Annotated in this window: 44 protein-coding genes, 2 tRNA genes and 1 riboswitch (1 of these 47 running past the window's edge); of the genes, 28 read left to right on the top strand and 18 right to left on the bottom strand. The window is 48.7% G+C overall.

What is annotated here, in order from left to right; genetic code table 11:
• The 21 genes from leuC to E2I14_RS03490 all read left to right on the top strand — a co-directional run.
• Nucleotides 1–1,258, top strand: partial view of a 3-isopropylmalate dehydratase large subunit gene (gene leuC, locus E2I14_RS03390; RefSeq protein WP_133325392.1) — the 3' portion only. The gene continues 143 nt to the left of window position 1, outside the view; 1,258 of the gene's 1,401 nt are visible here — the last part of the coding sequence; its start codon lies off the left edge, out of view; it ends in the stop codon at nucleotides 1,256–1,258.
• Nucleotides 1,259–1,314: 56 nt separating this feature from the next.
• A complete protein-coding gene (locus E2I14_RS03395; protein WP_133325394.1) occupies nucleotides 1,315–1,443 on the top strand; it encodes an entericidin A/B family lipoprotein in 129 nt (42 codons plus the stop codon).
• 68 nt (nucleotides 1,444–1,511) lie between these two features.
• A complete protein-coding gene (gene leuD / locus E2I14_RS03400; protein ID WP_133325396.1) occupies nucleotides 1,512–2,159 on the top strand; it encodes a 3-isopropylmalate dehydratase small subunit in 648 nt (215 codons plus the stop codon).
• A gap of 25 nt (nucleotides 2,160–2,184) precedes the next feature.
• Complete coding sequence (gene leuB / locus E2I14_RS03405; RefSeq protein ID WP_133325398.1) at nucleotides 2,185–3,255, top strand: 3-isopropylmalate dehydrogenase; 1,071 nt, start codon at nucleotides 2,185–2,187, stop codon at nucleotides 3,253–3,255.
• A 49-nt stretch (nucleotides 3,256–3,304) separates the two neighbouring features.
• Nucleotides 3,305–4,429 carry an aspartate-semialdehyde dehydrogenase gene (gene asd, locus E2I14_RS03410; protein ID WP_133325400.1) on the top strand — a complete coding sequence of 375 codons (1,125 nt, stop codon included), beginning with the start codon at nucleotides 3,305–3,307 and terminating at the stop codon, nucleotides 4,427–4,429.
• A 375-nt stretch (nucleotides 4,430–4,804) separates the two neighbouring features.
• Nucleotides 4,805–7,624: a FimV/HubP family polar landmark protein gene (locus E2I14_RS03415; protein ID WP_133325402.1), complete on the top strand. Its 2,820-nt coding sequence runs from the start codon at nucleotides 4,805–4,807 to the stop codon at nucleotides 7,622–7,624.
• 88 nt (nucleotides 7,625–7,712) lie between these two features.
• Nucleotides 7,713–8,516: a tRNA pseudouridine(38-40) synthase TruA gene (gene truA / locus E2I14_RS03420; protein WP_133325404.1), complete on the top strand. Its 804-nt coding sequence runs from the start codon at nucleotides 7,713–7,715 to the stop codon at nucleotides 8,514–8,516.
• A gap of 19 nt (nucleotides 8,517–8,535) precedes the next feature.
• Nucleotides 8,536–9,231, top strand: a complete 696-nt coding sequence (locus tag E2I14_RS03425; protein ID WP_133325406.1) for a phosphoribosylanthranilate isomerase — start codon at nucleotides 8,536–8,538, stop codon at nucleotides 9,229–9,231.
• A gap of 82 nt (nucleotides 9,232–9,313) precedes the next feature.
• Nucleotides 9,314–10,471: a tryptophan synthase subunit beta gene (trpB, locus tag E2I14_RS03430; protein ID WP_227544584.1), complete on the top strand. Its 1,158-nt coding sequence runs from the start codon at nucleotides 9,314–9,316 to the stop codon at nucleotides 10,469–10,471.
• 19 nt (nucleotides 10,472–10,490) lie between these two features.
• Nucleotides 10,491–11,300 (top strand): tryptophan synthase subunit alpha, encoded by an 810-nt coding sequence (trpA, locus tag E2I14_RS03435; RefSeq protein WP_133325410.1) that lies wholly within the window; start codon nucleotides 10,491–10,493, stop codon nucleotides 11,298–11,300.
• 97 nt (nucleotides 11,301–11,397) lie between these two features.
• Nucleotides 11,398–12,270: an acetyl-CoA carboxylase, carboxyltransferase subunit beta gene (gene accD / locus E2I14_RS03440; RefSeq protein ID WP_133325412.1), complete on the top strand. Its 873-nt coding sequence runs from the start codon at nucleotides 11,398–11,400 to the stop codon at nucleotides 12,268–12,270.
• Nucleotides 12,271–12,337: 67 nt separating this feature from the next.
• Nucleotides 12,338–13,645 (top strand): bifunctional tetrahydrofolate synthase/dihydrofolate synthase, encoded by a 1,308-nt coding sequence (gene folC / locus E2I14_RS03445; protein ID WP_133325414.1) that lies wholly within the window; start codon nucleotides 12,338–12,340, stop codon nucleotides 13,643–13,645.
• A gap of 94 nt (nucleotides 13,646–13,739) precedes the next feature.
• Nucleotides 13,740–14,693 carry an SPOR domain-containing protein gene (locus tag E2I14_RS03450; RefSeq protein ID WP_133325416.1) on the top strand — a complete coding sequence of 318 codons (954 nt, stop codon included), beginning with the start codon at nucleotides 13,740–13,742 and terminating at the stop codon, nucleotides 14,691–14,693.
• Nucleotides 14,694–14,697: 4 nt separating this feature from the next.
• On the top strand, nucleotides 14,698–15,180 hold the full coding sequence (locus E2I14_RS03455; RefSeq protein WP_133325418.1) for a CvpA family protein: 483 nt from the start codon (nucleotides 14,698–14,700) through the stop codon (nucleotides 15,178–15,180).
• A gap of 22 nt (nucleotides 15,181–15,202) precedes the next feature.
• Nucleotides 15,203–16,720, top strand: coding sequence for an amidophosphoribosyltransferase (gene purF / locus E2I14_RS03460; protein WP_133325420.1), 1,518 nt, complete (start codon nucleotides 15,203–15,205; stop codon nucleotides 16,718–16,720).
• 3 nt (nucleotides 16,721–16,723) lie between these two features.
• Nucleotides 16,724–17,953 (top strand): cystathionine gamma-synthase family protein, encoded by a 1,230-nt coding sequence (locus E2I14_RS03465; protein WP_133325422.1) that lies wholly within the window; start codon nucleotides 16,724–16,726, stop codon nucleotides 17,951–17,953.
• A gap of 81 nt (nucleotides 17,954–18,034) precedes the next feature.
• The gene (locus tag E2I14_RS03470; protein WP_133325424.1) at nucleotides 18,035–20,524 is read left to right on the top strand and encodes an ABC transporter permease; all 2,490 of its coding nucleotides are present in this window, start codon (nucleotides 18,035–18,037) and stop codon (nucleotides 20,522–20,524) included.
• Between the two features lie 6 nt (nucleotides 20,525–20,530).
• A complete protein-coding gene (locus E2I14_RS03475; protein WP_133325426.1) occupies nucleotides 20,531–20,965 on the top strand; it encodes a group II truncated hemoglobin in 435 nt (144 codons plus the stop codon).
• A 57-nt stretch (nucleotides 20,966–21,022) separates the two neighbouring features.
• The gene (locus tag E2I14_RS03480) at nucleotides 21,023–22,186 is read left to right on the top strand and encodes a methyltransferase (RefSeq protein WP_133325428.1); all 1,164 of its coding nucleotides are present in this window, start codon (nucleotides 21,023–21,025) and stop codon (nucleotides 22,184–22,186) included.
• A gap of 23 nt (nucleotides 22,187–22,209) precedes the next feature.
• A complete protein-coding gene (locus E2I14_RS03485; RefSeq protein WP_133325430.1) occupies nucleotides 22,210–22,422 on the top strand; it encodes a hypothetical protein in 213 nt (70 codons plus the stop codon).
• Between the two features lie 161 nt (nucleotides 22,423–22,583).
• Nucleotides 22,584–22,970: a hypothetical protein gene (locus tag E2I14_RS03490; protein ID WP_133325432.1), complete on the top strand. Its 387-nt coding sequence runs from the start codon at nucleotides 22,584–22,586 to the stop codon at nucleotides 22,968–22,970.
• Between the two features lie 156 nt (nucleotides 22,971–23,126).
• On the opposite strand, the gene E2I14_RS03495 is transcribed toward E2I14_RS03490, so the two are convergent.
• Nucleotides 23,127–23,777, bottom strand: a complete 651-nt coding sequence (locus E2I14_RS03495) for a c-type cytochrome (protein ID WP_133325434.1) — start codon at nucleotides 23,775–23,777, stop codon at nucleotides 23,127–23,129.
• A gap of 235 nt (nucleotides 23,778–24,012) precedes the next feature.
• On the opposite strand from E2I14_RS03495, the gene E2I14_RS03500 reads away from it, so the two are divergent.
• Nucleotides 24,013–24,089: transfer RNA gene (locus E2I14_RS03500), tRNA-Arg, on the top strand.
• Nucleotides 24,090–24,151: 62 nt separating this feature from the next.
• Here E2I14_RS03500 and E2I14_RS03505 read toward each other — a convergent pair.
• The 7 genes from E2I14_RS03505 to E2I14_RS03535 form a co-directional block, all read right to left on the bottom strand.
• Nucleotides 24,152–26,761 carry a S53 family peptidase gene (locus tag E2I14_RS03505; RefSeq protein WP_206105567.1) on the bottom strand — a complete coding sequence of 870 codons (2,610 nt, stop codon included), beginning with the start codon at nucleotides 26,759–26,761 and terminating at the stop codon, nucleotides 24,152–24,154.
• Nucleotides 26,762–26,838: 77 nt separating this feature from the next.
• Nucleotides 26,839–26,924, bottom strand: a riboswitch (cyclic di-GMP riboswitch).
• A gap of 240 nt (nucleotides 26,925–27,164) precedes the next feature.
• Complete coding sequence (locus tag E2I14_RS03510; RefSeq protein WP_133325436.1) at nucleotides 27,165–27,578, bottom strand: hypothetical protein; 414 nt, start codon at nucleotides 27,576–27,578, stop codon at nucleotides 27,165–27,167.
• A 232-nt stretch (nucleotides 27,579–27,810) separates the two neighbouring features.
• Nucleotides 27,811–27,900: transfer RNA gene (locus E2I14_RS03515), tRNA-Ser, on the bottom strand.
• A gap of 91 nt (nucleotides 27,901–27,991) precedes the next feature.
• A complete protein-coding gene (locus E2I14_RS03520) occupies nucleotides 27,992–30,067 on the bottom strand; it encodes a 3-hydroxyacyl-CoA dehydrogenase NAD-binding domain-containing protein (protein ID WP_133325438.1) in 2,076 nt (691 codons plus the stop codon).
• Between the two features lie 121 nt (nucleotides 30,068–30,188).
• A complete protein-coding gene (locus E2I14_RS03525; protein ID WP_133325440.1) occupies nucleotides 30,189–31,853 on the bottom strand; it encodes a 3-(methylthio)propionyl-CoA ligase in 1,665 nt (554 codons plus the stop codon).
• A 110-nt stretch (nucleotides 31,854–31,963) separates the two neighbouring features.
• Nucleotides 31,964–33,991, bottom strand: coding sequence for an ATP-dependent DNA helicase (locus E2I14_RS03530; RefSeq protein ID WP_227544568.1), 2,028 nt, complete (start codon nucleotides 33,989–33,991; stop codon nucleotides 31,964–31,966).
• A gap of 92 nt (nucleotides 33,992–34,083) precedes the next feature.
• Complete coding sequence (locus E2I14_RS03535) at nucleotides 34,084–34,284, bottom strand: YdcH family protein (protein ID WP_133325442.1); 201 nt, start codon at nucleotides 34,282–34,284, stop codon at nucleotides 34,084–34,086.
• Between the two features lie 99 nt (nucleotides 34,285–34,383).
• On the opposite strand from E2I14_RS03535, the gene E2I14_RS03540 reads away from it, so the two are divergent.
• Nucleotides 34,384–35,184, top strand: coding sequence for a PP2C family protein-serine/threonine phosphatase (locus E2I14_RS03540; protein ID WP_133325444.1), 801 nt, complete (start codon nucleotides 34,384–34,386; stop codon nucleotides 35,182–35,184).
• 5 nt (nucleotides 35,185–35,189) lie between these two features.
• Here E2I14_RS03540 and E2I14_RS03545 read toward each other — a convergent pair whose 3' ends face one another.
• Nucleotides 35,190–37,109: a type IV pilus assembly protein FimV gene (locus E2I14_RS03545; RefSeq protein WP_454877243.1), complete on the bottom strand. Its 1,920-nt coding sequence runs from the start codon at nucleotides 37,107–37,109 to the stop codon at nucleotides 35,190–35,192.
• A gap of 471 nt (nucleotides 37,110–37,580) precedes the next feature.
• Complete coding sequence (locus tag E2I14_RS03550; protein ID WP_133325448.1) at nucleotides 37,581–38,354, bottom strand: RNA methyltransferase; 774 nt, start codon at nucleotides 38,352–38,354, stop codon at nucleotides 37,581–37,583.
• A 225-nt stretch (nucleotides 38,355–38,579) separates the two neighbouring features.
• Here E2I14_RS03550 and E2I14_RS03555 point away from each other — a divergent pair, with 225 nt between their 5' ends.
• The 3 genes from E2I14_RS03555 to E2I14_RS03565 all read left to right on the top strand — a co-directional run bounded on the left by E2I14_RS03555 (nucleotide 38,580) and on the right by E2I14_RS03565 (nucleotide 41,638).
• The gene (locus E2I14_RS03555) at nucleotides 38,580–39,371 is read left to right on the top strand and encodes an inositol monophosphatase family protein (RefSeq protein ID WP_133325450.1); all 792 of its coding nucleotides are present in this window, start codon (nucleotides 38,580–38,582) and stop codon (nucleotides 39,369–39,371) included.
• A 185-nt stretch (nucleotides 39,372–39,556) separates the two neighbouring features.
• A complete protein-coding gene (locus tag E2I14_RS03560; protein WP_133325452.1) occupies nucleotides 39,557–40,924 on the top strand; it encodes a DEAD/DEAH box helicase in 1,368 nt (455 codons plus the stop codon).
• Between the two features lie 159 nt (nucleotides 40,925–41,083).
• Nucleotides 41,084–41,638: a DUF1697 domain-containing protein gene (locus E2I14_RS03565; RefSeq protein ID WP_133325454.1), complete on the top strand. Its 555-nt coding sequence runs from the start codon at nucleotides 41,084–41,086 to the stop codon at nucleotides 41,636–41,638.
• Nucleotides 41,639–41,643: 5 nt separating this feature from the next.
• On the opposite strand, the gene E2I14_RS03570 is transcribed toward E2I14_RS03565, so the two are convergent.
• The 4 genes from E2I14_RS03570 to E2I14_RS03585 all read right to left on the bottom strand — a co-directional run bounded on the left by E2I14_RS03570 (nucleotide 41,644) and on the right by E2I14_RS03585 (nucleotide 47,651).
• A complete protein-coding gene (locus E2I14_RS03570) occupies nucleotides 41,644–42,159 on the bottom strand; it encodes a hypothetical protein (protein ID WP_133325456.1) in 516 nt (171 codons plus the stop codon).
• Between the two features lie 112 nt (nucleotides 42,160–42,271).
• Nucleotides 42,272–42,520, bottom strand: coding sequence for a helix-turn-helix transcriptional regulator (locus E2I14_RS03575; RefSeq protein WP_133325458.1), 249 nt, complete (start codon nucleotides 42,518–42,520; stop codon nucleotides 42,272–42,274).
• A 196-nt stretch (nucleotides 42,521–42,716) separates the two neighbouring features.
• The gene (locus E2I14_RS03580) at nucleotides 42,717–46,727 is read right to left on the bottom strand and encodes a hypothetical protein (protein WP_133325460.1); all 4,011 of its coding nucleotides are present in this window, start codon (nucleotides 46,725–46,727) and stop codon (nucleotides 42,717–42,719) included.
• 162 nt (nucleotides 46,728–46,889) lie between these two features.
• On the bottom strand, nucleotides 46,890–47,651 hold the full coding sequence (locus E2I14_RS03585) for a substrate-binding periplasmic protein (protein ID WP_165967738.1): 762 nt from the start codon (nucleotides 47,649–47,651) through the stop codon (nucleotides 46,890–46,892).
• 286 nt (nucleotides 47,652–47,937) lie between these two features.
• On the opposite strand from E2I14_RS03585, the gene E2I14_RS03590 reads away from it, so the two are divergent.
• Nucleotides 47,938–48,303: a hypothetical protein gene (locus tag E2I14_RS03590; RefSeq protein ID WP_133325464.1), complete on the top strand. Its 366-nt coding sequence runs from the start codon at nucleotides 47,938–47,940 to the stop codon at nucleotides 48,301–48,303.
• A 75-nt stretch (nucleotides 48,304–48,378) separates the two neighbouring features.
• On the opposite strand, the gene galU is transcribed toward E2I14_RS03590, so the two are convergent.
• The 4 genes from galU to smc form a co-directional block, all read right to left on the bottom strand.
• Nucleotides 48,379–49,257 (bottom strand): UTP--glucose-1-phosphate uridylyltransferase GalU, encoded by an 879-nt coding sequence (gene galU, locus E2I14_RS03595; RefSeq protein ID WP_133325466.1) that lies wholly within the window; start codon nucleotides 49,255–49,257, stop codon nucleotides 48,379–48,381.
• A 34-nt stretch (nucleotides 49,258–49,291) separates the two neighbouring features.
• Nucleotides 49,292–51,391: an NAD-dependent DNA ligase LigA gene (gene ligA, locus E2I14_RS03600; RefSeq protein WP_133325468.1), complete on the bottom strand. Its 2,100-nt coding sequence runs from the start codon at nucleotides 51,389–51,391 to the stop codon at nucleotides 49,292–49,294.
• Between the two features lie 121 nt (nucleotides 51,392–51,512).
• Nucleotides 51,513–52,613, bottom strand: a complete 1,101-nt coding sequence (locus E2I14_RS03605) for a cell division protein ZipA C-terminal FtsZ-binding domain-containing protein (RefSeq protein ID WP_133325470.1) — start codon at nucleotides 52,611–52,613, stop codon at nucleotides 51,513–51,515.
• A complete protein-coding gene (smc, locus tag E2I14_RS03610; protein WP_133325472.1) occupies nucleotides 52,610–56,143 on the bottom strand; it encodes a chromosome segregation protein SMC in 3,534 nt (1,177 codons plus the stop codon). Before smc ends, E2I14_RS03605 begins: the two co-directional genes overlap by 4 nt.
• Before the next feature lie 332 nt (nucleotides 56,144–56,475).
• Between smc and E2I14_RS03615 the strand changes: the two genes are divergently transcribed.
• The gene (locus E2I14_RS03615; protein ID WP_133325474.1) at nucleotides 56,476–57,543 is read left to right on the top strand and encodes a hypothetical protein; all 1,068 of its coding nucleotides are present in this window, start codon (nucleotides 56,476–56,478) and stop codon (nucleotides 57,541–57,543) included.
• Nucleotides 57,544–57,671 lie beyond the last annotated feature (128 nt).

Here is a 57,671-nt window from a genome sequence, read left to right on the forward strand (position 1 = left end):
TCGCCAACCTTGGCGTAACTCAGCAAATCTAGTCGTGGCCGATCACAACGTACCGACCACCAACCGAATTAATGGAATTGACGACCCAACTTCGCGTCTGCAAGTTGAAACACTTGATGCCAACACCAAACAATACGGATTGACTTACTTTGGCATGAACGATAAACGCCAAGGTATCGTGCATGTAATTGGGCCTGAGCAGGGCGCGACATTGCCTGGCATGACAGTGGTTTGCGGCGATTCACACACCTCGACACACGGGGCCTTTGGTTGTTTAGCGCATGGGATCGGAACTTCCGAAGTGGAGCACGTGTTAGCAACCCAAACTTTGGTCACGCAAAAATCAAAAGCAATGCTGGTTCAAGTGGACGGTGTTTTGTCCGCAGGAGTCACTGCCAAAGACATCGTATTAGCGATTATTGGCAAGATTGGCACAGCCGGTGGAACGGGTTATGCAATTGAATTTGCTGGCTCAGCGATTCGTAGTTTATCCATGGAAGGTCGCATGACCGTCTGCAATATGGCGATCGAAGCTGGCGCGCGCGCTGGGATGATTGCCGTGGACGACACGACCATCAATTATGTAAAAGGCCGACCTTATTCTCCAGTTGGTCCGCAATGGGATCAGGCGGTTACTTATTGGCGAACGTTGCACTCTGATGCGGGCGCGCCGTTTGATTTAGTGATTCATTTGAATGCCGCAGAAATTAAGCCGCAAGTCACGTGGGGCACATCGCCAGAGATGGTGCTAGCCATTGATGGTCGGATTCCAGATCCAGATCAAGAGCGCGATGCCGTTAAGCGTGACGCCATTGAAAAAGCATTGGCGTACATGGCCCTAAAGCCGAATACCGCCTTGACCGACATTCGTATCGACAAAGTGTTTATTGGATCTTGCACTAATTCGCGGATTGAAGACTTGCGTGCAGCAGCCTCAGTTGTGCGTGGAAAGCATCGCGCTTCGAACGTAAAATTGGCGATGGTCGTGCCAGGGTCTGGGCTGGTTAAAGAACAGGCTGAGCGAGAAGGTCTTGATCGTATTTTTAAAGACGCTGGCTTTGAATGGCGTGAACCAGGCTGTTCGATGTGCTTGGCCATGAATGCGGATCGGTTGGAACCGGGCGAGCGCTGCGCTTCAACATCGAATCGCAATTTTGAGGGACGCCAAGGTCAAGGTGGTCGAACTCACTTGGTCTCACCTGCGATGGCCGCAGCAGCCGGAATTGCCGGTCATTTTGTCGATATCCGCAAATTGTAAGTCGGCATTATTGTTTCAATAAAACTTAACTTTTGTTATTAAAAAGGGGAATAAAAATGAAGAAAATAGCGTTAGCTTGTTTAGCCGTTTTAACTTTGACTACTCTAACTGCCTGCAACACCATGGCCGGTATAGGCAAAGACGTAAAAAGCATGGGGCAATCGGTAGAAAATGCGGCCAAATAATTCGTAATTTGGCCCCGAGATTGTCGAATTACAAAGCGCACTAGTAGGTGCATTTTGAAAGTAAGTAAGTGGATAAATTTATTGTACATAAAGGCATAGTTGCTCCATTGGATCGCGCCAATGTGGATACCGATGCCATTATTCCGAAGCAGTTTTTGAAATCAATACATCGCACCGGTTTCGGTCCAAATCTGTTTGATGAGTGGCGTTATCTTGATCACGGCGAACCCGGGATTGACAACAGTAAGCGACCGGTGAACCCTGATTTTGTATTGAATCAAGCGCGTTACCAAGGAGCGTCGATTTTATTGGCGCGTAAAAACTTTGGTTGTGGTTCTTCACGCGAACACGCTCCGTGGGCTTTGCAGCAATTCGGCTTTCGCGCAATTATTGCGCCTAGCTTTGCAGACATCTTCTACAACAATTGCTTTAAAAATGGTTTGTTGCCGATTGTGTTGCCTGAGACGGTAATTGATTCTCTATTCAATGAGATTAATGCGTTTATCGGCTATCAGCTGCAAATCGACTTGGAACAGCAAGTTATTTCCACTGCCAATGGCGACCGTCATTTTAAGTTTGATTTGGATGCGTTCCGCAAACATTGCCTCTTGAATGGTTTGGATGATATTGCGCTGACGTTGCGTTCGTCCGATAAGATCCGCGATTTTGAAGCCCGTCATTTGGCTAATCAGCCTTGGTTAGCTAACTCGATTTAATCTTTTCTCACTCTTAATTTACACAATGAAAATCGCAATCTTGCCAGGCGATGGTATCGGCCCAGAAATCGTTGATCAAGCGGTCAATGTACTGAATGCTTTGGATTTGAAATTTGAAATGGAATCCGCGCCAGTCGGTGGCGCAGGCTATGCAGCACATGGCCATCCATTGCCTGAGGCCACGTTGAAGCTCGCGCAGGAAGCGGATGCAATTCTGTTTGGCGCAGTCGGTGACTGGAAATACGATACGCTTGAGCGTTCCCTGAGACCAGAACAGGCGATTTTAGGATTGCGTAAGAACCTTAATTTATTCGCCAATTTGCGCCCAGCGATTTTGTACCCAGAATTGTCTGGCGCATCAACTCTAAAACCAGAAGTGGTCTCTGGTTTGGATATCTTGATTATCCGTGAGCTGACCGGCGATATCTATTTTGGCAAGCCGCGCGGGGTTCGGATTGCAACCGATGGCGCGTTTGTTGGTGAACGTGAAGGCTACGACACTATGCGTTATGCCGAAACTGAAATCAGACGAATTGCCCATGTTGCGTTTCAAGCGGCTCAGAAGCGTGACAAGCGTTTAACCAGCGTCGATAAAGCCAATGTGTTAGAGACTTTCCAGTTTTGGAAAGACATCGTTACCGATGTTCACAAAGAATATCCCGATGTAGCGTTGGATCATATGTACGTGGATAACGCCGCGATGCAGTTGATACGCGCACCAAAGAAATTCGACGTCATGGTCACCGGTAATATGTTTGGCGATATTTTGTCCGATGCCGCCGCAATGTTGACCGGCTCAATTGGTATGTTGCCGTCTGCTTCGCTGGATAAGAATAATAAAGGTTTGTACGAGCCGTCACACGGTTCCGCGCCGGACATTGCTGGCAAAGGAATTGCGAACCCATTAGCGACGATTTTATCGGCTGCCATGATGTTGCGTTTTTCTTTGGGACTTCCAGAGCAGGCCGATCGCATTGAGAACGCGGTCAAAAAAGTATTGGCTCAAGGTTTGCGTACACCGGATATTTATGAAGCAGGTACGACAAAAGTAGGAACAGTAGAAATGGGTGAAGCGGTCGTTCGTGCCTTAATCTAATTACGATAGGCTCATCCGTATTTAAAATTCAATTCAGCGGGAAGATAAAATGAAATTAGTTGGTCTGGTTGGTTGGCGTGGCATGGTGGGTTCGGTCTTGTTGCAGCGCATGCAAGAAGAGGGCGATTTCGCTCATATTGAACCGGTATTTTTCTCAACATCTAACGCGGGTGGTCAAGCACCTAGCTTGGCGAAGAATGAGACGACATTGCAAGACGCAAATGATATTGCCGCATTGAAGAAGTGCGACATTATTATTACCTGCCAAGGTGGTGACTATACTTCCGAGATTTTCCCGCAATTGCGCGCAAGCGGTTGGGACGGCTATTGGATTGACGCGGCTTCCACGTTGCGCATGAACGAAGATGCAATTATTGTCTTGGACCCAGTTAATTCGGATGTCATCAAGGCTGGTTTAGCGCGTGGCATCAAAAACTACATCGGCGGAAATTGCACAGTTTCCTGCATGTTGATGGGCTTAGGCGGCTTGTTTAAACACGATATGGTGGAGTGGGTAAATAGCATGACTTACCAAGCTGCATCAGGCGGTGGTGCGCAGCATATGCGTGAGTTGTTGACGCAGTTCGGACAAATTAACGCTTCAGTCAAGTCATTGTTGGATAACCCAAGTTCAGCAATTTTAGAGATTGATCGGCAAGTTTTGGCGCAGCAACACGCATTTACTGCGGAAGAAACCAAACAATTCGGCGTTCCATTGGCGGGTAATCTAATTCCTTGGATTGATAAAGATTTGGGCGACGGTAGTTCCAAAGAAGAATGGAAAGCTGGCGTTGAAACCAATAAAATCCTCGGCCGCGGTGTTGGATTTGAAAAAGCGGCGATTCCGGTAGATGGTTTGTGCGTACGAATCGGTGCAATGCGTTGCCACTCGCAGGCATTAACCATCAAGCTTCGCCAAGACGTGCCGTTAAATGAAATTGAAGCGATTATCGCGCAAAGTAATCCATGGGCAAAAGTTGTCGAAAATACTCGTGAAGCCTCAATGCGCGAGTTGACCCCAGCGGCGGTTACTGGTGGCATGATCATTCCGGTTGGACGTCTGCGTAAGTTGCAAATGGGGGGCGAATATTTGTCCGCCTTTACCGTTGGGGATCAATTATTATGGGGTGCTGCCGAACCCTTACGGCGCATGCTACGTATTTTGGTCGATTGATTTGTAACCAATTAGCAAAAAAAAGGGACTGTTAAGTCCCTTTTTTACAATATTACTGTTCGTAAATTACAGTGCAACATATAATCATGCAAGATTTGAACTATTGTATGAAGGTAACATTTGGTAACTATGTGTTGCTTCGGCATCATTAAAATTGCTCGTAATCAAGATAAACTTGCAACCCTAAGTTCCTGATGTTAATGTGAAAAGCCGAAATATCATTTCGGGACGGGCAAAGAGTTCAATTGAGCAACTTTTTGGGCTGAATGTTAATTATTAAAAACGGCTCACGAGTTCCTTAGCACCTGTAGCTATTATCTCAATCAATTTACGTCATAAAATATGCAACCGAAAAAATACGCAATATTTGCCTCAATGAGTGTGAAAACGTTAGGTTTAGCGTTAGCTTCTTCTTGCTTGATCTTCTCAGGTGCTGATGCAGCAGGATTAGGAAAGCTAACAGTGCTGTCAGCGCTGGGGCAACCGCTTAGAGCTGAAATTGAACTCACGTCGTTCACCAATGATGATATTGGTAATACGGTTCCAAAACTCGCCAGTCAAGAAGCATTCCGCCAAGCAAACATTGATTTCAACTCGAATTTATTGACGTTGCGTTTTGCTGTTGAACAACGAGGCACACGCCACTACGTATTGGTAACTTCGACGCAGTCGGTTAATGAGCCGTTCGTTGAAATTTTGCTGGAACTCAACTCAAGTACCGGTAAATTGACCCGTGAATACACGATGTTGATCGATCCACTTGAGATGCAAACTACCAACGCCGCATCCAGCGTTGCGCCAAAGGTCGCTCCAACAAGCGCTCCACAAATAATCAATGCAGCACCTGCACCAGTCGCACCAGCGCCGACCCAATCCCCAGCGCCGGCAGCTACCTCACCGGTTGCTAAGCCAATTGAAAAAAATACTGCGCCAGCGCCATCCAAATCTGACAGCGCGTCCAGTGATAAAACTGGTGAGTACCAAATTAAAAGCGGTGACACCTTAGGCAAGATTGCCGATCAATTTAAGCCTGCGGGTGTTTCGCTGGATCAAATGTTGGTCGCGATTCATCGCAGCAATCCCAACGTGTTCATCAACAATAATATGAACTTGCTGCGTTCGGGTCGTATCATTTCAATTCCTGGCGCTTCGGAGATTGAACGCACCAGCGCGCCAGAAGCGCGCAAAATTGTGCTGGCGCAATCGATCGATTTCAACGCATACCGTAACAAACTAGCCAACCAAGTCGCACAAGGTGCGCCAGAGAAAGCAGCTGAATCCAAAAAAGTCGATAGCGGAAAGATTACTGCTAAGGTCACCGAAACACCTACCTCGGCCAACGAATCGAAAGACAAGTTAAAACTTTCCAAAGCGCAGATCCAAGAGCAAGCCGATAAAAAAGCGCAGGAAGAAGACAAAATCGCCAAGCAAAAAGCGCTCGAAGCAGCGAATGCTCGCGTCAAAGAATTGGAACAAAATACGGCAAAACTGCAAGGCATCTTGGATCTAAAAAACAAGGCTGCGGCGAGCTCAGCATCAGCGTCTGCAGCTTCAACTGCGGCATCCGCTTCAGCCGCGGCATCCACCAAATCGAGTGCTGCAGCACCAGCAGCATCGGTGGCCGCTTCAGCCACATCATCTTTGCCAAAAATCGAAGCTAATGTTCCCGCTTCAGCGCCTGCTCACAAGCAAACAGTTCGCCCTAAAGTGATCGCTGCGCCAGTTTCAGAGCCGCCTAGCTTCTTTGCAGATTGGTTAAGTTATTTGCCGTATGGTGCGGTCGCCTTGGCGGCGCTCGGTTTAGCGGGAATTTACGTCAGCAAGCGCAATAAAAAGCCTGAACACTTCGACGACGAAAGCATTTTGACCGGTTCCAGCATGAAGGCCAACTCCTTGTTTGGCTCGACTGGCGGTCAAAGCGTTGATACGAATAACAGCGTCTTTAATTCAAATTTTGCCCCATCAGCAAGTCAATTGGATGCGAACGAAGTTGACCCAGTTGCTGAAGCTGACGTCTACATTGCTTACGGACGCGATGAGCAAGCCGAAGAAATTCTGCGCGAAGCTCTGCGCACCCAACCAGATCGTCAAGCCGTTCGGGTTAAGCTGTTAGAAATTTATGCGCACCGGAAAGATACGCGAACGTTCGAAACGGTTGCTAGCGAATTGTATGGAATGACTGGCGGCGCAGGTCCCGATTGGGCGCAAGCGGCTTCCTTGGGCTTGATGATTGATCCACAAAATCCTTTGTATGCTGGCGGAAATTCTGGAGATCACGCAGCCGTTCTTGGCGCATCAACCTTGCCGGTCGAAAGTCTTGATCCCGAGGCATTGTTGGGTAATTCGTTGTCGCAAGAGATGCTCAATTCAATCTCGGCAAAAAATGATTTAAGTCCATCCATGTTTATGGGGGACGTGAATGATTCAACCCATCGGACCAAAGATTTAAATGAGGGGCTTGATTTTGATTTGGGTCTAACAATTCCTCCATCAGAACCTGAGGATGAATTCGCGCCGGCCAAGCCTTCGACTCCAGCTCCAGCAGCTTCAACAGCACCAGCAACCCCGGTTGCAGAAGCTAAGCCCGCCGATGACCACCACGGCAATGATCTGCAATTTGAATCGCATGATTTCAGTGCTCCAGCAAAACAAGCCGCTCCGAGCGTCAGCGAGTCTACTGACGCAGTTGGCACGACTACCGAAGAAGTAGCTGAGACCGAAAATCCTAGCTTAGACTTTGCGGCCTTGGACTTTGACTTTGATATTCCTGCATCCAAAGAGGCAGAACATCCTCAAGCAGAGCCAGTCGCCCATGCGATGGAAGAAATTCCGCATTTTGATTTGCCGCCTTCCGTGCCGGCAGCAGCCGAAGCGGCGTCAATCTCGCCGTCCACGTTTGACTTTGATTTGTCAGGCATTGATCTTGAGTTGCCAAAAGTGTCTGGTTCTCATTCGACTGGCGAGCCTAATTTTGAACCGCATGCTGCTCCAGCAAGTGTTGCTGAAGAGGTTGGTTCTGAAGCGGTATCGGAAGAAGAGTTTAGCGCTGAAATGGCAACCAAGCTCGATTTGGCAGTTGCCTATCAAGAAATTGGCGATAAAGATGGCGCGCGTGAATTATTGGATGAAGTGTTAAAAGCTGGAAATCAAGAGCAAATCGCTCGCGCAAAAGCAATGCTGCAAGAATTGGCGTAAAACAATATTGCTTTAAAGACGGGCGCTGCGTTATGCTAGCGCCCGTTTTTATTTGATTGTCAGAACATTTGTTGAGTCGAGGATGTAAGTGAAGCGCATTGTTTTAGGGGTTCAATATGACGGTAAGCCTTGGCTCGGTTGGCAAGCGCAACCGCACGGTCAAACAGTACAAGATAAGTTGGAATTTGCGCTGAAAGCGATTGCAGACGCCCCGATTAAAGTTTCCTGCGCAGGGAGAACCGACGCTGGCGTCCATGCCCTAGAGCAAGTTGTGCATTTTGATACCGATATTGATCGTCCCTTAACGTCTTGGGTGCGGGGTGTAAATGCCCATTTGCCTGATTCTATTGCTGTTCGCTGGTCCAGTGAAATTATTCAACCTGCCGATTCCGAGCAAGACTTTCACTCAAGATACAGCGCCACTGCGCGCACTTACCACTACGTTTTATACAATCATTCGGTACGTTCACCGATTTTATCGGGCAGAGCGGGGTGGGTGTTCCGACCGTTAGATGAGCAGAAAATGCTCGAAGCAGCCCAATATTTGCTGGGCGAGCACGATTTTTCGTCGTTTCGGGCGACAAGTTGTCAGGCAAAATCGCCAGTTAAGCAGATGTATTCCATCTCAATCGTGCGTCAGGGTAATTTGATCTTTTGTACACTTAAGGCCAGCGCGTTTTTGCATCATATGGTACGCAACATCGTCGGTAGCTTGATTGTGGTCGGTGTTGGCAATCAGCCGCCAGAATGGATGCGCGAAGTCCTTCTGACTTGTGACCGAAGCATTGCGGCGCCGACTTTTATGCCGGACGGACTGTACTTGGCAAAAGTTGACTATCACCCAAAATGGAATCTGCCTCAGCAGGTCACAACCGACAATTGGTTTGCCTAGTCAACCTTATGGAAGAGCAATGGTAACTCGGATCAAAATTTGTGGATTTACCCAAAACGAAGACGTGCAAGTCGCCGTTGAGTTGGGCGTTCATGCGCTGGGTTTTGTGTTTTATGCGGGCAGCGCACGCTATGTTGAACCTAGGCGCGCCCAAGAATTAATCGCGTTGATCCCTCCTTTTGCTACCTCAGTTGGACTATTCGTCAATGCAAGCTTGGAAGAGGTTTCCGCCACTATGGCAATTGCGCCGGTTTCTTTGCTGCAATTTCATGGTGATGAGCCGCTTGAGCAGTGCCATGCGATTGCTGAAGCGGTTAAGCGTCCATTCATACGCGCTTTGCGGGTCAAGCCGAACATGAATGCGGTGGATTTGTTACAATACGAATCTGTGTGTAAATCTGGCAGTCCGTGGTTCCAAGGATTGCTGCTAGATACCTTTGTTGATAGTTTCGGTGGTAGTGGAAAGGTTTTTGATTGGTCAATTATCCCAAAAGAACTCGCGCCTCGGGTCGTTTTAAGTGGTGGATTAACCGTGCACAATGTAAGTGGTGCGGTGGCCCAACTTCGCCCTAGCGCAGTTGACATCAGTAGTGGTGTAGAACTTGCCAAGGGCATTAAAGACCCCGCTAAAATGCGCGCCTTTATTGATGCGGTGCAATTAGCTGACACTAACTTAACTGAGCAAAATCATGACTTCAACAGCAGAATTAATTAATGTCGCCGACGACGTTACATCCTCCGTATCAACTTCCTCAAACGCACCATACCACTTGCCGGATGCACGCGGCCACTTTGGTATGTATGGCGGCAGCTTTGTTTCCGAAACTCTCAGTCACGCGCTGGGCGAACTGACTGAAGCGTACGCGCATTATTCAACCGATCCAGAATTCTTGGCCGAATATCACAGCGAGCTGAAATATTTCGTCGGTCGTCCTTCGCCGATTTACCATGCCAAACGCTGGTCGTCAGAAATCGGCGGTGCGCAAATATTTTTTAAGCGGGAAGACCTAAACCATACTGGCGCGCACAAGATCAACAACGTAATCGGCCAAGCTTTGCTGGCCAAGCGCATGGGCAAACCACGTGTTATCGCTGAAACCGGCGCGGGGCAACACGGTGTCGCAACTGCCACAATCTGCGCGCGGTTTGGCTTGGAATGTGTCGTCTACATGGGATCCGAGGACGTCGCCCGCCAAGCCCAAAACGTGTATCGCATGAAGTTGTTGGGCGCGACAGTCGTGCCCGTGGAATCCGGTTCCAAGACACTCAAAGACGCGCTCAATGAAGCAATGCGGGATTGGGTTGCTAATGTGGACAATACCTTCTACATCATTGGCACTGTCGCGGGTCCACATCCTTATCCGATGATGGTCAGGGATTTTCAGGTGGTGATCGGTAAGGAATGTCTGGTACAGATGCCAGAATTGGCTGGTCGCCAACCTGATGCGGTGATTGCCTGTGTGGGCGGTGGCTCAAATGCGATTGGTATTTTCCATCCGTATATTGATTACCCTGAGGTAAAACTCATTGGCGTCGAAGCAGCCGGCGAGGGAATTAACACTGGCAAACATTCGGCCTCACTGACTGCTGGCTCTCCGGGTGTCCTGCATGGCAATCGGACTTATCTGTTGCAAGATGCAAACGGTCAAGTTATTGAAACTCATTCGGTTTCAGCGGGCTTAGATTACCCTGGCGTTGGTCCAGAACACGCTTGGTTAAAGGACTGTGGTCGCGCTCAATATGAAACGATTACCGATAAAGAAGCGCTCAAAGCATTTCACGATTGCTGCCGAATTGAAGGAATTATTCCCGCTTTGGAGTCCAGTCATGCAATTGCGTACGCAACCAAATTAGCGGCAACTTTGCCAAAAGATAAATTATTGCTCGTGAATTTATCCGGACGTGGTGATAAAGACATGCATACCGTAGCGCAACAAGCCGGTATTCCGCTTTAATCTCACTCAAGGAAATTTCATGTCAAGAATTAAACAAACTTTTGTTGAACTCGCCAATCAAGGTCGAAAAGGCTTAATCCCGTTTATCACCGCTGGTGACCCAAGTGCATCGGCAACCGTGAAATTAATGCATGCTTTGGTCAAGGGCGGGGCGGATATTATCGAGCTTGGTGTGCCATTTTCGGACCCAATGGCCGATGGCCCAGTCATTCAACGCGCCTCGGAACGTGCTTTAAAGAATGGTGTTGGGCTTTCCGATGTATTACAATGCGTGCGTGAATTCCGTGAGAGCAATATTTCTACCCCAATCGTGTTGATGGGATATGCCAATCCGATTGAGCGTATGGGGACGGAAAAATTTGTGACGGAAGCGGCCAATGCTGGCGTTGACGGTGTTTTGGTGGTGGATTACCCGCCCGAAGAATCACTGGAATATGCGGCATGCATGAAAAAGCATGGCTTAGATGTGATTTTCTTGCTTGCTCCAACGTCAACCCAACAACGCATCGAGCAAGTAGCCCAAATCGCGAGCGGATATGTGTATTACGTCTCGTTGAAAGGGGTTACCGGCAACAACGTGATCGATCTTTCTGAAGTCAATCGCATGCTGCCGATAATAAAGAATCACGTAAAAGTGCCGATTGCCGTTGGATTTGGTATTCGTGATGGCGCAACAGCCAAGCTAATCGCCAGCGTTTCTGACGCGGTGGTCATTGGAAGCCGAATTATTCAGGAAGTAGAAGCGTATAACGATGTTGCCGACAAGGCTGGTTTATACGGCAAAGTTCAAGAATTTATCGGTGGTGTGCGCCACGCTATTGATAGTTGAACGTTTAACGTCGCAAGCGCTGGTTAATTTGAGCGCTTGCGCAAAGTAATACAGAAAAAACGCCCGTAGCATTGGCGTTTTGCATAAGGAGAGAAAAATGAGCTGGTTAGAAAAACTACTTCCACCAAGAATTCAACGTAACGACGCGTCCACACGCAAGTCCATCCCTGAAGGACTGTGGGTCAAATGCCCGTCGTGCGAAGCGGTTTTATATCGCTCTGATCTAGAAGCCAATCTGCACGTTTGCCCTAAGTGCAGCCATCACATGCGCATCAGCGCGCGTGAGCGCTTGGATAGCTTGTTAGACGCAGGTGGACATTATGAAATCGGCCAAGAAACTCTGCCTGTTGATACCTTGAAATTTAAAGACAGCAAAAAATACACCGATCGTTTGAAAGCGGCGATGGATTCAACCGGTGAGACCGATGCGCTGGTCGTCTTGGGTGGTTCAATTCTGAGTATTCCTGTGGTTGTAGCCTGCTTCGAATTCGACTTCATGGCCGGTTCGATGGGCTCTGTTGTTGGTGAGCGTTTTGTTCGTGGTGTGAATGCGGCGTTGGAGCAAAAAGTGCCGTTTATCTGCATTACCGCAACCGGTGGCGCACGTATGCAAGAAGGTTTGCTGTCGTTGATGCAAATGGCAAAAACTACCGCGATGCTGACTAAGCTGTCTGAGAAAAAGCTGCCATTTATTTCTGTATTGACCGATCCGACTACCGGTGGTGTATCAGCCTCATTCGCGTTCATGGGCGACATCGTCATGGCTGAGCCAAAGGCGTTAATCGGTTTTGCTGGCGCACGTGTGATTGAAAATACAGTGCGTGAGAAATTGCCAGAAGGCTTCCAGCGCGCTGAGTTTTTGATTCAAAAAGGTGCGATTGATATGATTGTTGATCGTCGCAAAATGCGCGAAGAAATAGCCAAATTGCTGGCCTTGCTGCAAAATCAACCAGCCGAAGCGGTAGCGTAATTAAATCTTCGGCCCGATAAAACCACGGTACGCCGTGGTTTTTTTCATTATTCATCAGCATTTAAAAATGACATCAATGTCCACCACAAACTCGCTAACCACTTTATCCGACTGGCTAGCCCATCTAGAAACAGCACATCCGACCGTGATCGAAATGGGCTTGCAGCGCGTAAATACAGTCAAAGAGCGTCTTGGAATCACGTTTGAATGTCCAGTAATTATCGTCGGTGGAACTAACGGCAAAGGCTCGACCTGCGCCATGCTGGAATCGATCTTAATGCAAGGCGGGTATAAAGTTGGCTTATATACCTCGCCCCATTTAATTCACTTTAACGAGCGCGCCAGAATTAACGGCATCTCTGTGGTGGACGCTGATTTTGTACAAGCTTTCCACGCAGTTGAATTGGCTAAGGCTGAAATCTCGCTGAGCTATTTTGAATTCACGATGCTGGCATGCACCAAGATTTTTGCTGATGCCAAGTTGGATGCAGTGATATTGGAAGTTGGCCTAGGTGGGCGCTTGGACGCGGTTAATATATTTGAGGCGGATGTCGCAATCGTCACCAGCGTTGATATCGACCACGTGGAGTATTTGGGCGATACGCGCGAGAAAATCGGATTTGAAAAAGCCGGCATTTTTAGAGCACATGCAACGGCGATATGCTCCGATCCAAGTCCGCCGCAAACGTTGATTGATCACGCTAACCAAATCGGCGCTGATTTATGGTTGTTTGGCCGCGATTTTAACTACGCGGGCGACAAGCAACAGTGGAACTATGCAGGACGTCACCAACGGCGTCATTCGCTTGCCTATCCTAGTTTGCGCGGCGCCAATCAACTGCTGAATGCCTCGGCTGCGCTGGCTGCATTAGAAGCACTACGTGACCGCTTGCCATTGGGGGCGCAAGAAATTCGCAGCGGCTTGGTCATGATTGATTTGCCGGGCCGTTTCCAAGTCTTAGCCGGACGACCAACCGTTGTTCTCGACGTGGCGCACAATCCGCATGCGGCGGCAACTTTGCACCAAAATCTGGACAATATGGGATTTCATGCATACACCTATGCCGTGTTCGGTGCCATGCAAGACAAAGATATTTTGGGTGTGATTAATCAACTAAAAAATCAAATCGACCATTGGTGTTTGACTGATTTACCCCTTCCTCGAGCGGCTTCGGCTCAACACATAAGTTCACTATTAAGCGAGGCCGGAGTAACAATCGACAAGGATCACAGCATTCAATGCTTTGAAAATCCAGCAAATGCCTATACATATGCCTTAAGTAGAGCAGGGGAAAATGATAGAATAGTGGTTTTCGGGTCATTCTTAACCGTTGCAGGTGTAATTGAATGCCGAAATAATAAAAAACAACCTTAGCCTGAACCCAATAAGGGAAAAATAATGGTTAGCGTTTCACACTGGTTTTTTATTTAACAAAGTAGTTTACTCGTTTAATACACTGACATTTCGCATGAGCTTGTTCTCCAACTTCAGTAAAAAACAACCCGAAGTCACTTCCGTGGCAGAAGCACTAGCGTCAGCAAGTGAGGCGACGCCACCAAAAGCGAAAAGTCGCAAGTCCGAAAATCGCCACACCAATGCGCAAAACGAGCAACTTGTCCCAGAAAAAAAACGTGCGCGTCGCCGCTTAATTGGCGCGATTGCGATGGTGTTAGCCGTGGTCATCGGCTTGCCGATGGTGCTCGACTCCGAACCTAAGCCGATTAATAAAAACATCACTATTCAAATCCCGTCCAAAGAGTCGACCGTCGCATCGTTGGACAGCAAAGAAGAATTGGTGCCTGAAGATATTCTAGACCCAGCAGCTAAACGCGCTGTAGCACCGGTTGCAACGCCCGCATTGGCAGCGACATCGCCCGCTTTACCCGAAAAAACAGCCGAGCCAGTCAAGCCAAACGCCGATGCTATCAAAGCCGAGCCCGTCGTTAAATCGGCCAAGCCAGAAGTGAAGCCAGAGCCGAAAGCTGAAACCAAGGTAGATATTAAACCCGACACCAAAGTCGACACCAAATCAGAACCTCGACACGTTGCCGAAGTCGCGCCCAAAAAAGAAGCCGCACCAGTTACCGCAACGAAAACAGAATCCAAAAACACGCCACACGTATCGACTTCAGAAGAGTCTGCACGCGCCTTGGCAATCTTAGGTGGAGCGGACCCAAGCTCAACGACCTCTAAAACACGAATTGTTGTGCAAGTTGGCGCCTTTGCTACGCAAGAAAAAGTAAATGAATTACAAACAAAATTGACCTCGGCCGGTATTAAATCCTTTACCCAAAAGGTTGCAACCAGTTCTGGCGATAAAATTCGCGTGCGTGTTGGCCCGTTTAACGACAAGGAATCGGCCGATAAAATGAAAGCTCAGTTAGAAAAAATAGGTTTGAATGGCAGCTTAATCCCGCTATAAATTTATGACCATCTTTGATTATTTGGTTTTGTTTATATTGATTTCATCCATCATCATTAGCATGATGCGCGGGCTGCTCAAAGAAATACTGTCTCTTGCTAGTTGGATAATTGCGTTCTGGGTAGCAAACGCGTACGGCACAAAATTAGCCGAATTGATTCCATTTTCGGAATTATCAGTCAGATTAATTATTGCATTTGTAGCTTTGTTCATTGGCGTGCGTTTGCTAATGTGGTTATTAGCAATGGCGCTCGACAGCATTATCACCGCAGGTGGACTAAAGCTCGTTGATCGCGGCCTTGGTGGCTTATTTGGATTGGCACGCGGATTGATTATCGTATTTGCATTAATGCTAGTTTGTGGAACAACCAGTTTGCCCCAGCAACCATTTTGGAAAAATGCGTTTTTAAGACCAATTGTAGAAACAGCGGCGCTTACCGCCAAACCTTATCTGCCGGGTTCTTTTGCCCAGTATGTCAAATTTTAATTCATCGTTTTAGGAGTCCACCATGTGTGGGATAGTCGGCGTAGTTTCAAATAGCATGGTTAATCAAGTGATTTACGATGCGCTTCTCTTGTTGCAACATCGTGGTCAAGATGCGGCAGGTATCGCAACGAGTCATGGCAGTTCATTCGCGATGCATAAAGCCAACGGCTTGGTGCGTGACGTTTTCCGCACGCGCAATATGCGCTCTTTGCCGGGTAACGTCGGTATTGGTCAAGTGCGTTATCCAACCGCTGGCTCCACTAGCGAAGAAGAAGCTCAACCATTTTATGTCAATGCCCCGTTTGGCATCGTTTTGGCACATAACGGTAATCTAACCAATGCAGAACAATTAAAAATTGAACTGTTTAAAAACGACCGTCGCCACATCAATACGGATTCGGATTCTGAAGTATTGTTGAACGTGTTAGCGCACGAAATTCAACAAGCGACCACGTCGTATTCACTCGATCCTGCCACCTTGTTTGGCGCTATCCGACGCTTACATAACCGGGTGCGTGGTTCGTATGCAGTCGTGGCGCAAATTGCTGGTTATGGCTTGTTAGCTTTCCGCGATCCATATGGTATTCGTCCATTATGTTTAGGTATTTCGGAAACTGAAAAAGGCCCGGAATACATGATCGCCAGTGAGTCGGTAGCACTCGAAGGTTTGGGCTTTAAATTTGTACGTGACGTTGAACCGGGTGAAGCGATTTTCATTGATGAAGATCACAAAATGTACACCCAGCAATGTGCAGAAAATCCAACTCTCAACCCTTGCGCATTCGAGTACGTGTATTTAGCTCGTCCTGATTCCGTGTTAGACGGCGCCTCCGTGTACGAAACCCGTTTAAAAATGGGTGAATATCTAGCTGACCAAGTGCGTCAACAAATTTCATCGGGTGCGATTGATGTGGTCATGCCGATTCCTGATTCTTCCCGTCCTTCTGCGATGCAATTGGCGTTGAAATTGAATTTGGAATACCGTGAAGGCTTTATTAAAAATCGCTACATTGGCCGTACCTTCATCATGCCGGGCAACGTTTCGCGCCGTAAATCGGTCCGTCAAAAGTTGAACGCGATCGGTGCTGAATTTAAAGGCAAATCGGTTTTGCTAGTCGATGATTCCATCGTGCGCGGTACAACAAGCCGCGAGATCGTCCAAATGGCGCGCGAATCAGGTGCGACCCGCGTTGTGTTTGCCTCAGCCGCGCCACCAGTTAAGTTCCCTAACGTGTACGGCATTGATATGCCAACTCGCCAAGAATTAATCGCTTATGGCCGCAGCGACGAAGAAATCTGTCGCGAGATTACTGCTGATGCATTGGTCTATCAAGAAGTCTCTGCGATGCGTCGTGCGATTGCTGACGTGAACCCACGTTTGTCTAGTTTAGAAGCCTCGTGTTTTGACGGTGAATACATCACTGGAGATATTACGCGCGAGTATTTAGACAAACTGGAATGGGCCCGCAATCATCCAAAAGCGCGGATTGAAGACGGCGTTCCATCGCAATTAAATCTTAATTTGGCTAGAAGCGAGTAGTGTATGACGGGGTTTACCACCACCATTTTGCATAATGATCGTCAGAGTGAGATTGAACACGGGTCGATACACAAGCCTATTCACAGCGCAGTGACTTTTGGCTACGCCGATGCGCGCGAATTGGCCGATGTATTCCAAGGGAAAAAGGCCGGTTACCGTTATGGCCGCCAAGGGAACCCGACTGTCACGGCGTTGGAAGATAAGATCACCAAAATGGAAAATGGGGTGGCTAGCCTTTGTTTTTCTAGCGGCATGGCTGCTATTGGCGCGATTCCGCTCGGGTTGCTTAAAAACGGTGACCACATTGTTTCATCGGCCTTTTTGTTTGGTAATACCAGCAATTTGTGGCAAACGATTACTTCACTGGGCGTATCCACTTCCTTTGTGGATGCGACCAACGTGGCTAATGTTGAAGCGGCGTTGACACCCAATACGCGCATCGTATTTGTCGAAACTATCGCCAATCCGCGCACCCAAGTTGCTGACTTAAAAGAGATTGGTGAGTTGTGCCAAGCGCGCGGTATTTTGTTTGTCGTCGATAACACGATGACTTCGCCATTTTTGTTTCACCCAAAAACAGTTGGCGCTGGGTTGGTAATCAATTCCTTGACCAAAGCAATCTCGGGCCACGGCGACGTTTTGGGTGGTTGCATCACCGATACGGGTGCTTATGATTGGAACCTGTATCCTAATATCGCCCCCAACATCAAGAAGCAAGCTCCCGCGATGTGGGGAATCAATCAGTTACGCGGCAAAGCGTTGCGCGACTTTGGCGCCTGTTTGTCGCCGGATGCGGCGCATCAAATTGCCATCGGTGCAGAAACCATGGCGCTGCGGGTTGAACGCCAGTGCAGCAATGCGCTGCAACTCACCGAGCTTTTAGCAGCGAGCGATAAGGTGGCAGCGGTGCATTACCCAGGCTTAAAAAATCATCCACAACACGGTTTGTCATCCGAACTATTTAAAGCGCACGGTTCGATTTTTAGCTTCGAATTAAAACCGCACATTGATTGCTTCGACTTTCTTAATCGCTTGAATATTCCAATTTCAGCAACCCACTTAGGCGACAATCGCACGTTGATTATCCCAGTAGCGCACACCATTTTCTTTGAAATGGGCCAAGAGCGCCGCGCCGCGATGGGAATCTCTGAATCGTTGGTGCGCGTGTCGGTCGGGATTGAAGATAGCGACGATTTGTTAGCTGATTTTGCCCAAGCATTAGCAGCATTTTAAAACAAGGGCAGAGTTGGCTATCTGCCCATTTTTAATGTTGATCGCCCCACGTAGTTAGTCTGCCCCATCCCAAAGGAAGCCATGTTTATACAATCTCTTCGCATGACCTGGCGTGATTGGCGGGCTGGGGAATTGCGCTTTTTGTTGTTGGCGTTAGTGATTGCGGTTGGCGCCTTAAGCTCGGTCGGTTTCTTCGTCGATCGCGTCAGTAATGGATTACAGCGCGATGCCAATCAATTGCTGGGTGCTGATTTGGTAATCAGTGCCGATGCGCCTATCTTGGGGACATTGCAAACCTCGGTTCCCGAACTACAGCAACTCACCCAAGCCCGCACCACATCGTTTGTCAGTATGGCACTCAGTGCTAACGAAACCCAAAGTAAGTTGGTGTCTGTCAAGGCGGTTAGTGCAGGATACCCCTTGCGCGGCGAATTGACGCTGGACAGCGGAGCAGCAGGGCGCTCGGTTCCTGACGCGGGTAGCGTTTGGGTTGATCCGGCGGTGCTCAGCGCATTGCAACTGAGTTTGGGTGATCGTTTAAAGCTGGGTGAACACTCTTTCGTTATCCGCCACGTAATTGAAAATGAACCCGATCGCGGTTCGTCCTTCCTCAATTTTGCGCCGCGTGTGATGCTGGCTGAAAGTGATTTGGCCGCGACCAATCTAATTCAACCTGGTTCGCGGGTTACCTATCGCTTGCAATTGTCTGGTGCATCCGAAGGTATCGCGCAAGCGCAAAAGGCGTTGGAAAATGTCATCGCGGCCCAGAAGTTAAAAGGTATTAATCTCGAATCGTTAGCGACAGGACGCCCAGAAATGCGGGCGACTTTGGATCGTGCTAAACAATTTTTGTCGCTAGTGAGCTTGCTTTCAGCAATGTTGGCTGCTTTAGCGATTGCGTTATCTTCACGCCGTTTCATGCTGCGCCACATCGATTCAGTAGCGATGCTGCGCTGCCTAGGAATGACCCAAACCCAAGTCACGCTGCTGTATTTAATTGAATTTGTCGTCTTGGGTTTAGTGGCCAGTGTGCTCGGCGCTTTGCTCGGATACGCCGCGCATTTAGGCTTGTTAATTTGGCTTAAAAGCTTCATCACAACGACTTTACCGCAGCCGTCCGTTATTCCCGCTTTACAAGGGATTGCGATTGGTATGTTGCTGTTAATTGGTTTTGCGATTCCACCGATTCTGCAGCTACGCAATGTGCCGCACAATTTAATGGTGCGACGCGATACCGGTGGGCCGCAAGCGCATACCTTGTTTGCCTATTTAATTGGCATTGTGATGTTTGGACTTTTGCTGTTATGGCAGACCGGCAATGCTAAATTGGCAGGATTCACTTTGCTCGGATTCTTGGGTGGATTCGTGTTATTCGGAATCTGCGCTTGGTTATTTTTGCGTGCCACTAAGTTGATGCGCAATTGGTTTTCCGCTTCGGCGTGGCGCTTTGCGATTAATGCTTTGCAGCGTCGCCCAATGGCCAGTGTGGTGCAAGTGGTGGCGCTGTCTTTGGGCTTGATGGCTTTACTGTTGCTCACCGTGATTCGCGCTGACTTATTGAACGCTTGGCAGCAAGCCACGCCAGTTAATGCGCCGAATCAATTCATGATTAATATTTTGCCGGAACAAAAAGAAGCGGTTGCTGGGTTATTGGCCCAGCATCAAATTCAGAATCCTGTTTTGTATCCGATGATTCGTGGCCGACTAATTGCGGTCAACGATGGTCCGATAACGGCGGATAAATTTGACGCCGAGAATGCAAAACGCATGGTCGAGCGCGAGTTTAATTTATCGACCATGGAGCAAATGCAATCGCATAACCAATTGATTGCGGGGCATTGGTTTGATCTGAAAACTGGCGCTCCAGAGGCTTCGATTGAAGAGGGCATTGCTAGAACGCTGCATTTGAAAATGGGTGACACATTACGTTTCGATGTTGGCGGCCAGCAGATCGACGTTCGTATCACCAGCATCCGCAAGCTCGAGTGGAGTTCGATGCAGGTCAACTTCTTTGTCATTATTGATCCCAAAAGCGCCGCTGATTTACCGCAAACCTGGATTACTGCGTTCCACTTGCCTGCGACCCAAAGCAGGTTAATTACTGAATTGTCACGCGACTATCCTAATTTAACGATTGTTGATACCGGAGCAATTCTGAAGCAGGTGCAAGATGTGCTCGATCAGGTGGTCGCGGCTGTGCAATTCTTATTTTTATTTACCGTGATCTGTGGATTGCTCGTACTCTATGCAGCCCTGCAAAGTTCGCAACAGCAGCGCTTGCAGGAATCGAGCTTGCTGCGCGCGTTGGGTGCATCCCGAAAACAATTATCGCAGTCGCAATGGATAGAATACGGCTTGATCGGTAGTTTAGCGGGCTTATTAGCTGCCTTGGGTGCAGCGGTCATCGGCTGGGTGTTAGCGCGCTTTGTGTTTGAATTTGCGTTTCAACCTAGCCCATTTTTAGTGTTATTCGGTTTATTGGGTGGCATCGTGTGTGCGCTCGCTGGTGGATGGATAGGTTTAAGACAAATCCTTTCACAGCCGCCATTGTTGAGTTTACGGGAAGGGTAATTGTTAATGTCTGATCAGACTGAATCGACTAATCAAACGGAAAATAGCGAGTCGGAGGACACGATTACGCTGTATGAGCGCATCGGCGGTGAGCACAAGTTGCGCGAATTAGTCGATCGTTTTTACGATGTAATGGCGCTGGAGAATGACTTTAAAGGCATTCTCAGTTTGCATCCCACGTCACTCGATGGCTCCCGCGATAAATTGTTTTGGTTCTTGAGCGGCTGGATGGGCGGCCCAAATTTGTACATCGAGAAATTCGGCCACCCGCGCCTACGCGCCCGTCATTTGCCCTACGCGATTGGCATTTCAGAGCGCAATCAATGGCTAACTTGTATGGCCAGCGCGATGCAAGATGTTGAGATTGAAGAGCATTTGCGCGACCATCTATTGCAGTCGTTTTATCAAACCGCCGATTGGATGCGCAACCGCGAAGGTTGAGTACGCTGGCCTCCAATTCACAACCTTTAGCGCACAAGCCAACTCAGATCGACTTTAATGAAACTCACCCAAGAAGTATTCCAATGGCAAGAAGCCCCGCAAACCCAGCAGGTTTTGTGGCGTGCGGAAAATGGCTCGTTGCCGCCTAAGCGTTTCATTCTGGCCGACGACACCTTAAACGCTGACACGGCGTATAAATTGGCCTGCGAAGGCTGCGGCTTGTTATGGCAAGGCGACTTTCAAAACGCCCGCCAACTGTTGCAAGCCTTGGCTAGACGATGTGATCGACCAGTAAAAAAATCACGCAAAAAAACGAACGACGAAACGCCGGTAAGCCCCGCTCAGTTATTTAATCTGCATCGCCAAGCCCAATCGCAACGTGCCCGCGTGTTGGCGATGGTGTTGATTCCATTGAATAGCGATTACAGCGTGCCCTTAAAACGTGCACCCGACGTGCTGCAGGCTTGCGTTGAAGCGTACGGACCGCGTACCGATTCAAGCATTAATTCGATTGTTTCATTGCGTGAATTGCAGGCGCTAATCGGCGCGCATGAATGGCGTAAAAAGGGCGTCGCGATTCCAGAATTGGAAGGTGTAATTTATCCGCATTACGGCGTTTTCTCGCCAGTTCGCGGCGAATATATTTCGCTAATTGCGAGCGCGCCACTGCCAGATAAGGCGAGCACTTTGGCCTTTGACATCGGTACCGGAACTGGCGTAATTGCAGCCTTATTAGCCAAGCGCGGCATCAAAAAAATTATCGCGACCGATCAAGATCAGCGCGCCTTGACTTGCGCCCAAGACAATCTCAGACAGCTTGAAGTGAGCGATAAAGTGGAGTTGCTCAAAACAGACTTATTTCCCGACGCAAGAGCGGCGCTAATCGTGTGCAATCCTCCGTGGATTCCCGCGCGGCCAAGTTCGCCGATCGAATACGCGATCTTTGATCCCGAAAGCAGAATGTTAAAAGGCTTTTTGAGCGGATTAGCTGAACATTTGGACGTCGGTGGAGAAGGGTGGTTAATTCTATCCGACATCGCAGAACACTTAGGCTTGCGCCCACGTTCTGATTTGCTAGCATGGATTGAAGCCGCCGGACTTCGGATAATTGAACGCCTAGACATTAAACCTAAGCACCCAAAAACCGCCGATACCGAAGATGCATTGCACGCCGCTCGTGCCGCTGAAATCACTTCGTTATGGCGTTTGACGATTAAATAACTAGCCACAAAGGAATTCAAACAATGTCTAAACCAGCCCGCATTCTGACTTTTAAATGCAAAAAATGCGCCAAACCGGTACAGGTTTTTCTGCAAAAAGTATCGGCCTGCTCCCACATTCAGCCCTATCAAGGCATCTGTGATTGCGGCGAATTGTATCGCCACGCAACCGGCCAAGCGGATGCCGTACAGTCATTTTTGAATTCTACCGATAGCCAATGGGCGCATCATCATTAACGTTATTCATTAGGTTTATTTTCTAACCTATTGAATAATTGAGGTTTAATTTTAGCGCGAATCCCCAAGCATGGGCCAATGAATATGAGCACTCGTTATGATCTATTGATTGAAAACAATTCGATTTCAATCGCCCCGATTGACGCAGGCAAGCACATGGCGTGAATTTACAAGTGGGTTGGTCAAATGTCGCCAAGATATTTGCGAAAAATCTACCGTCCCCATTAGAAATTGAGCGTGCAATTGATCTGATCGAGGAAGAAATCAGCCGCACTAAAGCAGTTCTTGAGCCAGGCGCTCAGGTACACGCAAAACAGGCTTCTATCCGCCAAATCGCCGCTACAGCTGGACTCGATGTGCCGCACCAAACGCAACTGTCCGCCAACGCGGTGGAGAATCTGTTTACCAGAATGACGATGGCCGCTTACGGTAATTCAGCGCCAGGGGATGCGGACCATTCGGCCGAATTCTTTGCCGCGTTAATGAACCTCAGGGAGTTGATGCATCATCTTGGAATTGATCCGGCTGTAATTGACTTACAAGAATAGATGTTGATTTATGCCTGGCACGGTAAAGACGATAGTGGCGAAGAGTTCAAATTCAGCACTGCGAAAGAATAAACATAATTTTACATAATATAAATTATGCGTAATTATGCTTATATTTACCGACGCCGGTTTTCGTCAATTTAGACCGATCCTACCTCAGCGCAAACTGGATAAATAATTCGCCAAATCCACGATCTCGTTATTCTGCAATCCGTTTGTAATTGCGCTCATCGGCGCATAAATGCGTTCGCCTGTTTTGTCGCGATAACGTGTGATTGACGCTCTTAGATAACCAATTTGCTGGCCAGCTAAACGCGGAATCGATTCGCCACCCAAACCTTGTTGGCCGTGGCACATCACACAGCGCTGCAAGTAAATTTTTTGGCCGTTTGATGAAGTGACATTACTTGCAGGTTTCACTGCTTTGCTTGAATAAAATACACTCGCATTAATCCGATCTTCTTCGCTTAACATTTTCATTAGCCCTTGCATAAATTCGTATTGGCGTTGGCCTTTAACAAACTTATCGATTTGAGTGAGCAAATAATGAGGATTTTGGCCGGCGAGATTCGGGACATCTGTCTTTAGGCTATTGCCATCAGGTCCGTGGCAATTGGCACAAAAAAAGCTGAAGTTATGCGCTTTCGCTATCGACTTCTCGGTCGCCGATGGACTCGCCAAAATGCCCTTCAATTGATCATCCAGCGGAGAAAGGTCGGTAATAGTTTGCGCTTGGCACGGCAAAACGATAGCCCATAGCGCGCAAATTGCTATCACGTGCGTCCATTTAGACCAATGTGGATTCAAGGTATTTCTCCCAGTAAGTAATTGGGAGAAGTCTAGGCGTAATCAGCAATTAGATCGTTGATTCAAGTCAACTGTTTCGCTTCGAAATTGGGCGAGTACAACTGTCATCGCACGCGGCTGGAAGGAGAAGTTTTTGCGTCGTGATTACGTATCGGCACTTGTTCAAAGTGTCCATAAAAGGTATGATTCGGCCTTCGCGTAACAGCCATGTTTGTATCGGCTTTTGCCTCAATAACTGCCCTTAGCTCAACTGGATAGAGCAATGCCCTTCTAAGGCATAGGTTGCTGGTTCGATTCCAGCAGGGCAGGCCAAAATTGCAAGCCCTTGCCCGGCCAACGCACTACTTCTGCGCTGGCCGGATTCAGGAAGATTATCAGTTGGTGATCGAGACGATGATGCTGGCCGCAGTGCTTTTCCCAGCTGCATCGGTGGCAGATACCTGCAAGTTGTATGTGCCAGCAACGGGTGCACTCCACTTCACCGAAAAGGTGCTCATGCCGCCCGAGGCATTTACGCTCATTCCTGCTGGCGCCCCGCCAATACCTACTCCACTGATATTGGAACTGCTGTCATTGATTTGAATGGTTCCACTTAACGGCGTCCCTACTTTGCCGGTCAGTCCAGTGGCTGTAACAATCGGACCACCTGCTTGTGTCACTGTAAATCCGACCACGCCTGTGCCGACCAGACCGGTTTTACTATCCTTGGCCACAACGTTCACACTGTAGCTTCCGGCTATCGGAGAATTCCAACTAATGGCACCGTTTGCACTGATCGACATGCCAGTTGGTGCGCCTGCTAATGACCACGTGCACGGGTTGGTGTCGGTGGTCGTCACGGTAAAGTTGACTGGCGTGCTTGCGACCGCTGCGACATTGCCGCCGATGACAACCGGTCCCGCTGTTTTGTTGACGATAACGCTATACACACCAACAGCCGACAATCCATTAATCATGTCTTTTGCGGTGATCGTTACGGAATAGGTTCCTGCGACTGGTTTGGCCCAGCTTACCAGCCCTGCACTGCTCAATGTCATCCCGGACGGATTGCCGGAAATGGTTAAACTCGTAGGATTGGCGTCACTGACAACTACTGGGAAAGTCAACGCTTGACCTGCGGTGACGGCGACTGTGCCGCTGCTGATGACCGGTACAGTGGCCGTTGCCACGAAAACGGTGTACACACCTTGACCAGTCAAACCGGTTTTACTGTCTGTCGCCACGACGTTGACCGTGTAGGTTCCAGCAACTGGCGAATTCCAAGTTACTACCGCCTTGCTGTTGATGGTCATGCCATTCGGTGCGCCCTGCAAGCTCATTGTGTAGGCGTTGGCGTCAGTAACTGTCGCGGTAAATGTCATGGCTTTGCCCGCAATGGCGCTGATTGAATACCCGCCGCTGACCGATGGTGCTGACGCCATTTGCAGGCCAGTTAAGGTATTAATTAGTGCGCTGGCGTTGGGCGTGCCTAAACCAGTCGGAACGTCATATCCTTTTTTGGTCACGCACACCGCGCAAGTGCCATCGTTACCCGTAGCAACGTCATAAAAGTCAGCGGCGTAGGTGGCAGCGGTCGAAGCAATTTGCGTGTAAAGCGCGACATGCGGATCACCCAGCATGCCCTTGCCTGCCTGAACCCGCATTGCGTTGGCGATGGCTGCTAGGCCGGCCCACTGTGGCGTGGCCAGACTAGTGCCGCCGGCAATCACCCAAGATACTTGGCAGAAGCTGCAAGTCGTTTGGTTGGGAATCACAGCAGTCATCTGGCCGGAATTCGGATCGGCATTAAAGGCCACGTCGGCGACTGCGCGGAAACCATAGTTTTGCATCCCTGCTGACTTCGTGGTCTGATAGGCAGGTGTCGGCTCAAACGCGCTGATACCGCCGCCGGTGCTGGACCAAGCAACTTCGGAACGTGCACCGGTTCCGCTGTAATTGAGTGTGGTACCGCCCACCGCCATTACGTTTGGCGAAACCGCAGGCCAGCTGACTGCCGCCCCACTGTCGCCCGTGGCAGCAAAATACGTCATGTTTGGTGCTTGGAAATAGCTGTCGGCACCCAAAACGTAGCTGCCTTCATTGCCAGCAAAACTCATCGACACAACGCCAGGACCCATCTTGTTAGCTAGCTGAATTGCACCGGTCATGCCGCCAAATGTGGCGTTTGGTGCTTCGATCAATACGATACGTGCCAAGGGCGCCATGGCATGCGCCCACTGCACATCCAGCGCAGTTTCGACCGCCCACTTAGCATCGTAGGCTGGCGCTGTGGCGCTCATCGTACCGTTAGCACCACTGTAGATTTTATAGAAATCACAACCATTTTTCGATGGTGCAGAAAGTGGAAGACTGGCATTTGCTGCCAATGTGACGCTGTTACATGCGGGAAGACCGAATAACTGGCTAAAAGCTCCTAATTCGCCAGCGATCATCTGGTCGTCAAAGGAATCGATAATATAAATTGTCTGCCCTGCTCCGTACTGCGCGAGCTGAGCCGCCGACAAATTGGCATAGCTGGCAGGAAGCGCCGGCAATCCGTAGGCTGCGCGAATTTGGGCCGGACGGTAATACACGGTTGTCGCTGCTGTGCTCGCCGATGGTGACATGGTCACAGTTTCACCAGCAACCAGCTTGGATACCGCAAGGTGGCTCGTGGAGTTCCGGCGAACCGCTTCGGGAATCAATTTGACTTGCGGCGCTTCATGGGCTGAACTGGACGACCCGTCTGCATCGATTGCGCTCGGCGTATCAGGCAGAACAGGGGCGAGATGGTATGTTGGCTCGAATGTCGCTCCAGCTGCCTGCGCCGCAGTTGCACCACCGTCGAACACTAATGTTGAGCTCGTTATTGCAGCGGGTGCCGTGCTGGTCGGAGCCGATGCCATGTCAGTTTTGCCGCCGCATGCCGATAGCAAACAGGCTGTCCCGACCGCAGTAACCAGCAATTTGAGAGAAATGGGGAGAGGTTGAATCGAGCGTTGCATGGGCAAGTCCTTAAAGTCAGCCTGGACGTGCTCGATGCGACGTGCGTGGTCTGCCCGATAAAGGACAGAACAGTACTATCGGCAACCCCGCTACCATTGCGCCATGCGCTGTAGGCCGGAGGCTTTGCGTCCCCGCCTTTCGACGGGTTTGCCCAGGAGATTGTGTTTAAAACAATCACTTGGAAACCAATATAGTTTCCACATGGAAATGTTAATTCTCAGAAGGTGATAATGCAAGCTAAATTTTTAGATTGAATTGTCTACAGCATCGTTGCCTCGATCTAGTAAGCAGGTAAGCTGAGCTCCGCATGCTACTTTGGCGCTTTGATTTTAGTTGGCTAACACGCAAGCTATTGTCGCCTTATTTAGCTCTCTAGTCGGCTTGGCACAAAGTTGGTGCTAATCAATTCAAAATGTACTGTGATGTCTCTTGCAGCTCGCAACGCAAATACGGCTGCATGCCATGATGGAATTTTTTTAATTGCGTTTTAATGATGTTTTCGACGTTTCCGTCAAAGGTAAAACCCGACGTGTTGTAGAAGCTGCTCGATTTGTCATTCCAAACGAGATTAATCTGGCAAGAAGTGTGGATGCTTTGTTCGTGATCGGCTTCGTTGATAAACACCAGATTGTATTTTGGATGCAAAAGTGGCTCGTCCGATTCTGTCAGCAGTTGAATCCCGCTAAAGCTTAAGTTGACGACCAGCGCCGCAACGCCGTGATTAGCTGTAAACACCCACATCGGAATATAGTCGTGTTCAAAGGGATAGTTAAAACATTGAACGCGATGATGAATGCGTTTATCGGAAAGATTCATGTCTTTATCCTAAATTTGTAGTCAACAATATTGACGCGCAGCAATCTGGTACTTCAGTCTAGGATAGTTTTCGGAAAAAACAATTTATTTGAAAAATCGGTGAGGAAAAGTAAAAAAGCCTTGGTTTAGTATTTTTTGCGGCTTAATTGCTACGGAGTTGCTAACTTATTATTAAAAGGGGCGAGATCCAATAGACAAAAAAATACCCGCACTAAGCGGGTATTTAAATATTTGGCGGAAGGTGTGAGATTCGAACTCACGAAGGCTTTAACACCTCGCCAGTTTTCAAGACTGGTGCATTCAACCGCTCTGCCAACCTTCCAAGCCCGCTATTATATCTAGGGTTTTAAGTTCTGGCTAGTAGTTGCAGTTGAATTACTTGAAATAAAGCATTAAATAAGCCGAGCTCAAGGTTAGCCGTTAAACCCCTGCCCTTTGCTGGCTAGCGAATGTAACAATGGTGCGACTTCCCATACATTGCCGTAATGCCCTTGTGCATAGTGGCGGATGGCTTTTTCCACGTTGGCTAATCCAATCGTGTCGGCGTATAACATCGGGCCGCCTAGATGCAGTGGGAATCCGTAACCGCTTAAATAAACCATGTCGATATCGGAGGCACGCTGAGCGATGCCCTCTTCCAGAATGAAGGCCGCTTCGTTGACTAAGGCGTAAATCAAACGTTCAGCGATTTCTTGGTCTGAAATTGTTCTGCGCGTTAAACCGATTTCGGTGGAATGCTGCTCGATTAATTGGCGCACCAATTCGGAAGGATGCGCGGTGCGGTCGCCGGGCTGGTAGTCGTACCACCCTGCTCCGGTCTTTTGTCCGAAGCGACCCAGATCGCACAATTTATCGGCGGTTTTTGAGTACACCATGTCAGGTTTTTCGATGGCGCGACGTTTTCGGATGGCGTAGCTGATGTCGTTACCCGCTAAATCTCCCATGCGGAATGGGCCCATAGCGAAACCCAGTTTCTCGACCGCTTTATCGACCTGTTCAGGCAAACAACCTTCGTCTAATAGGAAACCTGCCTGTTGAATGTATTTTTCAAGCATGCGATTACCGATGAAGCCGTCGCACACGCCAGACACAACGCCAATTTTTTTGAGTTTTTTAGCCAGTGCCATGGCACTTGCTAAGACCTCGCGCGAGGTTTGTTTGCCACGCACGATTTCCAATAACTTCATCACGTTAGCTGGGCTAAAAAAATGCGTACCGACGACGTCTTCGGGGCGTTTGGTGAAGCTGGCGATTTGATTTAAATCCAAGGTCGATGTGTTGGAGGCCAAGATCGCGCCCGGTTTCATCACTTTATCAAGCTGTTCGAATACCGATTGCTTTACGCCCATGTCTTCGAATACAGCCTCAATGACGATGTCAGCGTTGGCAATGTCGGCGTAGTCCAACGTACCCGAAATCAGCGCAATCCGTTGCTCGCATTTCTCTGGGCCTAATTTGCCTTTGTCGCGCGTATTTTGGTAATTTTTCGCGATAGTCGCTAAGCCCTTTTCAAGCGCTTGCTCTTTGGTTTCTAGAATTTTTACTGGAATGCCGGCGTTGGCAAAATTCATCGCAATACCGCCACCCATGGTGCCTGCGCCGATTACTGCGGCCGATTTGATGGCACGAATTGGCGTATCCGCCGGTACGTCGGGAATTTTGCTGGCGGCGCGTTCGGCAAAGAAGGCGTGACGCAGCGCTTTCGATTCAGCGCCCGCCACCAGTGTGTAAAACAACTGGCGCTCAAATAGGATTCCTTCATCGAACGGCATCGTAACAGATGCCGAAACAGCCTCGATACAGTCGAGCGGCGCGATTAGGAATCCGCGTTTGGCTTGTTTCTTGGCGTGTTCGATGACGTCGCTAAAATGAGAATGGCTCACATTTTGGTCACGTACTTTTGGTAAAGGCCGAGTGGCTGCCACCTTTTGTGCAAATGCCAGAGCACCTGCGAAGAAATCACCGTCGATAATTTCATCAAACAACGCCGTTTTGGCTAAATCAGATGCGCGCTCTGGCGTGCCAGTGGTAATCATTTTTAATGCAATTTCTAATCCAACAGCGCGCGGCAAGCGCTGCGTCCCGCCCGCGCCGGGCAGCAAGCCTAATTTAACTTCGGGCAAGGCAATTTGTGCATCGGGCGTGGAAATCCGGTAATGGCATCCAAGGGATAATTCCAAACCGCCGCCCATACAAACATGATGAATTGCCGCAATTACTGGTTTGGTGCAGTTCTCAACCACATCGATTAATGTGTGTAAGTTTGGCTCGGCCAAAGACTTGGGTGAGTTAAATTCTTTAATATCCGCTCCACCAGAAAACGCGTTGCCCGCGCCAGTAATAATGATCGCGGTAATTGCATCGTCCGCTAAAGCGCGATTGATGCCGTCAACAGCGGCGCCGCGCGTTTCCAAGTTCATGCCGTTGACCGGCGGATTGTTTAACGTGATTACTGCGACGCTGCCGTGCGCTTGATATTGTGCTGTCATGTAGAGTCCTCTGCTAGTGAGTGAAACGTTAAATCGATAAAGGTAGATGTTATCAGTAATCGCTGTTTATCAATTAATCGTCACGCGCTGGTTAAATGAATGAAGGGCTGCCGAAATTAGTTTATTTGCTCGGCAATACATAATCCTTATAGGTTTCGCGCAGTTTATTTTTTAAGATTTTACCGGTCGCGCCTATCGGTAATGCCGGTATAAACAGCACATCGTCCGGCAGCCACCATTTGGCGACTTTACCGTCAAAGAATTTGATTAACTCGTCTTTTCCCAATGCCACGTTTGGTCGCAAAACGACCAGTAACAATGGGCGCTCGTCCCATTTGGGATGAAAAATGCCAATGCAAGCGGCTTGTAAAACGGCTGGATGCGACATCGCTACGTTTTCAATATCGATTGTGCCTATCCATTCGCCGCCCGATTTAATGACGTCTTTGCTGCGGTCAGTAATGCGCATATATCCATCGGCATTAATGGTGGCGACATCTCCTGTTGGAAACCAGCCGTCTTCTAAAACGTGCCCACCTTCGTTTTTAAAGTAATGATCGAGAATCCAAGGGCCTTGAACCAATAAATTGCCAAAGGTAGTTCCATCCCAGGGCAACTCCTTGCCATTGTCATCGACGATTTTCATGTCCACGCCGAACAAGGGATGTCCTTGCGTTTGGAGCAAGGCATCTTGCTCGGCTTTCGGCAGAGTGAGGTGTTTGGCTTGCAATGTGGCGGTTGTGCCGAGCGGTGACAGCTCCGTCATGCCCCAAGCGTGGACCACTTCCACGGCGTAGTTTTCGCGCAAGGTTTTCATCATCGCCGGTGGGCAAGCTGATCCGCCGATAACGGTGCGCTTAAGGCTGGAAAATTTAACTTTTTGTTGTTCCATGTACTGAATCAGCCCCAGCCAAACAGTGGGAACTCCGGCTGAAAAAGTAACTTGTTCTTGTTCCATTAATTCATATAGCGATTTTCCGTCTAATGCGGGCCCAGGGAAAACCAACTTCGCCCCGGTCAACGGCGCCGAATAAGGAATGCCCCACGCATTGACATGGAACATGGGAACGACCGGCAGGATCACGTCGCGCGAGCCGATATTCATCGCGTCGGGCAAGGCTGAGGCAAAGGAATGCAAAACGGTGGAACGGTGAGAATACAAAACGCCTTTGGGATTGCCTGTTGTGCCAGAGGTATAGCACAGCGACGCCGCTGTATTTTCATCGAAATTGGGCCATTCAAATTCGCAACTATGACCTGCGATGAAGTCCTCGTAACTCAAAAGATTTGGAATGACGGAATTAGCAGGGAGATGCGAGGCGTCGCTTAATAAGACAAAAGCTTTTACCGTGCTGCAACGTGCGGCAATCGCCTCAATTATCGGCAAAAAAGTCACATCAAAAAACAGTACTTGGTCCTCCGCGTGATTGCACAAATAGCTGATTTGATCGGCGTGCAGCCTTGGATTGATGGTGTGCAAAATAGAGCCTGAGCCCGACACCGCGTAATACAGTTCCAAATGACGATAACCATTCCAAGCCAGTGTCGCAACTCGGTCACTGGCGCCAATGCCGAACTTTGCCAGCGCGTTGGCAAGTTGTTTCGCGCGCTGATGAAGTTGTTTATAGGTCGTTCGATGAATATCGCCTTCAGCGCGCCGCGACACAATTTCATTGTCACCAAAATAGCGGTCAGCGTGTTTAATAATGCCGGAAATAAGCAATGGCTTATTCATCATTTGCCCCAGCATCGGGGCATGATTGGAGTGTTGTGGGGTGGTCATCATTACGCCTTTTTATGCAATATAAAAACGGTAACGATGATGCTGGAATGGGTTGATTTTAGTCAACGTTTAATCATGCTGCGCTGCATGATTAATTAGTTCGGCTGTCTTGCTTATGCTGGATCGTCGCCCGATTTTAAGCTGCGGAAAAATTCTTCCACCACAGCTAATTCGCGGGTGCGACTAAACGGCGGCATACTTTGCCATACGCGCGCGCCGTAGGGCTTGGACAAGATACGAGGATCGCATAGCATCAGCACGCCACGATCCGTTTCGTCGCGAATTAAACGCCCTGCTCCTTGTTTAAGGTTGATGATTGCCTCCGGCAATTGATGATGCACAAAACCGTTTTTGCCTTGCCGTTCCATCGCATTGATGCGCGCAGATAAAACGGGATCATCGGGTGGCGCAAAAGGCAGCTTATCAATCACGACCAAGGAAAGCGCTTTTCCACGCACGTCGATCCCTTCCCAAAAGCTTTGACTGCCGACCAGGATGCCGTTACCCGCTTGGCGGAATTTATCGAGTAGTTCAGTACGCCCGGATTCGCCTTGTACAAATAACGGGAAGTTTAAATTGCGCGCAGCGAATTCTTCCCGTAAGCGTTCTGCCGATTGTTTTACCGCTCGCAAGGTGGTGCAAAGTAAAAATGCTCGACCACCCGAAGCAATTAGTACCGGCAATGCAGCGTCGATTACGGCATCGGTGTAATTCGGTGAGCGCGGCTCTGGCATGCCGGTTGGAATGTACAAAATTCCTTGTTTGGCATAATCAAACGGGCTGGGCCAGCTCATTGCCGTTTCTTCGCCTAAGCCCATTTGCGCGGTGTAATGCGAGAAGTCTTTTTTTACTGCTAGGGTTGCCGAGGTAAAAATCCACGCGCGCGAGTTGCCTTCGCGCTGTTTATTGAAAATCGGGGCAATCGAGAGCGGCGTGCGATGTAATTGCAGCGAGCTGGAATAGGCTTCGACCCACAACACGCATTCTTGCCCTGCTAGCTCGGACGCTTTGGGCGGCTCTTTGCCCCAGCTATCAAGTTGATCGGATAATTCCAACGCTCTGACGCGGCATAGCTCAATCGTTTCGGCGCGCTCCGCTTGCTTTTCTAGCGTCTCCAATAAAGTGCTTAAGTGTTCTTTTAGTGTTTCCAGAGCTGGGAAAAAATCGCTGGAAGGCGCAATTTGCGGTAGCGACAATTTGACTTGCTCGGGCGGGAAGCACAGCCGTAAATCACGCGCTGCTTTTTCAACCGGCATCACAATCTTGGCCCATTCGGCGCCATCGCGCGCGTGGGAAAGTCCTTCCGCCAAGACATCGCGGCACAATTCCAAGATTTGCGAAGTAGATATGGTTTCGCCAAAGAATAACGTCGCTGTATCCGGCAATTGATGCGCTTCGTCAAAAATAACAGTGTTAGCAGAAGGCAATAATTCGGCAATTCCAGTATCTTTTAAGGCCACATCGGCGAAAAATAAATGGTGGTTCACCACCACCACATCGGCTTTTTGCGCTTCTTTGCGTGCCTTCATCACAAAGCAATCTTGGTAATACTGGCATTCCGAGCCCAAGCAGTTTTCTTTGGTGGATGTGACCAAATTCCAGATTAACGCAGTTTCTGGCACTTGCGATAATTCGGCTTTGTCGCCGCTGGTCGTTGTTTTGATAAAGCGAGAAATATCGCGCAAATAACCCACGTCTTCGCGCGATGTCAGTCGTCCGTTTTGTTGCGTGCGTTCTAAGTGAAAATGGCACAGGTAATTGGCGCGTCCTTTCAGCAAAGCCACCGAAACCGGCGCACCGAGGGCCAAACGAATCGCTGGAATATCACGCAAAAATAGTTGATCTTGTAAGTTTTTTGTTCCGGTAGAGACAATCACTTTCCCGCCCCACAGCAACGCGGGCGCTAAGTAGGCGAACGTTTTTCCGGTTCCGGTGCCAGCCTCGGCAATCAGCGTGGTTTGCCCGACAATCGCTTGAGCAATCGCTTTAGCCATTTCAATTTGTGCGTGCCGCGGTCGATAACTGCTAACAGCCGAGCCTAATTGACCGTTTGGGCCAAACAGCCTTTCAATATCGGCATCGTGAATGTGGAGTTCGGGGTTGGCTAACTGCGGCAGGTTGGAATGCGATGTTTCGGTCAAAATCAGCTTTGGGGAAAATGGGTTGAGGGAAGAATAGTTAAACAGTCAGTGTGGGGTGAATTTGTGTTGGTTTTAGCTGGTTGTGCGGTGTGTTAAGCGGGAACGTCCGGAATTAGCTGCATCTGTAACAATTTTATGTGATCTTTTAACTGTAGCTTACGTTTTTTTAGTCGCTGTAACTGTAATTCGTCGGTATGCCCCGCTAAAATCAAGCTCTCAATGACGATATCTAAGTCTCGATGTTCAACCTTGAGCAAGGTAATGCGGTTTTGTATCTCGGAGTGATCGTTCATGGATTTCTTTGAAGAAAGTTAATGTTATGTCTGCGATTACATGTGATAATTTATTCTTAAATAGTAATTCAGTCCATCAGTTTAATCTAAGCAAGAGTTATGAGCCAATATAAGATCGAAGCAGGAACTGGCCAGCACATCGGTGATCGCAACGAACAACAAGATCGCGCTGGCCTTTTTGCCGCACCCAAAGCACCTGGATTCATGATGGCGGTGGTCGCCGATGGCATGGGTGGTAAAAGCGGTGGCGCCTTAGCAGCAGAACAAGTCGTCCGTACTGCAAAGCAATTATTTGAGGAATTTGGCCCAGAAGACGACGTCGCTAAATGCATAGAAAGCATCATCCGCGAATCGCACACGATTATTCAATTGTCGGGTATTTCCGCCGAAAAAGAGCCCCACAGCACGATTGTCATATTAATCATTACTCCCAATAACCGCGCAGTTTGGGCGCATGTTGGTGATTCTCGCTTATACCGTTTCTCTGGCCCGAACTTGATCGAACGTACGATTGATCATTCCTATGTCGAAAAGCTGGTATCAGAAAACAAAATTACCGCCGAAGAAGCCAAAACTCATACCTTGTCCAATATTTTGGTGAATGTATTGGGTTCGAGCACGACAGAGCCGTTTATTACATTTAGCGAATACGACGATCTGAAACCGACTGATTCGTTTTTATTGTGCTCAGATGGCTTGTGGCATTACTTTACGGATCGTGAACTTGGCGCAGTCGTGGCCGCCAATACTCCCCGCGTTGCTGCAGAAATGTTGATCAATAAAGCTCGAGAAAGAGCGCGCTCGCGCGGCGATAATTGCACGCTTGCTTTGGTGAAGTTGGTCAAACCGCCGAAGGTAGAGAAGAACTACAAAGTCGAAAAAATGCGCCGTGCGATTTAAGCGCTTTATTTGTCGTCTTCTTTTTTCTCAATCTTAAAATCCAATAAGTCGAAATTCAGCGAATTAGGATATTCGTTGAATTCGCTTGTCTCGTTTTGCTTCACATCCAAATCTGGCAATGTTTGAATCGGTTCAACATTGAAGCTGGGCGCGTCCGATGCAATGGCAGCTGCCGGCGCAGCGGAAGCGCTAGGTGTTACGGGGAACAGCTTTTTAGTCCGTTGAATCTCGTTGCAGATTGAAATCAAAAATAAAATGTCGCGATAAACCGGTAAATCAAAGCCATTTCGTGCGCCTTCGCGGTCGTCCACTAATAAAGATTCCAAAAACGGCAGGATGTCGCTGCTATCCCACAGAGCGCAACATTTTGCCGCCAAATGCGGAAAGTCATCTAAGTGACGTAAGCCCTTAGGATCAATCTCTTCATTAAATTCAGGAATACTGGCGTTAAATTTACGTTTGAAGCGGCGTCGCAACTCGGTGTACTTTTGCTCATCTTTGACTAAGCGATACAAGTCGAGCAAATACAACCAAGTAATGGGCATCGAAGGATCGTCATCTAAACCTTGCTGCTCTAAAATCTCGATGGCACGTTGCGGGTCATTGACCGACATCCAGAATTCGGCTTCTTGGGTAATATCCGAAATCTCTTCAATCTGAATTGAGTTGCCGCGTGCTGTGAAAAAATTAAATGTGCTGCTATTGGTATCTTCCAATGCCGGCAATCCCATGCGTTTGTACTTGGGATTGGGTTCGGTGTTGGACACGGGATATTCAATTGAATCGTTTTTCGGATTGATTTCAGCAACTTTAGGTTGAGCCGGGTGCTCGATGATAGACACTGGATCAAGGTTGCCCTGCTCTGCGCTGGACTGCAATGAGTCAACGATTTCCTTCACGTTTTTCTTTTGATCGGTAGTTGGGTCCCACCAAGCTTGTTGCTTTTCTTGGCGCGAACGGCGCACGGCCATCCAAATTGCGCCAACTAATCCGGCGAGTAAAGTCACTGCCAGTAGGATCAGTCCGATAACCAGCGGCGGTGTTTTTTCTTCTTGTTGCGCTTTTAACTTGCTTTGCTGTTTCAACTGTTCCACTTCGGCTTCCAGCTTTTTAATTTTCGCCTGATCGTTTTTGGTGGAAATTTGTGACGCAGCGTCTGGGTCTTCTCCGCGCAACAAAGCGGCAAAGCGCGCTTGCGCAAGTTTGTTTTCTTGAATCCGCACTTGGTCCGCTGGCGCGGTCGATTGCTCGGTCATCGTTTGCGACATTTTGAGATCGTATTCGCTCGTCGCTTCTTGATTGCTAATTTTTAATACGTTCTTGAGCTTTGGCGCTGAGTCGTCACGCTTGTGCTTCTTTTTCGGCACATCCAGATTGAGCGAGGGACTCATCGCTTTGTTCGTCACCGGAACTGCAGTAACATCCGCGGGCGCCGCGCTACTGCCGTCGGCACGATCGTGTTTGCGTTTACTACGCGTCGGCTTGTTGTTGGGGGCTAAGTCCGACGTTTTGGCCCCAGCGACAGCGCTCGTTTCAGCCGGTTGTGTTGACTCAACCACGGGAAGCTCGGTCGTTGCTACCGCAGGAATCGCTGACTTGGTGGCAGCAATATAGGAAGGCGATTCGGGATAATCGAGCAGCAAGGAATACTCGCGTTGTATCAACGTGCCGCAGACAACGGAGACCGACAATTTAATCGCCGGTTCTGAGATGGCGACTTTGGTGCTCAGATTAAGGTAAACGGTTTTTGACGATTGCGCCGAATAGCCAAACTCGATGTGCGGCACAGCAATTAAATCGCCGTTTAAGGTTTCAATCTTAGTTTTGAAACAGCTCGGCACTAATACATCTTCTGTTGCGCCATTCACTGGTATTTGAACGCGTAACATTTGCCCTATGCCAGAGCGAACCGACACATCGCCCACGCCAATTGCGTAAGCCGACGGGTTGCATACTGTCAAACATGCAAAGGCAATGACGTTCAGTGAAAAATGGCGATCAAAATGACGAATAATAGGCTCCTGCTGATACGGATTTATTTAAATAAATTGAAGTTAATTGTTAGTATTTTTATGACCTAACCAAATTATCTAAACAATACTGGTATTGCTCTAAGTTCAATTGCAGCGCAAAGTTAGCTGGCTAAATCGGTTCCGCCACACTAAGTGGTCAGCGCTTAAGTCGATGCTAACACCGGCAGCATTAGGTATTAGTGGAAATTAACACTATTAATTGCCATCTGTTAACTATTTAAGATAATACAAACAGGGAGATTTAAAAGAAACTTTGCAAAAAAGTGAATTACTTTCCCGAAAACAGTCAGTTTTATTGCGCCGCCAAAAATGTTTCCTATTGGTATTATTTTTCTAATAACCAATATTATTTACTTCAGGAACTTATTTGTCCAACATTTTCTTGGCAATTCCACGCAAAATGTTAATTTCTTCAATTTCTAGTTGGGTTCTAGCAAATAAACGTTTAAGTCGGGGCATCAGTTTTTTGGGACTGGCCGGATCGATAAATTTAATTGCAATCAAGCCCTGCTCTAAATGTTCAAACATGGCGTCAATATCAACCAGCGACGCAACTTCTCCCTTAAAGCCCACGTTATTCACATTAGTATTGCCCAATTGCGCGGTGACGCGGCATTCGTAAGCTAAAACTTGTACGGCTTGTGCAAGATTGAGCGACGAATACTGTGGATTGGCGGGAATGTTGATGAGATAGTTGCATTTTTCGACGATCTCATTGGGCAGGCCAAATCGTTCGTTGCCCAAAATCAATGCGGCGTTGATGTTTGCGGCAGAGTTGATGTTTTCCGCAAACTGACGCGGATCTAAAACTGGCGGCGAAAACTCCCGCAGCCTCGCGCTAACCGCCGCCGCCAGATCGCACGAAACCAAGGCTTCTTGAATGGTGGAGACAATAACGGCCTGCTCTAATACGTCGGTCGCGCCGCTGGCCATGGCAATTGCTTCGGGGTGGGACAACACATCGGGCAAGCGTGGATTAACTAAGTAAAGCTGTGAAAATCCCATTGTTTTCATCGCGCGCGCGACCGAACCGACGTTGCCCGGGTGGCTGGTTTCAACTAAAACAAACCGCAAACGATCAAAAAGTGTTGGATGAGCAGGATTGGGTGGGGAGGCGCAGGAACTTGTCGGGGGCATGTATTTAAGATCAGCTAAATTGAGATGTGGGGGTATTTCAGGTAGAATGCGCGAACTATTGCGTTTTGACTAGTTTTCCATATTATTTCCACTTAATTGGCAATTCAGAATTCAAAACACATTGCTCTTTAATTTTATGCGCTGGCTACTACTATACAAGAGTAGATAAATTACTCGAATATTGCCTAATGGCAAGCGTGTGAACGACATTTTAACGGAAATACTATGCATCCTATGCTAAATACGGCGATTAAAGCCGCGCGCCGTGGCGCGACCATCATCAATCGTGCATCCTTCGACTTAGATCGAATCGATATCACTGAAAAACAGCACAACGATTATGTCTCCGATGTAGATAAATCGGCGGAAGCTGCCATTATTGAAGTGCTCAGCAGCGCCTATCCAAGCCACGCGTTTTTAGCAGAAGAATCGGGTGAATCGGCTAATTTGAATCCGAATAGCGAATTCGTCTGGATTATTGATCCGTTAGATGGCACCACCAATTTCTTGCATGGATTTCCGCAATACTGCGTTTCCATCGCTCTGCAACAAGCTGGCGTAATTACCCAAGCTGTTATTTTTGATCCTACTCGCAATGAACTCTTTGCCGCCACCAAAGGCGCTGGCGCGTTTTTAAACGACAAACGTATCCGCGTGACCAAGCGCGACAAATTAGCTGATTCATTAATTGGTACTGGCTTCCCGTTCCGTAACGCAACCGATATCGACAACTACATCCCTATGTTTAAAGCCATGTCGGGCAAATGCCAAGGCTTGCGTCGTCCTGGTTCGGCGGCGCTTGACTTAGCTTATGTTGGGATGGGGCGTTTGGATGGTTTCTTTGAAAAAGGCTTAAAGCCTTGGGATATTGCAGCGGGCTCCTTAATCGTGACCGAATCTGGCGGAATTACCGGTACTTTTAGCGGCGAATCGGATTACCTATTTAAGGGCGACGTGATTTCTGCTAATCCAAAAGTATTTGCTCAAATGGTCAATATTCTCAAACCGTTCGCATAAATTTTCTTCTGCTGGCGACTGCCCTTAGGCGGTCGCCTTCTCTATTCCGACTCAATGATTGTTTGTGATTGTTAGTCGATCCTTTTCAACCTATTCTTAATCCTGTTTTTGATCTAAGAACCCGTTGAACAAACCGTTTCAACTCAATTCATCACTTTGTTGCAGCATCACTTATTACCCACTCAATGACCACATTTTTAGAACTCGGTTTAGCCCCAGAAATTCTTCGCGCCGTCAGCGAAAAAGGCTATACCACGCCAACACCTATCCAATTGCAAGCCATTCCAGCAGTATTGACTGGGCAAGACTTGTTGGCTGGTGCCCAAACTGGCACAGGTAAAACGGCAGGCTTCACCCTGCCCTTGTTACAGCGTTTGCTCACCCTGAGTAAGCCAGCGGGAGCGGCAGCGACCAACCGCCGCGCCATTCGCGCTTTGATCTTAACCCCGACGCGTGAATTAGCCGCTCAGGTCGAAGAAAGCGTGCGGACTTACGGCAAGTATTTGCCTCTGACTTCCGGCGTGATCTTCGGCGGCGTTGGAATTAATCCGCAAATCAAATTACTCAAAAGCGGTGTCGATACACTGGTTGCCACCCCGGGTCGCCTGCTCGATCACATTGGTCAGGGCACCATCGATTTAAGCCAAATCAAAATTTTGGTGCTCGATGAAGCCGATCGTATGTTGGATATGGGCTTTATTCGCGACATCCGCAAAATCTTAGAATTGCTTCCGAAGCAACGCCAAAACTTGCTTTTCTCAGCAACATTTTCTAATGAAATCAAAGAATTAGCCGATAAACTTCTTAATTCACCTGCAATGATAGAAGTGGCGCGCCGCAACTCTACGGTGGAAGTTATCTCGCAAAAACTGCATCCAGTGAACCGCGACGGCAAACACACTTTATTGGCGCATCTAATTAAAACGCTGAAATGGTCGCAAGTTTTGGTCTTCACCCGCACCAAACATGGTGCCAATAAATTGGTTGAGCAATTGGGCAAAGTCGATATCACCAGCATGGCAATTCACGGCAATAAAAGCCAATCGGCACGCACCAAAGCCCTAGCAGAATTCAAAGACGGTAGCTTGCAAGTCTTGGTCGCAACCGACATCGCGGCACGCGGAATCGATATTGACCAATTGCCGCACGTGGTCAACTATGACCTGCCGAATGTGCCGGAAGATTACGTGCATCGCATTGGCCGCACTGGTCGTGCTGGTGCTGGTGGTGAGGCGGTTTCTTTGGTCTGCGTCGATGAATTAAAATTGTTGGCGGACATTGAGAAATTCATTAAGCGTAAGATCGTCAGCGAAGTAGTTCCCGGATTTGAACCAGATTTAAACGCCAAACCGCAGCCAATTCAATTACGCAGCCATCCAGAACAGCGTCCTAATTCTGGCCAACGCCGCGCCCCTGCCAAAGCGGGTGCAGCCAATTCCGGCGCAAGAAAACCCAATGTCGCGCCGGCCACTGGTTCAGGTTCGCGCCCGGGTAGTAAAGCACCCAATGCGACAGCCCGACGAAGCAGTAGCGGCAGTCGTGGGCGTGGATGATTATCTAATGTAGTAGATTAGAATAAGTTTCTATCCTATTGAATTTAAATAAAAAAAGCCGATTGATTCGGCTTTTTTATTTTTCGTGGGACATTAATTTGCTAGACTGCCGATGCCCAGTAGTTGCGGCCATGAACCAAGTTAAGGAAACCTGAAAATATGAAAACGTGGATTGCTTTGCTCAAAGGTGTCAACGTGGGCGGCAATAATAAGCTGCCGATGGCGCAATTAAGGTTGCTGTTGGAATCGAACGGTTTCCATGAGGTACGAACCTATATTCAAAGCGGAAACGTCATTTTTCGTCATCAGCAATCCGATCGCGTCAACTTGGCGCAATCTATTAGTGAGATTATCGCGGCGCATTTTGGGTTTAAGCCTTCGGTGGTTTTGCTCACTAACGAAGAACTAGCTGCCGCGATTGAGCAGCAGCCATTTTCTGATTTATCGATTGAAAAAGACGCTAAGGTTTTGCACTTTTTCTTTTTTGATGCTGCGCCGACCAATGTCAACCAAGCTCGACTCGCTGCTTCATTACACCAATCGGAACGCTTGCTGGTGGTTGGCAGCGTTGCGTACTTTCATACCCCCAACGGCTTTGGCAAATCTAAGCTAGGCGCGAAAATGGAATCGGTGTTTGGCGCTCCATGCACCGCCCGCAATTGGACGACTGTTGATGCAATCCTGAGATTGGTCGCTGGCGAATCAGCAAATTGAATCCCCTACTCTTCTTCGCTAATGGTCGGGAACGACCAACTGGCATACAGCGTAGGCAGAGTTGTCAGCAGCGACATTAGATAAAAAAGTAAACCTAGCATCGCTTTGATGAGTATTTCGCGCTTCCAATCGGCGTAAGCGCTAAGGCCGATTAAACACCAGATGCCGACGATGGCGACAATACTTATTACGCCGAATGTAAAAAGATGCGCTTTTCGGCCCATCATTCTATCGAGTTCGTCCAGGTTTTCATTGGGTTGCGCCGCTTGTTTGATTGGCCCAAAAATCGGAAAAAATACACTCAAACAAAAACACAGCATCATTCCCGCATAACCAAACCAATATTGATCGGGATAAAAAAGAATAATGCCGAACCCAACCGTTCCCAACGCCAGAGTAACAATCGGTAAGAAACGCATTGCGCGCCGACGTGCTGGACGCTCGCTGAGCTTTGGAATGCCGGTCCACCTAGCAATCTTATCTAAGCGTTCTAACAGAACATTGTTTTCGCTAATCGACATCGTTTTGACTCCCTGCATAGATTCTAGAATTGACTAATTTACGCTTATAGTTCGATCCCGCCACCGCGTTTGTAGATACGGTTGCGAGAATTTAGCCCGAAATAAGCTTGCCTCAATTTTTGCTTTCATCGGCCCGTTTTAATGCGCTGGCGATTGATTCAAACGGCTCCAGCGAAAACAATAACTCAACAGTTACCCCAAAATAGCGTGCAATTTTTAAGGCCAATTCCAAGCTTGGCTGGTAATCGCCGCGCTCTAAATAGCCTACCGTTTGATTGTTCACGCCAATCGCTTCGGCCAGTTCTTTGCGCGATATGCCGCGTTCTGTCCGAAATAGCGCAATTCGATTGTGGATTGCCATTTGTCATCACCAAAACAATAATTTATTGTGTGCTCACAACATTTTGTAATGATATTCAACGAAATAATTAAAATCAACACAAATATCACGATAAGGCAGGAATCGCTGCTAGAACCTTTTGCACAAAAAAACGCCACGAACTAAGCCGTGGCGTTCTTATTTTGCAGTTAATCGGGCGACGTCGCCCTTGGATTGTTTAGCGTTTGGCTTGGGATAAATTCAAACTCATCTTTAAAGCAGAGTGAGCTGCGACCGGGGTTGTATTACTGGCGACCAATTGTGTTTTAGTTGGGCTGACCAAATCGGTCACGATAGACGTGCTGCTTACGCCCATCAAGACAATCAAGCCAGCTAAAACGGTGCTCAAACGTTTGGCTTTCGGCGCGGCGGGAACGTCAATCGGCGCATCTTGTAATACTTGCTGAGCGCGATTAATCCATTCGTTGCCGTCTGCGCGTTGGTTCGATAAACGCTCAAACAATTGGCTCGATAGCTGCTCGGCTTGCTGCATTTTTTCCTGCAAATGACGCTGTTCGGCTAGTTGCTGCTCTTCGGTTTTGCGTGAATAGTGCGCTAGCTTTTGCTCCAATAAGGTTAATACCAACTGCTGTTTCTGCGCGTTCAAGGTGGCTTTTTGTGCTGCTTCTTGTTCAAGTCGGCAGACTTCAGCTTCAAGCTCGACGGCCTTGGCCAGTTGCGCGACTTTTTCGTGTTCGGCATTGATCAACGCTTCTTGCTGCTGCAATTGCTTTTGCAGCAATTCGGTTTGTTGCTGTTCCAATTCGGCGCGATAGGCTTGGCATTGGGCTTGTTGCTGTTCGATGACCATGCGTTGCTGGATGAACTGAAGTTGCTGACTGATCGCGGTGATTTTTGCGATGGTTTCTTGCTGCAACTGTTGTTCTAATTCCAGTTTGCTTTGCTCTAATTCGGCTAAGCGCTGCGCTTCGATTAGGTGACGTTGTTTTTCTTGTTGCGACAAGCGTGCTGCTTCGGCTTGTTGTTTGCTTTGCTCTGCAATAGCCAATTGGGCTGCGTGTTGCCGTTCTAAGGCTTGCTTCATCTCTTGCTCGTCACGCAATTGCTGTTGCGCCAGCAGCGCTTGCTGTTGCTGTAAGCGCGTTTGTTGCGCTAATTCTTTGGCGGTTGCTTCCTCGGCTTGGCGTTGACGGTCTAAGGCAATCGCCGCGGCGCGTTGTTCGCGCAGTTGCTGGGCTTGGGCGCGCTTGATCTTTTCTAGCTCATTGGCCTGCTGGATTGCTAATTGTGCGGCGCGCTCTTGCAGGCGTTGATTAATGCGGGCTAGCTTTTCAATCTGGGTTAAGCGCGCTTGTTGTTCGGCGTAGCGCACTTCCAGCAACTGTTTTGCATCTTGCTCCGCTTTGCTGCGTTGTTGATGCAAGCTGCTGAGTTCTTGTTCCGCGTGCAGGCGCTCTTCCAAGGCTTGGATGGCTTGCTGTTCGGCTTTGATGCGCTCTTGTTGGACTTGCTCGTATTCTTTGTTTTTGGCAATCCGTTCAGCGATCAACGTGCGCGATTCTTGGATTTGTTGCAGGAGCTGATTTTCGGACACGGTTTGCAGCAGGACTTCTTGCTCAGCTTGCTCGGCTTGCTCTTGTTTGGCTTTAAGCAGTTCTTGGACCGCCATACGGCTTTGGGCTAGCTGTTTGGTTTTTTCCAAAATGGCGGCTTTTTGTTGCACAAGCAATTCGGCGGCGGCATGCGCTGCCTGCTCTTCTTGTTGCTGTTGCAGGTGCAAATCGCGCGCCTTTTGTTCTTCGGCTAAACGCTGTTGCAATTGCAGTTGATGCGCTTGTTGTGCTTCTAACTTGGCTTGGTGAGTTTGAATCGCTTGCTGTTCTAAGGCGAAATTGCTTCCTTCTTGGGCTAGCAATTTGGCAGCTAATTCTTGTTTGGTTTTGGCGGCGGCCAACACTTGTTCGCGTAGCGCGGTTTGCGCTTTGGCGTCCTGCAAACGCTGTTCGGTGAGGCGGATCGATTCCTCGATGGCGCGTTGTTTGGCGCCCTCTTCTTCGGACAATTGCTTTAACACGCCGGCTTGTTTTAATTCGGCCGCTTTACGTGCTTCGGTTTGTTGAAATAGCGCTTGCTCGGCCAAGCATTTTTCGTGCATGGCGTTGGCTTGCTGCTGTTCAGCTTCGGCATGTTTTAACTTAAGCTGCGACAAATTCACGCTTTGCTTAGCTTGGTCTAAAGCGGCCATGGCGGCATTGCGTTGGGCTTCGCGCTGGACTTGCAGCTGCGCGACTTGATGCAATCCGGCTTTGGTTTGTGCTTGCTTGGCTAATAAGATTTTTTGCTGTTCTTCGGCCTGCATTTGCAGCAGAATTTTTTGCTCGTGCTCAGTCGCGCTGGTTTGCTGATTAATCTGATGCAATTCCTGCTCTTTCAATATCCGTTCTTGCGTCGCTTGCGCGACTTTTAAGGCGGATTGAGCGCGTTGATGTTCTGCTTGTGCTTTGTTTTTTAATAGCGCTAAGGTGGTTTGCTCTTGTTCGACACGCCGACGTTTGGCGTGCACCACTTCTAAGGCTTGGCGGCTTTTTTCTACTAGGGTAATCGCGGCTTGCTGTTTTAAGCGGCTGTATTCGAGATTTTGCTCTAGGACGATTTTGCCGGCGCGGTATTCAACGGCGTGCAAGGCCTGGGCGGCGAGTGCGGCTTGCTCTTGCATCGCGATGACATCGTTTTGCGCTTTTAAAATCGCCGCTTGCTTTTGTTCTTCCTCAATTAATTGCTGCTTGCTTTGGGTTTGTTGCTCTAGCAGTTCACGCGCAGTTTTCATCGCGATGACGTGCTGACGTTCAACCGCCACCAAATGTTTGGCTTGCTCAGCATGTTGACTTTGGAGTTGGGCGTTTTCTTGTTGCAGCCGCGTGTGTTCGGCCTGCGCCGCTTCGCGTACTTGCTCAGCGAGTTGCTGCTTTAGGGCGGCTTGGGCGGCTTGTTGTTCTAGCTTTAAACGTTGCTCGGCGCTGGCTTTGGCTTGTTGTTCGCTCTCTAACCGCTGATGAATTAGTTTCGCCGCGTCTTGCTCGGTTTGTTCGCGTTGGCGCGCTTGTTCAATCGCCAGCGCTTCTTGTTGTAAGCGTTGTTGCGCGGCTTGCTCGGCTTGCTGTTCTAGCTCGATGTGCTTCCATGCTTGCTCTTGCAGCGCTTTTTCGGTCGCAATACGTTGCTCGGCGACGACTTTGAGTTTCTGCTCAGCTTCATGGCGCGCTTGCGCGGTGGTGGCCGCCATGCTTTCTTTGTATAGCCGTTGCTCGGCGGCTTGTTGCAATTCGTATTCCGCTTTTAAGCGCGCTTCTAAGGCTTCGGTGGCGGCTTTTTCGGTTTCGATGCGGGCGCGGTAAATTTCTTGCTGCTCTTTTAACACGTTGGCATGCGCTTTGGCTTGCTCTAAAGCCCAGATTTCGGTTGTGGTGTTTTCGCGGGTCAGTTGCAATGCAGCGGCTTGGGCTAATTCGCGTTCGGCGCGGACCGATAAATTCTTTTCTTTAGACTCAAGTAAGGCTTCGGCTTTAACTTTGGCGGTCTGTTCTAAATGCTGTTCAGCACGCGCTAGTTCCAATAACTTGGCTTCGGATTGGGTGCGCGCTGCGGCTTCTTGGCGGGTTGATTCTTCGGTTTCTGACAGCAAAACGAACTGCTCACGCGCTTGGGCAGCTTGTTGAATGAACTGTTCGCCAGCTTGTTTAGCACGCTCGCTGAGCGACTTTTCTAATTCGATTTGTTCGGCCGCGCGTTGCTTGGCGAGTTGCTCGGCTTCTAGGCGTTCTTGCGCAGCACGAGTCGCTTTGGCATCCATTTGGACCCGCTCGCTGATGGCTTGCAACTCTTTTTGGGTTGCCGCGATGCGGATTTGCTGCGCTAAACGGGCTTGCTGCTCGGCTTGCAAGCGCGCTTTGGAAATTTGCTTGGCTTCTTCTTCGAGGATTAAAGCTTGTTCGGCTTCGATGGCCGCTTGATTGTCGAATTCGGCCCGATCTTCCGCCGCGGCGCGGGCTCTGGCTTCGGTAAAGGCGCGGTTTTCGGCGGCAACGGTGGCGCGTGCTTCGGCTTCAACGCGGGCAATGGCAGCGCGGATGGACTTTAAATCCATGACGCGATTGTTGTCATCATTAAATCCGTCTAATTCCTCTGCATCTAATGCTGGCATTGATGGCTGTGAATGCGCGGTATCCATAAGCTGCTCCCGTTGATTTGATATTCATCACTGACGTTGATGGCGGTGCATTGCAAAGACAACGTCTCAGGTTGGATTATCAGCATTTCAAGCGGAATTCATTGCCCGAATAGAAGGGGAATTGTGAAGCTTATTTAAAATGAATTTCTGTATGGAAATTTTTTAGTGGGAATATTGACTAACGATTGCGTCGTATTCTTTTGACTTTTTGAGGGCGATTAAGGACTTATTGAAACGCTCTAACGCAGGTTTCATTTGCATCTGTTTGGCAAAAGCTAGGTACAGCCAATCTTCTAAGAGCGGATTGGGAAGTGCCTTAAAGCGGTCTTTGTTGGCTAATAACAGCGGATCAGTCACGACGACTTTTTGGAATGAGCTGGATCCTAAAATCGCCACATCAATGCGCCCTAATAACAGTTTTTTTAGACGTGAGACTTGATTCGTATCGGTTTCGGCAATGATTTTTTTGTTGGCTACAGCGGCATCGAATGCATCCCCAAAGCTTGAGCCTAAGGGAAATCCAACCACTAATCCGTTCAAGTCGGCCAACGTGTTAAAACTAAAACTATTCTCCTTTAGCACCATCAATCGCACCTTGTTTTGATACGTGGGTTCGGAAAAATCGTAGTTTTTGGCGCGTTCGGCGTTCAATGTGAAGCTTACGATGCCGCCCTTCCCTTGAGCCGATTCTGCGATCGCGCGTTTCCAGGGCAGCAGCTTAAAAGTGTATGTGTCGCCAGTATCTTTTGAAATCCTTGCAAACAGGGCCGGAATAACACCAGCGGGTTTGCCGTTATCCAGATAAGTCTGAGGGTCAAACGAGTCGCCCCCGTAAATCACAATATTTTCGGCATGGCAAACCTGACAGAGTAAAATTAGTCCCGCACATAAAATAAGCGTTTTTAATCGATCAGTAAAAAACATCGTTTTCATTCAGATAAGTTTTATTGCGAATAGAAGGCCACCTTTTGCCGCCTTCTAGCTATCAACCTAGCAGAAAAACAGGGACATACAATCAAACAGCCTTGCAGTTCCAGCTGAAACCGGGTTGAAATCATTAGTTTATTAAAGGCTGCCCAGCGGCAATGATAAAGCATTTAGCGCAGAGCAACTTGACGCCCATCAGGTCGATTAGTGGTATCAAACCAGTCAAATACGTTAAACTGCTCCCCCCGAACTCTAAAGCTCTATTTTTAACAGCCCCAACGCCATGAACAAAGAAGAAGCCATCCAGATCGCCAACGAATCCTTGAGATCAAATGCCCTTAATGCTAGCAACACTCAGTTTTCACAAGTGGTGCGCTATGTGGATGATGAGGGCTGGTGGTTGAATATTCCGCTCACCAGTTTTCGCAAAGAATGTCATTTTTTGCTCTGTAGCGAAAAAGCGCGGATTTTTCGGCATTTGATGCTCAAGCCAAACGCGATCTTAAGCCCCGCGACCAAATTCCGCATTAAAGATGGGATTGCTGATGTGTTTATTTCTGCCGCGAATCCAAAACGCTTAGCAGATAAGCTGCCTGGCGGCACAAAATATAGCTTTAATAAACACTTGATTGACGAGCATCGCTATTGAAATAGCTGCGTGTCGTCACTGAATTAACTATCAGCTCGTTTGCTAGCGAGCTGCATTCCGAACACATCGAGCGAATTAAAACTTGGTTTCGTGCAGATAAGCTTTGAATTCTTCCCCCACTTCATGATGCAAAGTGCCCAGCATCATCGACGCTTTCAAATAACCTAATTTGCTACCGCAATCATAGCGAGTCGCAGCAAAACGATAAGCTAAATAAGGGTGATCTTTAAGCATGGCTGCGATGGCATCGGTGAGTTGGATTTCGCCGCCTGAACCTTTGCCGATTTTTTCGAGGTACGAGAAAATTTTCCCGTCTAAGACATAGCGACCGACAACCGCCAATGTGGATGGTGCTTGATCTGGTGATGGTTTTTCGACGATGCCAGACATACGTTCTAAGCGATCTTTGTATGGCACGCCGCTAACGATGCCGTATTGTTTGGTTTGCTCTCTCGGTACGTCCTGCACTGCGACTAAACTAGCTTGCTCTTGCTCGAACAGTTTGACCATTTGCTCGGTGGTATTGGTTTGTCCTGCTTCAGCCAACATGAAATCGTCGGCCAGCAACACAGCGAATGGCTCATCACCAACCACTGGCTTGGCGCATAAAACGGCATGTCCTAAACCAAGCGCTGCGGGTTGGCGGATGTAAATGCAGGTGACCGATTTTGGAATGACGTTGCGCACTAAATCAAGCAGCGCGGTTTTGTTCGACGCTTCTAATTCGGTTTCTAATTCGTAGGCGGTATCAAAATGATCTTCAATCGCGCGCTTGTTGCGGCCAGTGATAAAGATTAATTCGGTAATGCCAGCGGCAACGGCTTCTTCGACCGCATATTGAATCAACGGCTTATCGACAAGCGTGAGCATTTCTTTCGGTTGGGCTTTGGTTGCGGGCAAAAACCGACTACCCAAACCGGCTACTGGAAATACTGCTTTGGTGATTTTTTTCATCTAGCTTTCTCGCTATCGGATTTATATGTCAATGTTAGTTTTGCTGTGGCGCTTGGTCTGACAACATGGCCAGCAATTCGGCTTCAGAAATAATCAATACGCCTAACTCTTGCGCCTTCACCAATTTGCTGCCGGCCTCGTCACCCGCTAACACCATGCTGGTTTTTTTCGAGACAGAACTTTGCACCTTGCCGCCAGCTTGTTCTATCAAGGCACTGGCTTGTTCGCGGCTTAGCGTTGGCAGGGTTCCGGTTAATACGACAGTTTTACCGCTAAGTATTAAACCATTATGACCGCTTTCCTCTGCTTGCGGCCAACTCACGCCAGCCGCCAGTAATTGCTCCACGACTTCGCGATTGAGTGGATCGGAGAAAAATTGCCGAATTGACTTGGCGACCACCGGGCCGACTTCGTTCACCGCCAGCAATTGTTCTTCGCTCGCGTCGATAATAGCGTGGATGTCGCCAAAACTGCGGGCTAAATCTTTGGCAGTCGTTTCGCCCACATGACGAATACCGAGCGCGTAAATAAAGCGAGCCAGTGTAGTTTTCTTTGAGGCTTCAATCGCTGCAATGACATTGTTGGCCGATTTTTCCGCCATGCGCTCCAGCGTTACCAAGCTCATAAAGCCTAATTTATACAGATCAGCGGCGGTGGTAATCACGTTTTTATCGACTAATTGATCCAGCAATTGCTCGCCTAAGCCGTCGATATTCATGGCTTTGCGTGACGCGAAATGCCACAAGCCGCCTTTTCGTTGGGCTGAACATTTAATCCAGCCAGCGCCACAGCGCGCAATGGCTTCGTCTTCTAGCTTGACGATGGGTGAACCGCATTGTGGGCAGTTGCTTGGCATTTCAAAGCGTTTGGCGTTAGCTGGGCGTTGTGCAGGTACCGATGCGACGACTTCAGGGATCACATCGCCAGCGCGGCGCACGATCACCACATCGCCTATCCACACATCTTTACGCCGAATTTCATCTTCATTGTGCAGCGTTGCGTTGGTAACAATCACGCCGCCCACTTGAACCGGCGCAAGGCGCGCCACCGGCGTAATTGCCCCAGTTCGACCTACTTGCACTTCAATATCCAATACCGTCGTGAGTTGTTCTTGGGCGGGGAATTTATGCGCGATGGCAAACCGTGGAGCGCGTGAAACAAAGCCTAATTGTTGCTGCTGTGCGAACGAATTGACCTTGTACACCACGCCATCAATTTCATAGGGGAGTTGGTCGCGTTTTTGTTCGATCGAATGGTAGAAATCGAGCAAGCCTTGGGCTGACGTTGCCCTGCCCTGCTCTTTGCAAACTGGGATACCGATTTGGCTGTACCAAGCCAGTAAATCACTGTGTGTTTGCAGAGTTTGCAATGTGGTTTGCGCGTCGGAGGGCACAAATTGCGCTAAACCGTAAGCAAAAAAGCGCAAATGGCGCTGCGCTGTGATCTTGGCATCCAACTGGCGCAAACTCCCTGCCGCGGCATTTCTTGGGTTGGCGAATTCTTTCAACTCTTGGCGTCGCTGGCGCTCATTCAATTTGATGAAATCCGCTTTAAACATTAAGACTTCGCCGCGCACTTCGAGGATGTGCGGAATGTTATCGCCGATGAGTCGCAGCGGAATGGCGCGAATGGTGCGAATGTTTTCGGTCACATCCTCGCCCACGCTGCCATCGCCGCGCGTTGCCGCTTGAATCAATAAACCGTCTTGATACAGCAAGCTGATTGCCAAGCCATCAAATTTGAGATCGGCTACGTAGTCAATGTCAGGAGTGCGCCCAATCTCGGAAGCTAAACCTTCTTCGGCCCGACGCACAAACGCTTCGACATCAGCATCTTCAAAACCATTATTGAGCGACAGCATCGGCACGGCGTGTTGAATTTGCTTGAAGGCTGCCAAGGCCGCACCACCGACGCGCAATGTTGGTGAATCTGGCGTGGCAAGGTGAGGATATTGCTTCTCAAGCGCCTGTAATTGTTTGAACACCCGATCGTATTCCGCATCCGGAACGCTGGGTGCATCTAAGACGTAATACTCGTGATTGTATTGATTTAATTGTTGGCGATAGTGTTGCGCCACTTGTGCGGGATCGCTCGCAGGCGGTGTGTCGCCCGCATCAAATAAATCATTTTGCATGGGATAGTTCGGAGAATTTCTAGAATCGGTTTAAATAAAATTGCCCTGTTACGTCATTCACAGCTAAGAACATCGTTGCGACGCAAATGCCACCTAACAGAGCAATGTGGTGCAACGATGACTAACTAAATATCCGCACGGCTCGGCTGGAGCCAGCAGGAATATCCGCGGCCTGCATAGCGCTATAAAACAGCTCAACTTGTTCGTAAATTTGATCTATCGTCGCGTCGTCTAATTCAGAATTGCTATCATCAACAACCGCACCGCCCAAGCGCAGCGCAAGGTTTTTAGCGCACGAAATCATCGCTTTAAAGCCGCCACGCGCAGGCGCTACACAAGGCACATCCAATAACAATGTAATGCGCGAAGTAGTTTGTTCGGTAATTCCTGCATTGGTTGATAAGGTGTATAAGGCCCCACCTTCGCCGTCCAACATGGCTAAGCGGCCGTCTGGACGCACATCAAAACCTTGCTTTTCAAGCGCTGCTAACAGCGTTGCAATCGCCCACGGAGCGCCTTTGCTTTGCACGTTGACGCTTAACTGCGCGTCATGTTCGGTGACGAAAATGTGCAAATCGCGTCCCGCGTCCATGACATGCTTCATGTCGGGAATATCGGGATAGGCATTCAAATTATCGGCAATTTGTTTAACTCGCGTGACCAGTTCTGAATATTCCAACTCATTCAACGGTCCGCTACGGCTAACCAACTGCGCGCCGGCAATGACCTGGCTATACATCACGCCGTGAGTAATCATTTCGCGCTTACCGTCCTCATTTATGCCGATGAAATGCACCGGTTTATTGCCGATGCGGCGGAACGATTGGATTTCACTCAAAATTTTATCGCCGCGAATTGGGCTATCAAATTCCATCGGAATAATGCAATCGATAAAATCATCGACCGGCAAATCCATTTCAACGGGAGCTGGAGCTGAAAACACGTTTTGCTCAAGGTCTGGTGACACCGATTGATGCGTATTGCCAGCATGAATTGAGGCTGGATGCGCCGGCGCTTGTTCGTCTAAAACGGGTTCGCGCTTGAGCGGCGCGCTTGAAGGGTCCGATGCCGAGCCAGGCTTCATCAACACGTCATCTTGGTTGCTGCCAAAGGCGCGTTCAACGTTTTTCTTGGCGCGATATTCTTGCCAAAAATTATAAATAACGACGCCCAAAATAACGGCCCCACCAGCGCCCCATAAAGTCAAATTTAAATCTGTCATGCTGCTTGAACCTCTGTAGCAAAGTTGACTGCGGATTCCATATCAACGGCAACAATACGCGACACGCCCTGTTCTTGCATCGTCACGCCGATCAATTGCTGCGCCATTTCCATCGCAATTTTATTATGAGAAATAAACAAGAATTGAGTATTGGCCGACATTTTCTTGACCATATTGCAGAAGCGCTCGGTGTTTGAATCGTCCAGCGGCGCATCAACCTCATCTAATAAGCAGAACGGCGCAGGGTTGAGTTGGAACATCGAGAACACTAAGGCGGTCGCGGTTAATGCCTTTTCACCACCCGAGAGCAAGTGAATCGTGGCATTTTTCTTGCCCGGTGGTTGCGCCATCACTTGAACACCAGAATCTAAAATCTCATCGCCCGTCATCACCAATTTCGCTTGCCCGCCGCCAAATAAGATCGGGAACAATTCGGCGAAATGCAGGTTGACCTTATCAAACGTGTCTTGCAATAAGTCGCGAGTTTCCATGTCGATTTTGTGAATCGCATCTTGCAAAGTTTGAATCGCTTCCGTTAGATCAGCGTGCTGCGCGTCTAAGAATTGTTTACGTTCGGTCGCTTGCGTCAGTTCATCCAACGCCGCCAAGTTGACCGCGCCTAAAGCGATTACTGCGTTACCTAAACGGGTGACTTCGCCTTGCAAATACGAGGCTTTTAAATCTGGAGTTAATTTTTCTGACAACGCCGCTAATTGATCGGCGTCCATCCCAACGTCGGTCAAGGCTTGCGCATATTGTTCTTGATTTAACCGTGCCGCTTGCTCTTTCAATTGCAATTCCATAATGCGATCGCGCTGTGGTTGCAGATTGCGTTCGGCTTGATTTTTAGCGTCTTCGTGCGTCCGCAATTGTTGTGTGAGTTGATCTAATTCATGCCGTGCATCGGACAACGCGCGCTCTTGTTGACTTCGCTTATCGAGTAACTCTTGCAGACCTTCTTGTACCGACTCGTCTTCCATATTTTCGAGTTCCAACATGCCTTGTTGCATGGATTCGAAAACTTGGGCGGCTTGCGTATTGGCGGTGCTAATGGTGCGCTTGAGTTCTTCAACGGTTTGGTAATGTGTGCGCTCGGCAAACGCCGCTTGTTGCGCTGCTAATTCCAAGTCACGCAACTTCGTGCGCGCCAAGTTCAGTTGCTGCTCTTGCTCCAAATGCGTGGTTTGCCAATCTTCAAATTGCTCTTGCTCTTGAGCTAAACCAATGTCGAGCTCTTCAAACTTTTGCTCCGATTCGGCTTTGAGTTGCTGCTGTTCTTGCTCTTGCGCTTTGATCTCAGCTAAATCAGTCTCAATCTGCACACTGCGTTGATTAAAGCGCGATTGAATCTCGGTCAGCTTCATGACTTCAATCTGCAAGGTGTGGACTTGTTGCGTCAAGCCTTGCACCGTGCCGCGCAATTCTTGCAAGCGCGACGTTGCTTGGGTGTAAGCGGCTTCGGCGCGAATCGCATTGGCGCGTGCTTGTTCTGCTAATAGTTGTTGCGCCCGAGTTTGCTTTTGTAAATGTTCGATCTCTTGCGCGCGCGCCAGCATGCCATCTTGTTCCGCGTCGGAAGCATAAAAACGCACGCTGGACGCTGAAATCAAATGACCTTGTTTGGTCACGAAACAACCGCCCGCTGGCAGTTTGGCGCGTTCCATGAGTGCGCTGGCGGCGTCTTCGGCGATATAAACGTGTTGCAACCAATCTTGTAAAACGGCGCGCAAATTAGAGTCATTTAGCTGCAACAAGGACATCAATGTCGGGTAATTCGCCTCTGTTACCGATGGGTTGCCCACCGCATTAGCCGAATAAAACGCTAATTTTGCCGGTGGCGCGTCACCAAAAAATGCTTTAGCCCAATCCAGATTAGAGACTTCTAATGCTTGCGTGCGCTCGCGTAAAACGGCTTCTAACGCTGTTTCCCAACCATCTTTAATGTGCAGCTTTTGCCATAAACGTGGCAAATTGGTGAGTTCATGTTTAGCTAACCAAGGCTGAACTTTGCCTTCACTTTGTACGCTGGCTTGCAACTGGGTCAGCGCGGCTAAACGGGCTTCTAGCTGCGCGTTGGCGGACGATTCCGTCTGCACTTGTTGCTGCGCTGCTTGGCGCGCTTGGTCTAGCTCAGGGTGACGCTGTTGGATTTCATCGAGCTGCTGCTGCGCTTGCTCCAAATCCATGCGCTTTTCTTCTAATTGCTCGGAGAGATTGGTCAAGTGTGTTTGATCGGGCAGTTGCAAACCGCTTTTTTCTTGCTGCAAACGTTCGCGCCGCAGTACTAAACCGTTCAACACATTATTGGCGTTGCGTTGTTGCGCGGATTCCAATTCAATTTGCTGCTGCATTTGCATGATCTTGGCGCGCCAATCAGCGGTTTTTTGCTGGCCAGTGCGCCATTTCTCTTCTTGCTCGGGCAATTGCTGGGCATGTTGCTCGGCCGCTTGTTTGGCTTCTTCAGAACGCGCCGCTAATTCTTCGATCTCGATTTCCGCTTCTGCTAATTCGTTTTGCTTGTCTTGCTCTTGGCGTTGCCATTGTTCACGTTGCACTTTTAAGGTGTTCAATTGCATTTGCAAGCGGCTGCGCGAATCGACCACGAACCGGATTTGGGCTTCTAAACTGCCAATTTCCGAATTGGTCTGATAAAGATGGCCTTGCGCCTGGTGCATTTTATCGCCCACGCTGTAATGCGCTTGGCGGAGTTGCTCTAATTCCAGCTCGACGTGACGCAGCTTGGCGGTGTTTTCTTCTAGATCGGTTTGTGCTTGCTCGATATCTCTGAAGAATTTCTCTTGCTCGGTTCCAGCTTCTTTTTGCTTTAACAGCCAGAGCAGTTTCTGTTTTTCTTCCTGATCAGATTGCAACGAGCGGAATTTATTGGCGACAATCGCTTGCGCTTCGAGTTTCTCTAAATTGACGTTGAGTTCGCGCAAAATGTCTTCCACGCGGACTAAATTTTCATTGGTGCTGTGAATTCGATTCTCGGTTTCACGGCGGCGTTCTTTGTAGCGCGATACGCCAGCAGCTTCCTCCAAGAAAATCCGTAATTCTTCCGGACGCGCTTCGATAATGCGCGAAATCATGCCTTGACCAATAATCGCGTAAGCGCGCGGTCCTAAGCCGGTACCGAGAAAAATATCTTGAATGTCGCGTCGTCTAACTGCCTGATTATTAATGTAATAGGTCGAGGTGCCGTCACGCGTTAAGGTGCGCTTGACGGAAATTTCGGCATACTGGCCCCATTGCCCTGCGGCCTTGCCCAAACTGTTATCAAACACCAATTCAACCGAAGCACGTCCTGCTGGCTTGCGGTTCGTTGAACCATTAAAAATCACGTCTTGCATCGATTCGCCGCGCAATTCGGAGGCTTTGGATTCACCTAGAACCCAACGCACCGCATCGATAATGTTTGATTTACCGCACCCATTCGGCCCGACAACACCAACTAATTGGCCTGGCACGTGGAAATGAGAAAGTTCAACAAAGGATTTGAATCCAGATAATTTAATGGAGGTTAAGCGCACAATGAATGTAATTAAATGTTATTTGAGTATTGTTAGGCTATTTTGGCAGCAATATGAACATGTTTTAATGGTGCAAACCAAGGTCTGTCTTCCCAAGCCCCGCATATAATAGCATCGGATTTTTTACTTTTAGAATTTTTATGACAACCCGTTGTCCTTAGGTGGCAACAAAAACAATGGTGTTGCACCTAACGCGGCAAGCTTTGTGACATATAAGTTAATGCATTAACAGGCGACTTGGTTTATATTACCGCTCTACAATTTAATGCCGCATTTGATTCTTTCTTAGACGACGGCTCTTTTGCTCTAAGCGCAACAAAATTAAGGTTTTCATGAAAAAAATAGCAATTACTGGTTTGATCGTTACTTCAATCGCCTTAGTTTCATGCGGCGGCAGCGTTAATACCATCCCAGCTGGAACAGTCATTCCAGGCAGTCTTCAAAATTACCTCAATACGCCCACCTACGTTACCGGCACGGAAGAGTTGGCGGCGTTTAACGCAATTAATACGTTCCGATTTGGCATGGGCCTCGGTTACTGGCAGCAAAACGTATTGCTTGATCAAACAGCTGCTGCACACATGGCGTATTCGAAGGCCAATGATCCAACGTTCCAACAAGATCTAGAAACCTCGGGCGCAACTGGCTTTACAGGAATTACTCCAAGCGCTCGCGCAATCGCTCAGGGTTACTACTATTTAACCAATACTGTTACCGCAACAAATGTTCCTACCGCATCGGTTGGCGAGTTTTACGCTGTTGGCACCGGAGCGAGTGCTGTGAGTTCAATGGTCAACACGATTTATCACCGCGGCGGATTAATGGCGCAAGGGACGGTGCAAATGGGCTTGGCGCGCGATACGGCAGGTGCAGCAACGGCCAATACGCATTGGTGGCTAAATCATGGTCGATTGACTAGCGCTCAAAGCGTGGCTTCTAACTATTTCGCACAATATCCAAGCGACGGCGCTGTGAGCGTGCCGTTATCCATGTCCTTAGAGACGCCCTCGGTATATACCAGCTACACGACAGCGGCACAATTTGCTGCCAACACCAGTTCACCGGTTAGCGTTCATACTTCGGCAAGCACCAATTTAACCGTCACGTCATTTACCGTATCGGTTGCAGGTTCCTCTACACCGTTGCCTGGCAAGGTTTGGACCATGGCAAACGACCCTAATTTGAACACCAATAATTATTCAACCGCGACATTAAATTTAACAACGCCGCCGACACCAACGCCAACCATTCCAGCCTACGAAGCTTATTGGGTTGGAACTCAACCGTTCTTGCCAAATACAACCTATACAGCAACATTTACGGGTTCGACTTTTTTGGTGACCTATGGCTTGACCAATACCATTACCAAAACGTGGAACTTCACTACCGGCAGTCACTAGTTTCGCGTTCAATAATGTAGTCGTCGTTTGAGCTTGAACTATGCCAGAGTAATCTCTGGCATTTTATTTTGCGCCGAGGCTGCGCGAACATTTATCAAATTTGGGCGAATCAGTCATTTTTAACTTTA

It is taken from the genome of Sapientia aquatica, assembly GCF_004358105.1.
GTDB lineage: Bacteria > Pseudomonadota > Gammaproteobacteria > Burkholderiales > Burkholderiaceae_D > Solimicrobium > Solimicrobium aquaticum.

Bases quoted from the DNA above. Each gene is read 5' to 3' on its own strand.
- E2I14_RS03395 (WP_133325394.1), top strand. From the start codon at position 1,315: ATGAAGAAAATAGCGTTAGCTTGTTTAGCCGTTTTAACTTTGACTACT.
- leuB (WP_133325398.1), top strand. From the start codon at position 2,185: ATGAAAATCGCAATCTTGCCAGGCGATGGTATCGGCCCAGAAATCGTT.
- asd (WP_133325400.1), top strand. From the start codon at position 3,305: ATGAAATTAGTTGGTCTGGTTGGTTGGCGTGGCATGGTGGGTTCGGTC.
- E2I14_RS03415 (WP_133325402.1), top strand. From the start codon at position 4,805: ATGAGTGTGAAAACGTTAGGTTTAGCGTTAGCTTCTTCTTGCTTGATC.
- E2I14_RS03425 (WP_133325406.1), top strand. From the start codon at position 8,536: ATGGTAACTCGGATCAAAATTTGTGGATTTACCCAAAACGAAGACGTG.
- trpB (WP_227544584.1), top strand. From the start codon at position 9,314: ATGTATGGCGGCAGCTTTGTTTCCGAAACTCTCAGTCACGCGCTGGGC.
- trpA (WP_133325410.1), top strand. From the start codon at position 10,491: ATGTCAAGAATTAAACAAACTTTTGTTGAACTCGCCAATCAAGGTCGA.
- accD (WP_133325412.1), top strand. From the start codon at position 11,398: ATGAGCTGGTTAGAAAAACTACTTCCACCAAGAATTCAACGTAACGAC.
- folC (WP_133325414.1), top strand. From the start codon at position 12,338: ATGACATCAATGTCCACCACAAACTCGCTAACCACTTTATCCGACTGG.
- E2I14_RS03450 (WP_133325416.1), top strand. From the start codon at position 13,740: ATGAGCTTGTTCTCCAACTTCAGTAAAAAACAACCCGAAGTCACTTCC.
- E2I14_RS03455 (WP_133325418.1), top strand. From the start codon at position 14,698: ATGACCATCTTTGATTATTTGGTTTTGTTTATATTGATTTCATCCATC.
- purF (WP_133325420.1), top strand. From the start codon at position 15,203: ATGTGTGGGATAGTCGGCGTAGTTTCAAATAGCATGGTTAATCAAGTG.
- E2I14_RS03465 (WP_133325422.1), top strand. From the start codon at position 16,724: ATGACGGGGTTTACCACCACCATTTTGCATAATGATCGTCAGAGTGAG.
- E2I14_RS03470 (WP_133325424.1), top strand. From the start codon at position 18,035: ATGTTTATACAATCTCTTCGCATGACCTGGCGTGATTGGCGGGCTGGG.
- E2I14_RS03475 (WP_133325426.1), top strand. From the start codon at position 20,531: ATGTCTGATCAGACTGAATCGACTAATCAAACGGAAAATAGCGAGTCG.
- E2I14_RS03480 (WP_133325428.1), top strand. From the start codon at position 21,023: ATGAAACTCACCCAAGAAGTATTCCAATGGCAAGAAGCCCCGCAAACC.
- E2I14_RS03485 (WP_133325430.1), top strand. From the start codon at position 22,210: ATGTCTAAACCAGCCCGCATTCTGACTTTTAAATGCAAAAAATGCGCC.
- E2I14_RS03505 (WP_206105567.1), bottom strand. From the start codon at position 26,761: ATGCAACGCTCGATTCAACCTCTCCCCATTTCTCTCAAATTGCTGGTT.
- E2I14_RS03510 (WP_133325436.1), bottom strand. From the start codon at position 27,578: ATGAATCTTTCCGATAAACGCATTCATCATCGCGTTCAATGTTTTAAC.
- E2I14_RS03520 (WP_133325438.1), bottom strand. From the start codon at position 30,067: ATGACAGCACAATATCAAGCGCACGGCAGCGTCGCAGTAATCACGTTA.
- E2I14_RS03525 (WP_133325440.1), bottom strand. From the start codon at position 31,853: ATGATGACCACCCCACAACACTCCAATCATGCCCCGATGCTGGGGCAA.
- E2I14_RS03535 (WP_133325442.1), bottom strand. From the start codon at position 34,284: ATGAACGATCACTCCGAGATACAAAACCGCATTACCTTGCTCAAGGTT.
- E2I14_RS03540 (WP_133325444.1), top strand. From the start codon at position 34,384: ATGAGCCAATATAAGATCGAAGCAGGAACTGGCCAGCACATCGGTGAT.
- E2I14_RS03550 (WP_133325448.1), bottom strand. From the start codon at position 38,354: ATGCCCCCGACAAGTTCCTGCGCCTCCCCACCCAATCCTGCTCATCCA.
- E2I14_RS03555 (WP_133325450.1), top strand. From the start codon at position 38,580: ATGCATCCTATGCTAAATACGGCGATTAAAGCCGCGCGCCGTGGCGCG.
- E2I14_RS03560 (WP_133325452.1), top strand. From the start codon at position 39,557: ATGACCACATTTTTAGAACTCGGTTTAGCCCCAGAAATTCTTCGCGCC.
- E2I14_RS03565 (WP_133325454.1), top strand. From the start codon at position 41,084: ATGAAAACGTGGATTGCTTTGCTCAAAGGTGTCAACGTGGGCGGCAAT.
- E2I14_RS03570 (WP_133325456.1), bottom strand. From the start codon at position 42,159: ATGTCGATTAGCGAAAACAATGTTCTGTTAGAACGCTTAGATAAGATT.
- E2I14_RS03575 (WP_133325458.1), bottom strand. From the start codon at position 42,520: ATGGCAATCCACAATCGAATTGCGCTATTTCGGACAGAACGCGGCATA.
- E2I14_RS03580 (WP_133325460.1), bottom strand. From the start codon at position 46,727: ATGGATACCGCGCATTCACAGCCATCAATGCCAGCATTAGATGCAGAG.
- E2I14_RS03585 (WP_165967738.1), bottom strand. From the start codon at position 47,651: ATGTTTTTTACTGATCGATTAAAAACGCTTATTTTATGTGCGGGACTA.
- E2I14_RS03590 (WP_133325464.1), top strand. From the start codon at position 47,938: ATGAACAAAGAAGAAGCCATCCAGATCGCCAACGAATCCTTGAGATCA.
- galU (WP_133325466.1), bottom strand. From the start codon at position 49,257: ATGAAAAAAATCACCAAAGCAGTATTTCCAGTAGCCGGTTTGGGTAGT.
- ligA (WP_133325468.1), bottom strand. From the start codon at position 51,391: ATGCAAAATGATTTATTTGATGCGGGCGACACACCGCCTGCGAGCGAT.
- E2I14_RS03605 (WP_133325470.1), bottom strand. From the start codon at position 52,613: ATGACAGATTTAAATTTGACTTTATGGGGCGCTGGTGGGGCCGTTATT.
- E2I14_RS03615 (WP_133325474.1), top strand. From the start codon at position 56,476: ATGAAAAAAATAGCAATTACTGGTTTGATCGTTACTTCAATCGCCTTA.